Consider the following 57,671-nt stretch of genomic DNA (forward strand, 5'->3'; position numbering starts at 1 on the left):
AACTTGAGCTCGATGAGTCCCTCTTTGGCGGGAAAAGGAAGGGCAAAAGAGGTTGGGGAGCTGAAGGAAAGAGGCTGGTCTTCGGGATGTATGGAAGAACCCACATCAACGGCATTGAGGGATTCTTCTCCTACGCCAAGACTTGGCTCTATCACTACCGAGGTGTTCCTAGCCAATACTTTCATCTCCACCTCAAGGAGACCGAGTTTGGGTTCAACCACAGAGACGAAGATATCTTTGCCCTTATCGTGCAACTGTTGGTCAAACCAGTACCAGATGTATAGGAATTACCTGTATCGCGGCGGTTCATCCGCCGCATTTTGGTTTCGGGGCGGCACCCGCCTACTGATCGCTAAACTGGATTGACGAGTTAGTTTGCATTTTAGACATTAACATATCTTGTTAAATACAACTTATGATTCTTTTAACGCTTCAACTATAGCACGGGCAAAAGCCCTTGAGGCTTGAGGGCCACTAGCTGTGATGATATTCCCATCCCGAATCACATCGGTTTCCTCATATTTGGCTCCTTTGGCTTGAATCTCGCCAATTCTTGATGAATAAACGGTAGCCTTCTTGCCTGATAGGACACCAGCATTGGCTAAGGTAACAGGGGCAATACAAATTGCTGCAAGGATTTTGTTGGCTTCTACCGCCTTTTGGGCAATGGTATGAGCGGTGGAATTATCCCAATATTCTGAGGCTCCTGAGCCACCAACGAAGACGATTGCATCATAGTCCTCGACATTGACTTGATCCAGCAAAATATCGGGTTTAACTTCCATTCCCAGCATACCCTTCGCCTCTTCCAAACTCGAAGAGGCAACGGTGACATCAAAGCCTTCTTCCTCAAAAAGGTCCCTCGGTTGTTTATATTCCTCGTCTCGAAAATCCTTATGAGCGATGATCATCAAAATCTTCTTTGCCTCAGGAGTTGGTTTTGGGGGAGCTTCCTCTTCCACCACAGACGGTTTTTCTCTCTTGGGCGTAACTTTCTTCTCTCCCTTTTCCGCCGCTCGGCAACCCATAATTAGGCTTATAGCGAGCAAAATTAAAACTACTCTTTTCATAATCCCCTCCCGTACTCAAGAATTCTTCTTTGACGCCTAAATTCCTCCAAGAAATATTGCTACAACTTCGACCCTTCCATGAAATTTCCTCTTTCTCTCCATGATCATCAAAACCAATTATAGGTTAGACATAATTCGTCTGAAGCGAAGAAAGCTCTTATTTCGCTAAAAAACAGGTTCTCTTGGGTTTAAATTCTAATCCTTCGACAAGCTCAGGACAGGTTTCAAAATCCTAAGCACTAAACAATATCAAATACCAAAATGACACTCTAATTGTCATCCTGAGGGCACGGAGTGCCCGAAGGATCTCATATTCAGAAGAGATTCTTCGTCCCCTTCGTTTCACTCAGGGTCCTCAGAATGACAGCTTTGTTGTCTGTTTAGAACATTTGAACATTAGATATTTGGATTTGTTTAGGATTTAGAATTTCGGATTTAGGGTTTTTAAAGCCTTACTTTTTGGAATTATGTCTAGGGCACAAAACTAATGTGTATATATAGGTGGGTCATAAATTACCAAATATACTATTCTGAAGGAAGTGAGCTGGGAGGCGACTCTGAGCACGCCGTTAAACCCCGACTCATCGGGGAAGAGCTGCGGCCCTGATGAAATCGAGGGCACTCTGAGAACTGAGGGAGTAGGGAGGGCATAACTAATTATCCGAGTGAAAAAGACATCTTGAAACTACATCCCAGAGCTCATGGATAGCCTGGGCGGCAGGACCATTGGAGACTTCCACCACCACTTTTCCTTGCGCTAAAGCTCTTGAAACTTCGGGATCAAAGGGGATCATTCCCACCAATTTAATTCCCTTTTCTTCGCAGAATTCTTTGATCTCCTGAGCATTTTTGAGATTAATATCATACTTGTTGATGCAAACCAGAGTTTCAATCTTAAAATGTTCCGCGACTCCGACTATTCGTTTTAAATCCGACAAACCCGATAGTGTTGGCTCGGTTACAACTAAAGCTAAATCTGTCCCGGCGAGGGAAGCGATCACCGGGCAACCGATGCCAGGAGAACCATCAAGAATTATAAGGTTGTAACTCCCTCCCTCGCTAATCTTTCGAGCATTGTTTCGCACCTCCGTGACCAATTTACCCGACGTTTCCATCCCCGCTTTAAGACGGGCGTGAATCATGGGACCGTATTTTGTCTCTGAATTATAAATGTAACCAGTGGGCTTATCTTCAAGGGTGATGGCTTCTTCTGGACATATATGAACGCATACACCACAACCTTCACAACGAAGGTAATCTATCTTTAGATCTCTTATCGCATTGAATCGGCAAATCTCCTCGCATTTGCCACACTTTGTGCATTTATTTTTGTCCTTCACAGCAATTTTGGCTCCGCTAAATTCCTCCTGACTAAGAATGGTGGGATGTAAAATTAAATGAAGGTCCGGGGCATCGACATCGGTATCAACGATGATTTTGTTCTCCGCCAAGACGGCAAAACAAGCGGCTAAAGTGGTTTTTCCCGTACCACCTTTGCCACTAATGATGGTGAGTTGCTTCACCTAATCTCTCCTCGATACCTTCGAAAAGTTTTAAAAAGTTGGCTTTCCAATGAGGATGAGCTTGGACCAGGGGAATACCTTTAGAATAAAGCATAGCTATATCTCGACTGAAAGGAATCTTAAGCAGAATGGGGATATTTTCTTTCAGACAATAATCTTCGAGCTGGGAATCCCCTTCACCCCATCGATTGACGATGATTCCAAAGGGAATCCTCAAATTCCTCATGACCTCCACAGCCAACTGGAGATCATATAATCCAAAGGGAGTGGGCTCGGTGATAAGAAGGCAATAATCACTTCCTGAGATGGTCTCTATCACGGGACAACCGGTTCCCGGCGAAGCATCGAGGATGGCGATTTTCTCCTCATCAATCTCATCCTTTACTGCCCTGACTACGGGAGTCGCCATGGGCTCGCCAATGTTTAGTTTCCCCTGAACGAATTCAAGATGAGATGCTTTTCCCTTCTCCACCACCCCGATGGATCTATTTTCTTCAGTGATTGCGGAGTTAGGGCAGATTACCATACAGCCTCCACAACCATGACAAAGTTCGGGAAAAATTAAAATATTCTCTTTAGCCACCGCTAATGCATTGAACTGGCAAAACTCAGCGCACTTACCGCAGAAGGAGCATTTCTCAAGATGTACATGGGGCACGGGGAGATAAACCGTTTTGCTCTCCTGAATTTGGGGACGCAAAAAAATATAGCCATTTGGTTCCTCTACATCACAGTCGACATATTGACAATTCTTTAAAGATAAAGCCAAATTCGTGGCAATCGTCGTCTTCCCAGTACCACCCTTGCCACTGGCCACCGAGATTATCATTTCAACTCTTTCCTAACCCGCAAATCTCTCGACCCTCCACAAGTGAGATTTCCATCGCGCTCCCACGCAATCTAATCGGTCGGTCAAGTCCCGGCTTCACAAGTATTATCAATGTCGCTACCTGGGGAACCTCCTATTCCAAATGCCGAAAATACCCTCTCTAAATTCTTGCTTCCGCACTTTTTGCATTTCAATTCCTCTTTGGAGGATCCCATACCTACGAGAAGCTCAAATTCCTGCCCACAATCCCTACATTTATAGATATAAATTGGCACAATATCCCTCCTTCTTTCAAACAAATTTAGTCTTAAACCTTTATTGAGGTCCCTACACCAACCTCCATGAAATTTTCCTTGTATTCCTCTTTGAATAGTTTCATTGCTTTGTCCCCGGTGCAATGGGTGGGGGCTACCCTCTCCACACCAAGCTCTTTAAACTCATGAATTATGGACTTTATAACCCCCTCAGGCTGACCCATCAGATGGAATCCGCCCACCACCAGAAAAATCTCTTCAGATATATCTCTCCCAACCTCTTGCAAGATGTCAACGATTCCGGGGTGAGCGCACCCTGTGATTACCACCAAGCCCTGGGGTCTTTTTAATATCAAGGATTGCTCGGGGATAATTTGACCGAGCTTGCCAGTGGTGTACACATCGGGAAAGATTTCACAAAATTTATCCACCTCAGCTAAAGTCGATCCATAATTTTTTATCCTGTCCTTAAGCCGCTTGGGAAAAACCCCTAGGATATAGACCTCAACATTTGGATTTTTCTCTAAAAAGCCCCATAATCCGCTGGTATGATCGTAATGATTATGAGAGATGATAACGGCTTCGAAATCCTCCGGAGAGATGTCCAGTCTGCTCATGTTCTCTAGGAGAATGGATGCGTTTCCCCCTGTATCAAATAGGATATTCACTTCACCCCGTATTTGACAAGAAAAACCCCAAGAAATTGCGAGATGTTCATTTGAAGTTCCCCTGTTATCGTAGATTATTTTGAGTTCCATAATTATCCTTAGAGATACTCCTTGTGTCCCGTAAATTTATTTTCCGCAGCATCTCTTTGGGTTATCGCAGGGACGAATTTGTCCACAGCAACCATCCATATCTGGAGCAGTACTTTTGCCAACCATGAATTTGGACCAGAGTATCTTCTCTAAATCACTGCTCCCGCAATTAAAACATTTAACTTCCTCTTTACCTTGAGCTAAACCGACTAAGATTTCGCTTAGGACTCCACATCTTTTGCACTTGTATTCGTAAATTGGCATATTTTCCCCGATTTAACCCTTCTTTTTCTTCTCAAGATCGCTTATTCTTTGATTAATCCGATCCAATTGCTCTTTGAGTATCTCGAACTGCTTCTTTAGTGCCTCCAGTTCTTGCTTGGTTGAGACGGATGGAGGCTGAAAAACTGCTCCGGGAGCTCCACCCATACCTGCGCCCATGCCTCTGCCCATTCCTCCACCTCGTCCCATGCCTCTACCAGGTCCTAATCCTGCTCCCGGAGGGACATAGGGGGAACCAACACCCCTCATGCCAAACTTCGGTCCCACTGTGGGTTGACTCACCAGTTTTAACTCACCACTTTTAAATTGCTCCACAGCATCCTTAACCACTCCACCAACACCGGTAAAAACCTGAATACCTGCAGCCTGGAGCGTGGAAAAGGCATTGGGACCACATTGCCCTGTGAGAACCGCCTTGACACCCTTGCTCGCCATGAGCTGAGCGGATTGAATACCTGCACCTCCTGCAGCAGCAATATTGGGGTTCTGTATCACTTCAAACTCCATGGTCTCTGGATCAACGATGATGAAGAACTGACAGCGACCGAATCTTGGATCCATTTGAGATGATAGATCGGGACCCGTAGAAGTTACAGCTATTTTCATATTAACCCCTCCTCATTTTGTCTTTTTGAGCTCTTCAATTCTTGCATTGATTTGATCAAGCTGTTGCCTTAGCATCTCAGATTGATTTTTCAGCAACTCCAATTCTTGCTCACTTTAACCAATTTTTTCGTCCTCCGCCTCTTCGGCCTCTTTGGCCTCCTGGCATTCGTCATCCCTCCAAGTCCTCTTTCACATTTCCCTTCCATTGGATACTCGATCGAGACTTGTAATAAACCTGCTTCCCATGGACCACATAATCGACCTTCCCCAAATCCGCTAAGGCATTCAGATATTTAAGGGCTATAGTGGGATGGATATTCAGACCAGTCGATATATCCTCGATGGTACAAGGTCTTCGTCGGAGCAAACTAAGGATTCTCTCCTCCAAACTTCGTTGATGAATACCATGGGAAATCTCTTTAAAATTTGGGATTATTTCAGCTTTGGATCCAATAATACTCTTAATGGCTTTTAACTGATCCACACTTAAAGCATGAGCTACGTCCTCGCTTGGAGGACGGATGACAGTATTTAGTTGAACCTTGTCCGGTTTTATATCCTTTATTGCTTCTTTCATCCTCTCTACCTCATCTTGATCATCATTAACTCCTCGAGAGAAGAGAATTTCGAGCCACATTCTTCCTTTATAAGCTCGTCTAAAAGTTATCATCCCCTCAATTATCTTTTTGATATCCAGGGAATGATGCGGTCTATTAATGACTCGAAAAACCGAAGGCGTTACCGCGTCAAGAGATGGCAACACCAGATCAGCCTCGATCAGATCCTGTTGAACTCTGCTTTGATATAATAAAGAGCCATTTGTTAACACCGCTATCGGTATCGTGGTTAACTTTTTCACCTCTTTAGTTAGCCGACCTATCTCGCTATTTAAAGTGGGCTCACCGCAACCCGAGAAAGTAATATAATCTATATCATGATTACCTTCGGAGAGAAAACTCTCCAATTGATTCAGCACTATCTTCCAGGGGACATATTCTCTTCGAGTAACCGTTTTTCGCGTAGTTCGGCCCAATTGACAGTAAATGCAATCATATGTACATGTCTTATAGGGAATTACATCCACCCCAAGCGATGTCCCCAACCTGCGAGATGCTACTGGACCAAAAATACAATTATAATTACTCACCTCTCTGCCTCCCAAAACCTCGGGCAGCAACAAATTCCAAATAACTTCGAATTATGTGCACTGATTTTTATTTCTCCTTGGCTTTCTTCTCCAAATCCTTGATTCTCTCGCCTATTTGCTCCAACTGCTGCTTCAGAAATTGAGCTTGATCCTTGAGCATTTCCAGCTCCTCCTCCGGTGTCATGTAAGGAGGAGCGAATGCTGTTGGACCGAAGGGCATCGTTGGAGCATAGGACGGCCAAGGTAGAGGCCATCTTCCGGTCATTAAGTAAGTGGCGCAGGGTCCCAAACCATAGGGACTTATACCCACCATCCTGGGCTGAAGCCAAAACGCATCCAACCGGGGAGCCCCGTTGCGTAATACATCCATCTATATCCCCTTGGCATCCTTCATCCCTCCCCTCTAATTTCTAAGACCTTACCATGATGGAGCATAGGGCATTCTCCACGGCCAAGCATAGACTGATGGTGGCGGGTAAGCTACTCCAGGTGGAGCCATACGAGGTGTATAGCCAGGATAGGGCATCGGCCCCGGTGCATAAGGTGTCATTCCATAAGCCCACCATCTCCGCGGAAGCCATGGGAAAAACCGACAGAATGGATAGGGGTTACCCATTCCCATTCCTCGCCCCATACCAAAACCTCGACCATACATTTCAATCACCCCTTCCTTAAATCATTCATCTCGCTTATGACCTTTCCGCTTTAATGGCGATAAATGCCCCGTATTGCCTCAAAGGAGCAATCTCGGAAAATGGGACCTCACCAGACAAAGCCACCATAGGCTTCTTTCCACCAATCCTCGTAACTCCTCACACGATGTGAATGCACAAAGTCAATATCGCAATTGAGGAGGACGTAGCTCCTCAGGTTCTTCATCGAGGTGAGTATCTCATAGGCCTCCGATATGGCTTTGAATTTTTCCTCCGAAGATTTATCCCCTGAATTCTTATCGGGATGATACTTCATCGCCAAGCGAAAGTAAGCTCTCTTTACCTCCCGATGATCAGCACCAAAGGTAACACCCAATATAAAACGGGCTTTTCTTTCAAGTTCTAATCCACGAAACATCATCACCCGTTAAAATCTTCTACCACGACCACGTCGACCTCGGCCTATACCTTTGCCTCTTCGACCGATGCCGAGTCCTCTCCCTCCGGTTGCGCGACCCATGCCCCCGCCTCTTCCAAGAATTGCTTGACTTATACGGGAACCAGTCATTTGTTCAGGATCAACTTTACTTCTGGTGGTACCAGCCTCCCGCCTTTCCACTTCCGATTCAACCTCCCTTTCATAGATAGCACCATTGGGACATTCATTCACACAAATGCCACATTCTGCACACTCATCGGTATCGATTACAGCTTTCTCGTTTTGTATACTAATCGCTTGCATGGGGCACACCTCTATGCAATTTCCACAGCTAGTGCACCTCTCTGGATCAATAAAAAACATGCATCTCACCTCAAAAATTAGTGTTCACAAGTGTCGGTGCCTACTTCGAGTGTTCCCTCCAGAAACCCTTGAAGCACGCTGTCCACTCTCCCGTAAGCTCCGGTGATCACCTCAATCCCATGCTGGGCAAAAAGAGTCTTTGCCCTGGGACCCATACCACCTGCGATTACATAACCCACGCCTCTCTGCGCAAGAAACATGGGTAAGAATCCAGGTTCGTGTCCGGGATTCGCTATTACCTCTTTACTTATGATCTGATTGTTCTTAATTTCGGCGATGGTATAGGTAGCACATCGCCCAAAATGTGGTGATACTTCGACTCCATCCGTCGCAATGGCGACCTTCATCGTGTAAATTCCCTCCTTCTTACCTTTATGTACGCCTTCACATCTTTACCTTGGGGTAAAACCAGAGATAAAATGTTCCGCTACCTTTTCGAAGGAACTATCGCGATATTTTTCTATCTCTCCGGCATCACAAAGCTGAGAAATTCTGGAATCAAGGGGGAGCTTTCCAAGAAGAGTAATGCCCATACTAGCGGATATTTCCTCAGCTCGGCTATTTCCAAAAAGCTCCAATCTCTCGCCGCATTTAGGACAAACCGCATAACTCATATTTTCGATTAAACCCAAAATAGGGATATTAATGTGCTCAACCATGCGAATGGCCTTCTTAACGATCATCACCGCTAATTCCTGCGGAGAGGCGACGATGACCACACCATAGAGAGGGATGCATTGCACTACAGTAAGCGAAGCATCGGCAGTACCAGGTGGAAGATCAATTAGTAGATAATCGAGTTTACCCCATAAAACCTGTTCCCAAAATTGTTGAATGGCCTTAGTTATTAGCGGTCCTCGCCAAACTACTGGATCTTCCTCATTATCCAACAATAAATTCAATGACATGACTTTTATCCCTCTGCGTGTTATAGCTGGCCACAAGTTGCACCCTACCAAGCAAGCTCTCTCCCTCAAACCAAACATCTTTGGAATACTAGGTCCCGTAATATCGGCATCCAGAATACCCACCTTTAAGCCTTTGTCTACAAGAGAGACGGCCAAGAGTCCTGTAACCAGAGACTTACCTACACCTCCCTTACCGCTCAGAACAGCGATACAGCGATTAATTCCGCTCCTCGGTCGAGGTTTGAGCGATTTCCGACTTGATCGATTCTGTACTTTTTCGTTGGTATTAGTATCTTGGTTACGATGATCCATCCTTGCTTGCCCCCAACTTTAGTTATTTAAAAAGCTCCCAAAGCTCATCAACAACGTTCCCTTCTTCTAAATCTACAACCTGAACAAAACTCGGCTTTATCCACAGGTTTTAAACAATAAGTTCCGAGTTCTTTCCAACAAGGTTTTGATGGATTTATGCGCTGACCTGACCCTTTGGGTCTGCCTCCAGAACAATATTTCCTCTGCCAGCAGGGGTACATCTGGATAAACCTTTTCACTCCAGCCAGGTTAAGTCCATCTTTCTCAATTAGATTATGAACAAAACCTAAACGCTTAAGATCCAGGCTGGAATAGAGCCTTCGGTATCCCTGACGAGCGGGATGAATAATTCCATTTCGCTCCCAAATTCTCAAAGTCTCCGGATGAACTTTTAGCATTTCAGCCACGATGCCGATCGGGAATACGGGCTTATCTTCCTCAGGAATCAATATCATACACCTCCAAAGACACTTCCATTATAATATACAAATAATATTTGTAAAAAACTTCAAGAATTTTTTTGAGATAATAGTTCAATATTTCCATGGAGGAAACGGCTTTTCCATCCTTAAAACCTCCTAAGTCATTTTCTCTTAAAGGCATCAAGCCTAGCTCTGGCAATCATATTGCAATGCGTAGTTCGCCTATCAATCCTATTTACTCCCGAGGGTCTAACCTTTGAAATCTTAATGCCAATTCTATTCATGCTGTACTCCAGGTTTTATGATTCCCGATTATCATATTAAAGTCGTTAATAAAGTACATACGAGACCCAAAACTATTCCGGCAGTTGTCAACCTAGGATATTCTCTGATCTGAGCTGATGGTAGCAATTCCTCCACGGAAATATAAACCATGAACCCCGCGGCGAAAGCCAGGGAAATTCCCAGCACATACGATGAAGCTTCTTTTAAAAAATAATAACCTATAATGAATCCGACCAATTCAAATAATATTGTTGTGGTGAGTATCATAAAGGATTTCAGTCTTTTTCGCGTTATTCCGTATAAGGGCACAACGGTTGCAATATTCTCCGGGATGTCTTGCATCGCAATTCCCAATGCAATTATGATTCCCAGCTTCCATGCTATCGCAAAACCCACGCCAATCGCCAGGCCTTCGGGTAAATTATGCAAAGCTATACCGATAACGAGCATGGCAACGCTTCTTTTAACGGATGGCTTCTCTTTCTTCACCAATTCCGGGTTAACATGGGGCAATAGATAATCCACACACCTCATTACAAATATCCCAGCTAAAAATGAAATTGCCACCGAAACTGAGGATGCGATTCTTAAACCCTCTGGGATCAATTGGAAAACGGAAATTGAAATCATCATTGAGGCAGCAAAAGCCAAAGACCCGTATAAAAAAATTTTACTTGGTATTTTAATGAGGCCTATTAATGCTCCTAAAGTTTGTCCCACAAAGATTAGAAATATTATTAGTCCCATTTCTCTCCATGATTAACTGCACTGGTCATTGCAACGTAAATGTGATATCTTTCCTTTTTGATTCGTTGGGAAGATTAAATCAAACTGTTTCACTCATCCCACAAATACTTTGGGAGATAACCCATTCTCATTCAATACTCCCCTAACAATTCTCCTTAAATCATCAAGGCTGGAAAAATAAAAAAGATGGCTTTGGCAACCACAATCGCTAGAGCCGAAATTCGCAATGGAATTGAAGTATCTGCTTAAACCCCGAGCGATATTGCACTCTTTCTTCTCAGTAGTCTCAGCATAAATAATCTCCACCACTATAGCTTTAGCTACAAGATAATCGATATGCCAGCGAAGATTCTTCTTAAGTTTCCTATGGCGATTAATTCTCGCTTTTAGGCTACCCAGAGCTGAACCAATGTATACGTAATATCCGAATTTAAACTCCACCGGCCCAAGTTTGCCTATCTCAAATTCGTCATCCCTGGGTAATTTCAGCAATAATCCATAAACGCCTTTCATTTTAAATTATCTCTATTATCAACGAGTTAGGTTTGCATTTTAGGCATTCGAGGGAGGGGTAAGTGCTTAAGAAACGTGTCGGAGCCTCGCCTATGAAAACTTTTGAACAGATTCACAGTTTTATAGCGAGGCGAGACCCGAGCGGCCCCGAAGGACTCGTTTCACTCGCCAACAGGGTAAATGGCCTTAACTGCGCCTGCCCCGTAGACGCGACAGCGTTCTTCGGGGTGTTTTCGGAGCACTTCACCCCGACCATAGTGTTAACCCATCTTGTTAAATACATCTTAGTTGATCGGTGAAATCCTCTCTTCTAAACCATATCTTTCTGGCACACTTGCCGATTATGTCACGGGTCCCACCACCACTCTCCACAATGTCCATGAGCATGTTGGCATCGAATATCTCAATTCCGCCTACCGCGGTCGCCCCCCTCATGAAAAACGGTTCGGGAAGCATTGAAGAAGTGGGCCCGACCACCATCACTTCTTCCGAAATTTTAGCTCGCTGTAAGTAATCCTCTATTCCCCCATAAACCAGCGCCGATCCCGTGATTATGACGGCGTGGGCACCCCTCACCGCGTCACCGACTTGAGCAGGGGTAAAATATCTAACATTTGGACATTTTGATGCTTGTCTTTCGGATAAGCAGCGGGCCCGCCTGCCGGACGGGCAGGTCTGCTCACCAGACAGGAAAGACTCTCGCTCAACTACTCTGATTTCCTGTGCAACAGCAAATCTCCTTACCAAGGGGGTAAAAAAGCCAATCATCGTTATAATCCTGCCCTGGATATCTATACACTCAGTGGGGTCTCCATGCCTGAATTTTAATCGTTGGGGTATTATCAGCCAGGAGAGGGCATTTATGGTGGCAATTCCGGTGGCTCGCTCCATCAAATTATTACTTAGAGCCAGTTCAGCGAGGTGGAAGCCATCTTTCAACTCAATGGGTATCGAATCCATCTTTGGTCTATATGCAACACCGGCTTTTTGTCCAAGTTTAACCGCAACATAACGATCACCAATGGAAATGCGATTTACCTCTGGAGGCTTAGGGATCTGGTTGTGTAATTGAGCCAGGAGTTCATCTAATATCATGGTAATTATAGGATGAGATTGAGTAGGCTTCCCACCAGGATGGCACCGACTATCATTATCCCCGCCGATTTCATCATATCCTTTACTCCCAATTCTTTAACGAGAACTGCAAAGGTAGCCACGCAGGGGAAATACATTGTTAGTACTACGCTTGCAATGATAAGTTGCTTCATGGTCAAGCCAAGAGGCAATAACATCCCCACCGCCACGTCCTTGCGGAGGAATCCAATGATCAAAGCGGCGGCAGTCTCTTTAGTAAGACCTAAAAGTCCCACTATCGCTGGTGAAGCTATTCTTCCGACAAAATCAATTACTCCCAAGGTATACAGAACATTAGCAATAAATACTCCCAGCAGTACATAGGGAACTCCTTCTTTCAGAAAATATTTTATTCGCATCCACAGCTTTTTTAAGAGAGCTCCCCAGTATGGAATTCGATAAGGCGGAATCTCTAAAAATATTTCTGGGCTTTCCCCTTTAAGAAGATTATCCAGTAAAGTACCGAGGATGACCCAGACTATAAAGAGAGTAACAAAAACTATTCCTAAACCCTGGGGTCCGTATTTGCCTACTAAACCAGCAACGACGGCAAGCATAGCTGTGCAAGGAACACATATAGCCGTTAACGTAGCAGCGATGAATCTTTGTCTCCTCGTTTCCAAAATTCTTGTGGCTAAAATTCCTGGAACATTACACCCCAAACCGAGCAACATGGGAATTATTGCAGAACCGTGTAACCCCAATCGATGCATAACATTGTCGATTAACACAGCTAAACGTGGAAGATAACCGCAATCTTCCACGAAGCTTAAAACCAAATAGAAAGAGAATACGTAAGGCAAAACCATTGCAAAAGGAACAAACAAGCCCGTAGTGAGGACCCCCATGGACTGAGCATAGTCTATCTCCCCTTTTATTAAAGTTCCAATCAGGATATTGTGTAGAAATCCAGGTCCTAGTAGCTGACTTATTTTCATAACCAGGGGTGTGTAAAGTTCAAATAGAGGCTCAAATACATATCCGATTAATCCTTCACCGATGAATCTTATGATTTGAAAAGCAAGATACATGACGAGTATGGAGAGAGGAATTCCCGTCGCAGGCTTGATGCTCAAATCTCCCAGTTTTTCCATAAGAGTGTGATGGCGATGGGTGACGCTTTGGACCTGCGCTATCATCTTTCCAATATCCGCCCACTTTTCGTGGTCAGTACTTCTATAAGCTGAAATCCTTGCGTGTGGCAAGCGGGAGACTAGTTCCTTGATTCCCTCACCGGTGACAGCAACGGTGGGCACTACCGGTACCTTTAAAAGTTTCTCAAGCTCCTTTACATTGATCCTTATCCCTATATGCTTAGCTTCATCCCAAAGATTAAGTGCAATAATTAAGGGCACCTTCTTCTCTATGAGTTGAAGCGTGAGGTACAAATTCCTTTCCAAATTTGTGGCATCAACGACCTGGATAACTACATCTCCCTCATGTAGCATCTCCACAGCTACCTCTTCCGCCTTTGTGATGGGTTCAAGAGTATATGTCCCCGGGACGTCGATGACCTCTGCCCTCTCCCCATTGAGCTTCATGGTACCCTTGGTAAATTCCACCGTGGTACCGGGATAATTTGAGGCAATGACATCGGTTCCCGTTAACCTGGAAAAAATGACACTTTTGCCCACATTAGGATTCCCCATGAGGAGTATCTTCATTCCCCAATCTCCTTGACGAAAATTTTCATGGCCATGCCCCTTCCCAAAGCAACACGGGTCCCATCAACCTCGACAACGATGGGACCCCTCAAAGGTTCGGAGGCTACCTTCCGCACAATCTTGCCAACTCTCAAACCTAGAGCCGCTATTCTCCTTTGAAAACCGAATCCACCCACTACGGATTTTATCTCCGCAGGTCTTTCAACTTTCAGTTCATCTAAGGTTATCTCCATAATCTCACCTCGTGATCTCCTTTTTCTTCTTAAAATTCTTTGGATTCGTCTGGATTTTCCGACATTTTGAACAATAACCATAGAATTCCAATTGGTGATCGATGATCTTAAACCCAAACCTTTCGCTTAAATCTTCTTCAAGCTTGTTGACCATTTCCAGTCGGGCAATCATCTGCTCATCAAACTCCTCAACCCTGCCACATTCTAAACACACCAGATGATGGTGGTGCTCTGGACTAATCTCGTAATGACGATGTTCCTCTCCAAAGTCTAATACCTTTACTATCCCCAAATCTGCAAACAGGTCTAAGGTACGGTAAACAGTGGCCAATCCAATTGTCGGACTTTCCCGGTTAACCCATCGGTAAATTTCCTCCGCTTCTAAGTGTTTTTGTAATTTGCTGAGAGTTTTTAGGATGCGAATTCGCTGAGAGGTTAATTTAAAACCTCGCGACCTCATTTTTCTAAAATATTCATCTAACTTGTCCACTTGAAAACTCCTAAGTATTATTTTCCAGTGCTTCTAAAATCTTTCCGTCTTTCAAATGGTAAACGACCTTGGCGTGCTCAGCCATCTCTTCGTCGTGAGTGACCAGAATGATGGTTTGTCCCTGTTCATTAAGCTTTAGAAGTAAGTGCACAATTTCATCACTTGTGGCAGAATCGACATTTCCCGTTGGCTCGTCTGCCAGTATAATTTTGGGATCATTAGCCAATGCCCTAGCTATGGCAACTCTTTGTCTCTCTCCCCCGGATAACTTAGTGGGAGTAAAGTGTAGACGTTCCCCTAATCCAACCAGTCTAAGCAATTTTTCTGCTTTTTTTCTCCTTTCTGCACGCGACAGGTTCGTCTCAAACATGGGTATCTGAACATTTTCTAAAGCTGTCAAAGTGGGAATTAAATTATGCAGCTGGAAGATAAAACCAATCTTCTTAGCCCTAAACTCATCTAATTTTTTAACTCTTGAAAGATCAACATCATCCACAATTACCTTTCCCTCTGTGGGTCGATCCAGAGCGCCGAGCATATTAAGTAAAGTAGACTTCCCTGAACCAGAGGGACCCATGATGGAAATAAATTCACCCTCAGATACCTGTAGATTAACACCATCCAAAGCCCTCACTCGCCCCCCTTCAAAAATCTTCACCAAATTCTTCGTCCTTATTATCGTCTTATTCATCAAGCACCTCACCATTCGATTAGTTAGTATCTGTTTAGTAAGTAGTTGGGAGCTTGTTATTCGTATCTAAGCGCCTCCATGGGTGATAATTTAGATGCTTTGTAGGCGGGATAAAATCCGCCTACGATGCTAACTAATAGAGCCACAAGCAAGGCTCTAATGAATACTTCCTTTGAATAAACGGGATCAAGAAAATTCTTAACCGCTGGCGCCAGCATAATTGCTTTGATTCCAATAATTCCTAAGATGATTCCTATAACAGCTGCAGCCAAGCTAATAAACAGAGTTTCTCCTAGGATCAAATTCAAGATCCTTCTTCTCTTCCAACCCAATGCTCTTAAAACCCCTATTTCTCGTGTTCTTTCAAAGACCGACATTATCATCGTATTCATTACTCCAATTCCTCCGATGATGATAGCCAAAACAGAGATAGCCCAGCTTGCCCCACTCATCATCTTAAATCCTTGATCAACCTTACTAACTTCATCAACGGATTTTACGGTCACGAGCTTTCCCGGATAGGTCTTTTCAATGCGATCTGCAACTTCATTAATGTCCGCACCTCTAGCAACTTTAACAAAAATCATGGAAACCTCATCTTCTCTTTTGAAGAGCTTCTGCACGGTCTTAAGAGAACCAAAAGCACCTCCGTCTTGCATGACGTTGCCTGTTTCATATATTCCTGTGACCAGAAATTCCTCGCCGCCAATATTAATTTGATCTCCCACCTGTTTTTCGAAATTGCTGGCGGCAATTTTTCCCAATACTATTTCATCAGTACTTTCTGCCTTGAATGCTCTCCCCCCTGTGATATTGATTCCGGCAACATCAAAATCAGCTCTTTTTATCCCCAGCATCATAAAATAAGGGATGTTCTCCTGTTGGATAACTCCCATTGACACTCCCACTGCATCGTCTACTCCGGCTATCCTCCTGACATCTCTTACCCTCCTTTCAGCAATTGAACTAACAATTAAATCAGCTGCGTTTGCTTGTCCTACTATGAAGTCAGCGTCGCCAGTGGTGATTAAATCCTCAAAGCTGCTCTCTAAGCCTGCAGCAAGGATACCCAGGGTAACGATAGTGGCGATTCCAATACTTATACCCAAAGCGGTGAGCAAGCTTCTGGTTCTGTGTCTAATCAAATTCCTGAATATCAGGGTGAGAAATGACATAACTCTACTCTTTTTAGAAATAAATAAGAACAATTCTCATTCTCAATTATATTTTAAATTGAGGGCTTTTGTCAACCTTTCAATAAAAAGGTAACGTAAACTATTGTGTGTAAATTCTTTTAATAGAAATATTTAGGGTGTATTCTCCCAAGATAGAGTAAAAAACAAAGGAGGAATACACCCATGAAAGATTTAGCAGATTTAACACTAACTGATTTATGGAAGGAGGTCAAGGACGAAGAGAATATCTGGGGAGATTTGAAATTGGAGGCCCAACAAGTATTAAAGAAACTCATACGAGGGGTTCTAGAAGTAGAGATGGTAAACTACCTTCAAGCAGAAAAGCACGAAAGAACTGAAAATAGAATAAGCTATCGCAATGGCTGTTATTTTAGGGATTTAGAAACTTCTCTGGGACTCATAACAGAACTCGAAGTTCCCCGAAGCAGAGATGGGGGCTTTGAGCCTACTGTCTTTGAATATTACAAGAGAAGACAAAGAGAAGTGGAGCAAACCATAAAGGATATGTTTCTAGCCGGAGTATCAACAAGAAGAGTAGGAGAAGTCATAAGACCTCTTTTAGGCTTTGAGGTTTCTGCAACCACTGTATCTTCTATCTGCAAGAGCTTAGACAGAGAAGTTAAAAAGTATCATGAAAGATTAATAGAGGATAAATACCTCTATCTATTTCTAGATGGCATTACCCTAAAGGCAAGAAACGTCTTGGAGGTTAAGAAAAGAATAGTGCTCTGTGCCCATGGAATAACTTGTAAAGGAAAAAGAGAACTTATCTCCTTTAGACAAGCAAGGTCTGAATCTGAAGAAGCCTGGCAGGCTTTCTTAAATGATCTTTACTCTCGAGGTCTTAAAGGAAAACATCTAAGTCTCATAATAGTTGATGGCTGCCCTGGACTTTTAAAAGCCTTGGATATTGTCTATCCTTACATTCCTATACAACGCTGTTGGGTTCATAAATTACGCAATGTAGCTAATAAATTGCCTCAGAGAAAGCAAGAAGAGGTACTAAAAGGTGCAAAAGCTATCTATAAGGCAGAAAACAAAAAAGAAGCACTAAGATTATACTGGGAGTGGGCAAAAGCTTACCGCAAATCTTATCCTGAAGCAGTGGAGTGTTTGGAAAAAGACATAGATGGACTCCTGTCCTTCATGGACTTTCCTAGAAAGCACTGGATAAAGATAAGAACAACCAACATCATTGAAAGATCTTTCAGAGAAGTAAGAAGAAGAACAAGACCAATGAGCTCATTTTCCAACTATAGGAGTGTCGACAGAATCATCTATGGCATTATTCATTACTTGAATTCTAAGTGGGAGAAGAAACCCTTGAAGGAATTTACACAATTATCTTGACACTACCTTTAAAATTTTATTATGGCCAAGTTTTTCGTCTATATGAATTGCGTACTTTCATATGTTTTATATGCTATACTATAGTTTGGCAAATTTAATTGCTCATTCACAAATGAATATCACGCTGCCTTTGGCATAAATCTTTCAAGTACTGGTTCAAGAGAACTTTTTCAAGAGTCATCTTGCAGACCTCTTTTAGAAACAGCTGGAAGTGTTCCTGGCGATGTTTGAAGATTACTTGAGAGATGTTTTTGAGTCGAGCGTCCTTAACCAAACGATGCTGAAGATAAGCTAAGGCTAGAAGACAAAGGGTTAGGTATTTGGTGATGCCCTCAACCGTTCTTAGTCTGAAGTCTCCCAAACCCAACCGAGTCTTAAGGTAAAGATGGTCGATCTCTACTTGCCAGCGCCTCTCATAGTAATTCAGCACTTCTTTTGCTTTAAGGGAGGTATCTGTCGACAAGAAGTACTCCGGGTATCTATCCCGGGGGTGCCTTTTTGAGATGATCACCTTAACCTCCTCACCGAAATCGTTTATGAAGCCCTTAAAAGTGGATGTGAGGTGGGTAGCGGAGCTCAACATCACTTTGTTAAAGCTCTTGTTCCTTAAGCGCTTGGCATAAGATGAGACCCTCTTACCGTTAAGCTTTCGGTTATGTTTGATCCTGCAGATGACATTAAAACCTTTGCGGAAACAGAATTTGATCAGCTTAGCTGAGGCATACCAGCTATCGAAGAGAACATAGATCTGATTGTCCTTGGGGAGGAGTGGTTCTAAATCAGCAAGCATCTCTTTGCTAAAGAATATTTGGTCCTAAACTTTACTCTTTTCTCTTTGGGACGCTTCCTGTTTAACTTGCGAACCGTCCTTTCTTTCAAGTATGGCCTCAGGTCAATGACGTGGGAGTGCTTGCCGATCTTAACATGCATGGTTAGAAAGGAAAGCCCAAAAGACGAGAGCCCTTCTGTGTGGTTGAAGTGAAAATCGACTGGTTCAAAATGCTTGCTTGTCTTCGGTTTTTTGGTCATGGAATCATCAATTGAGATCAGGATGACCTTGGATTCAGAGGAATTATCCTTTAAAGCGGAATCTATCAAGGACTTTTTGATAGTGATAGAGCCAAGTCTTGACCTCTTTTGCCCTTCCTTTTCCCGCCAAAGAGGGACTCATCGAGCTCAAGTTCTCCGGAGAGGGCCTCCATTTCGGCGAGAGAAGCGTCATAGATGGCTTCCCTAAAGAGATTGTGGGAACAGATCCTTCCGCCCCATCTGAGCTTGACAAAAAGTCGTCTACTTTTTGGCAAACTAGTTGCCAGGGATATTGTCTGGTTATCAAGCATAAAGGTATCATATCATAGTACCAGTTAGGTGGGAATCACCTAAATTTAAGGGCTGACCATGATCAGCTTGCCGGTCTTGGAATCTTTATATACTACGCCCATTTCCTCATAACCTTCACCTGTTCCCGATACCAGAGGCGGTGGGGTCTTGATTTCCTTACCCTGCTCTATCTTGACTATCCTTTTAATTGCCTCCATCATTCTTCTCCTTTCTTCCAGAGATGTGTCTTTAAAGATCACATTCTGCAGATTCCAGGAGAGAACAAGCGTTACAATTAGGCCGCAGGCGAAGACGAGCATGGCATCTACCAGGTTAGCCACTCCAGACATGGGATTAATATCCTCTTCTAATCTGGGTAAAATCTTCCGCTTTCTTATCATTTTCTAACACCTCCAGTAAAGGATCTACCAGAGCCTCCAGGGTGCTTATGTGTTCCTCATACCATCTTTTTCTAATTTTAGAAATCGTATAGCCGATGCAACCTGCTGCCAATCCAACGATGGTGGTATCGAATGCAATGATCACTGCTTGAGCTAGGGTCTGAACATCGCCCCTACCTAAAGCTGCCAGGCCTGGACCAAGTGGTATTAAAGTTCCCATAAGTCCTAAGGCAGGACCCCAGCGTGCAAGCATATCAGTTTTCTCCAGTGTTTGAGCCGCCTTGAGTTCCTCTTCCTCAATCAACTTTCGGGCCAGGGTATTTAGAGAATTGTTGGTGAGATGACCATGAGAGACTATTTTCTCCAGGATATTTCTCTGATTCTGTGAAAGAGTATTAGCAGAAATTACTTCTCTTATCTCACTCGTTTCATGCAATTTCTTGATTATCTCACTAATTTTTTCACCGCTTACTTTTGTTCTTTGCGAGTATTCTGAAACCAGACTGCCCAGCTCAATGACGGCAAAGGTTATGCAGATCAATAGCCCTATAATATCGGGGATGAGTAAGCTTTGTGAAATTAAATGTAAAGCCTTGCTTAAGAATTCACTCCCTGGAACAATCATAAGAATCACTCCTCCATTTCTTCATCCTTCAACCTGTTCAGGATGACCCTGAGCCTGCCGAAGGGTCAGAGTGACCCTGAGCATAGTCGAAGGGTCACCTCAATATACTTTTCTTTCTTGATTTATAAAAACCTAATACCCCCAGAAATATTACAAATACCACGCCGGCTAGGGATGCTTTAATTGATGGGATGGTTAAGGGGCTCATCCTAAACTTTTGCAAGCTAGCTATATTAGGCATGATTATAGCTGAGGCTAAAAAATAAAAGCCCACAAGGAGCATTAAATTCCCTAAAAGGACGGGATAAGGTTTCTTGGTCAATTTCACAATTCCTTCAGATAAAAAGTAAGTAGTAAAGATAGTCACTCCCAGGACAAGAGCGGTATATTTGCCCAGGATAGCTGAGGACACGCCAATAACCGGAGAGGCGAGACCAATTGTCATTAAAACTGAAGCGTAGCAGCAAGGGCAGGGGGCGGCAAGAGCAATGCAACAAGTAGTAGCTTTATTCTTTCCGTGAACCTTCCACTCCCTGAGCGTATGGAGTCCGGCCCCAAAGATAATTAGAGACATCGTGATGAAGATGAGATAATTGTAGGTAGAAGCTAGTTTGTGAAGAAAATTCAGGTGTTTTGAGACCAGGATCACCAGCCCTAACAAAGCCAGAGAATATACGCAAGTAATAAGGATAGCCACTTTCCTGGAAAGTCCACTAAATCCCAGAGCAAGCCCAATTTTTATTCCAAAGATTATGGTGGCAGAAAGAATGCCTATTCGCCAAAGCATCGCAATCATCAGATATTTACCTCCTCATGATCCTGATCAGAAATGCCAGGATGCTCTCCTTAAAGTAGCCAATGACCCCTAAGCTAACAAAGAGGAGCACACCTAGAATGGCAGCTAAAGGTATCCATCCCCTGCCAGGGGCGGGGGTTCCTACCCCAGCCTTCTTGACTTCATAAGCTCTTTTCTCACCTGCGCTTGGTCCCGGCGAGGGTGCCTTTCCAGCCTCAGCGGGAGTTTCTCCTGCCGAAATTGGTGGTGAGACCTGCGCCGCATAAGCTCTGGGTGTTTCGCTGGGTCTTGTCCCCGGTGAAACCACTGGTGCCATCGCCGCAGCTTCCACAACTTCCCTCAAGGCTTCCTGAATGCCGGGCATGGCTGCGATTCCAGCTGGTGTCTCGCGGGTGACTGGCGTGGTTGGAGCTGATGTCTCAGGAGGATGTCCCGGTGAAACCACTGGTGGTTGCTCTGGCTTTGGAAGTAAAGCCTCTAGCTGTTCCGGGGTGAGTATGGACTGACCAGTAGCGGTTAAAAGAGCTTGATGTAAAGCTAAAAGAAGATTTGAGTTAACGAAACTCGTCGCCCATTTCATCATTGCAATGTTACCACAGCTACAGTCACAGCAACTGGGACCATGTTGGGCGATGAGATTTGCCCAGGTATTGGCGATTTCCTTTAGAGTTACCTCATCAGCTTGCCAGAATCCTTTTTGAGCAGCGGTGAGTAAAGTACCGGTAATACTAATCATAGCATAGGCATTTTTTCCTTGAGAGAGCCACTCGCTTACCCCGAGGTTGTATTTGTCTCTCACATAAACATCCGTTACCTCATTCCACATCCAGTCTTGCACCATGTTTGGATTGGTAACCTGCCAACCCCACAAATAAGCCACAAACTTATTCGATATGGTTCTTGCACCACTGTAGCCTTCATCCATCATCCCCTGAATCCACTCTGGGTTATAATATCTTGTTCTCATCTCCCTGGTCATAAACTGTAGCAATGAAGTAACCTGAGGATTTGCTGGATTGGCATAGTAAAGAACATTTAAACTGGGTGCCTGGCCATTATTTACCTTCTCTATAGCCATGGAAAGCCCACCATAGTAATCGTAGTAGTCGTCGTTGTCCAATACGCCATAGAGATTTGTGCTCCTACTATGATAAGCAATGGTTATTCCCTGGAGTAAATCTTTAAATAAGTCTATGTTAGTATTACCCCAACCGCGTTCAGAATAGGAATGGCTCATTCTGTTGAGATAAACATCTGCCACTTGATCTCTATTCTCCCAGGTCCAGGATTGTTCCACAGCTTTATTTACCCCAGCGCCGTAATCACCAACGGGTGGAGCAAATATTCTTGTTATGGCAAGCTCTCCAGCATCGTTTGCTGGTATTCCAAGGTCTACATACTTCTGGGTAAGCTCAATCCAGTGCTTGGCGATGTAGTTTTGCTCAATTGGATCATTTCCCTTAAAACCTGTGTATTTTGCATCTATCAATGGTTGTAATGCGTAATCAAGACTTGGTTGCAAGTCTGGATATTGCTCCACTATTTTGTCATAAGAAGCAGCCAAAGCTACCCTAAAAGAACGGTCCATGTTGATTAAAAGTCTTCCAAACAAGTCTCTGAATAGACCACTGGTTGTAACCACAACGTCGATTCTAGGTCTCTCTGTTAAAGGAGAAAGCCCTTTGGAAGCTCTCATGGCATTGAGATCAGACAACAGCGTGCTCAAAGAAGTGGCTTTCATCTTGTCTGTACTTCCGGCTCTGGTCCAGGTTGGCTCTATTCCCAATATTCTGAGAACGAATGAGACCATGGTTCCATCATCCCTTGCTGTTTCAACGCACCAGACAACCGCTGCTATCTTCTCCGGGATACTCTCAAGTTGAGATAAAGCCATGTCTGCGAGTTTCTTTCCGAGACTCCAGGCTACCTTGGTTGGCAAAAGATTTTCGGAGATTCCATAAAAATTTTTCCCCGTGGGTATTGCTTCCGGATTTCTTATGGGATCATTTGCGCTGGATGGAGTAATATAACCACCAGAGAGCCCCTCGATGAGAGCATCCAACTCGGAGCCGAAGCTTGCCCTTATTTTATCCGCGTAACCCTTTGCCTCATTTAACTTCATTTGAAGTTGCGGTTTGGAAGTTAAATCAGCCGCAGCTTTTTGACCGGTTATTAACAGAAGCATCCATTCTTGTGCTCGATTGTTCAACTTTTCTGCCTGGTCTAAGGTTAAATTATCAAAGTCCCAACCATTCTCTTGAGCTAAAAGCCTTTGTAGAGATGGACTATCAATCCCACCATCTGCTGAAACCATTGCCGCAGCCAATAACGCTATCTCCGCATCGGTCCAAGATTTACCAAAAGTATGTAGACCGTAAGGCATGAGAGTCTGTTGCAGGTTCATGAGGTATTCGTGAAGTTTCTCAATATCTTCATCGGTAATATTATTTGGGTCTTCTATACCAAGATCTGTACAGAGATTGAGCTCCTTTATCTTTTCTTTTATCTTGGTCTTGTACTCTTCCTTCATGGGGTTATCTGCGGGTGTTTTCTCATAGTCATCGACCAGCCCCTTAAGCTCCACAAATTCTCCGTAAAGGGTGGTGGTCTTCAGTGGCGGCGTCAGATGGTCTATTATCACCGCATACCCTCTTCTCTTAGCTTGTAGCCCTTCCCCAACACCATCCACGATATAGATGTAAACCGAAGGAGTATCCGCAATCATTATGTCCGGATAGTCAAAGCTTGCCAGAGCGACCTGCTTTCTGGGAAGCCATTCATAGGTAGCGTGCCTTCCCACGTGCACCTGTGCATGGGCATCAAACACTTCATTTACCCAAGCATACCAAGCTAAATACTGGTGAGGTGGTGGAACCACTGTACTGTGGTAGAACTTACTGGCATCTGCCTCCCACCCCCGCTGTGGCTCAGGACCTATAAAAAGATTTCCAAAGAACATCCCAGGTATAACAAAGTATTCTTTTCCGTCTTTCTTAACTACCATCACATTTCCTGGTGGTTCCCCCCAGCCAATGAGCCCAGGAATTGCCAGTGCCAAGAAGGTGTTCTTTGCTTCGTAGAATGCATCCCATGCATCTTCACCATCCATAATTTGTTTCAATGCAGAACTCATTTTATTTATCTGTTCAATAGCTTGCTGAGACTTTTCTGGATAAGTATTGGCAAGACTTATCATCTCCTGTGTCCATTTTTCTATGGTGTTTATGGTTGCAGCCTTTGCAGTTTCATCTGTCGCTCCATACTTCACTCCAACCTTGGTTATCTCCTCGATGTATCCCACCGGTCCTTCCACAAGCTGCTTTTTGGCTATTGAATCCAGATTTTCAAACCAGGCTATATATTCATCTACATCCCAGAGAATCGTGTTAGGATTATTTGCAAGTTCTTCAAGAATCCCCGGTGCCCAGTTGGCAACGTTTATCCCTCGTTCAAGCATGATACTCACAAATTCATCGACGCTTTGTGGAATCTCTCCGACATTATATCCTTCCTGTTTCAACCTCTGTAGTATTTCAAGTATACTTGCTGGAACTGCTAAATAACTCGCACCGATATTTTGTTTCCCAGGTGGATAATTGTAGTAAATCAATGCTATTCTTTTATCCGCATTATCCATAATTCTTAATTGCAACAAGTTGTAGACCCTGTTTACTAATCTCTCTATCCTCTTTGGAATTGCTTTGTAGCTGACCCACTCAGCACCGGTTATTGGATCCATCTCTTTTTCGGTCGTAGCTACAAATATGGGCTCAATAATGCCCTGCGTCTCGGGTATGGCAATTTGATAGTAAGTGTCGCTCCACAAGAGTCCATCATCGGATGCCAACCACTCCCCCTCTGTTCTTTTGGTTGAGGTCATAGCCCTAAAAACCGGCACATTGATATTGGCTAAAAACTGATTTGTTTGATCCACAAAACCGGAGCCAAGTGAGAAGTAGAAGAAGCTCACTAAAGCATCGATTTTTGATGGGTAGTTTTGTGGATTTGCCTCATATTCCGCTGTAGAAGGAGCACCCGTGAAGAACTTCACCATGGCAGAATAGATATTTACGGGTTGATCTCCGATTGTCCCCGAATAAGCTCCGACTACAGGTATTACATTCAGGTCCTTTTCTGTGAGCTTATCTATCATGCTTTGGAAGTGATCCATGTTGCCGGCGAGCATGGGACTGGTGTATTCCACGATACCCACTGTAGGTTTTGAGGGGTCAAGAGGGTATTGAGCTAAATACTCACCCAAACTTGTAAAAATTTTCCCATCTCTGTAGAGCATTTCCTTTGGTAAAGTGTATGGTGGCGCTGGATTCCAGTCGGGAGGCCATTTGTCTCCGTTGAGTTCAGTGTACTTTTTTAAAAGCCATTTGAATTGATTTTCATAATTCACCGTTCCACCTTGTGCAAAATAAAGCCCCGCGTCTATCCAATCGCTGATCTGTGGATAATATTTTGCTTTATAGTCATTTAGTCGTTCAGTGTTTGCGTTCTTAAGGTCATATAGAATCGTACCCTTCTTGCTGGTGTCACCAATAATGCTATCTGGAACTCCATCAAAAAGAAGCTTTCCATTTATTTGACTTAACTTGGTCAATTCCAAGTAGCTTTGTAGCACAAGAAATATTTTATTGGGCTTATTTTTAACAATATCTGGATTGGCGTTGATGACATTTTTGAAATTGCTTAAGCCGGGCTCAAACATCCATTCACAGATAACGATATCTGCATTTTCGATCAGACTTTTAAGCTCATCGGGACTCATTTGACCAATCTGAGTGGTGGTACGGATGTCAAAATTCACTAGCCGCTCTGACAGACCCTTTTCTTTATAATTTTCGCCATCTATTAATCTCATGATATTGTGTGCTGCGTCATTTGTCATTTTTGTGCTAGTCGATGAGTGGATAACAAGAACTCTGGGGTCGACCAGATTGATCGCAGGCTCATTGGCAGTTTCACCTTCAGAAAACCCTTCAACAGAAACGGAGTTAGCATCCTCCTCAGGGGCTACGGCCTCTTCACCAGTTGTCTGTCCATCATCAGTTTCACCTTCAGGCGATGGCAGGTGGGCTGTTCCAGTATCAGAATCACTATCTGCAGGTGTGCTGTTCTCATCTACAATACCTGTACCTGATGTTGAATTCTCTAGTTCTTCACTTGGCTGACCTATTGTAGGATCAGCCGGACTCGTAGTCTCGTCGGTTACCTCACCCGTCGTGTCTACCGTGCCTACCGGCGACAGTTCCGCCGACGAGGTTTGAGCAGATTCACTTGAAGATATACTCATCTCAGGAGTTGCTTCAGCCAACCCAGTTTGATCTTGTGTCACCTCCTCAGCCCATACCTGGCTACAGAAGAGTAATCCAATCAAAAGAATTGCCGTTAAAAGAGAAAGTATCAATATTTTGCGCTTATTCATAATCACCCCATCCCCTCTTGGTCAAAATAATTTTGTTTAGAAAAACTTCTCAAACTTTCTGCTATGCTGGGGCAGGCAGGAAGCCCCTCAAATGCCTGCCTGCCCGTAGCACCGCGGATCCAGAGGATATGAGGTGTCTGCCCCTGCACTCCACGGACTGGCTAGACAAATAAAAAAACCACGGAGTTCCCGACTTTCGAGTCAGGTCTAAAACCTTCGTGGTTCTAATTAGAAATATCTACTATTTAATTTATTTCAAACCGCAAAAAAAGACCACAAAAATTATCTAGCTTCGGCTAGAAATAGACCTTCGTGGCCTTTTTTGTTTAAATTCGACATTATTTCGAAATATCCTTTTAAATCCCAAAAATTTTTTGCATATCCCTCCAATATCCAGGCTGTTTAAAATTAAAAACGTCCTGCTGAGTGATGTCCGACACCTGAGTGGTGTCCGACACCGTTCAAGTGTATAACCTGGTACAATGAGAGATTAACTTGCATATTTAAATCCGGCGTTGTATGTCTTTTGGACGAGTCACTCAATGTGCATGCTCGTGATCTCCAAGGTGTTCGTGCTCATAAGGCTCTTTCTCATGCCTGGGTAAATCCCCGTGCTCGTGCTCATGGCTGTGGGTCACCTCTGAATGAGTGTGTTCATGGCTATGACTCATCCCCTCATGCTTGTGCTCATGAGTATGAGTTACCCTCGGATGAGTATGCTCATGTGCATACTTCGCTCCCTTACACACGTTCATCATCCCCTCTCATCCCGATTTTGAAAGAACTTTGAAAGAACTTCGCCATTTGTAATTTTTTATAATTCAACAAAATCTTGAAAATTCCTCTCTCACCCCGCAAAATATCTCGATACCAAATGATGATATCCTTTATATATCGGTCCACTTACAGAGATGTTCCTTAAAAACTGCATATATCGGTCCACTTACAGAGATGTTCCTTAAAAACTGCGGGGAATTGGGAAATGACCTCCCAAATTTTAGAAGCGGGTGTAACGTTCGCAAATTTACCCGCCATGCGATTTGTTTTAGCTGCAATTATTGCTGCTTCATGGGATTCAAGTTCTGCATGAACAAAGGCGGAGACCAAACCAGTGATGGTATCACCAGTGCCACCAATTGCCTCCATGAAGGGAATGTTGGGCTCATCAATGGTTGCCAAGATTTTTCCGTCGTTTGCTATATAATCCTTTGGCCCTTTAACCAGTAGAGTTTTTGGCAAGTCCCCTCGATCAAAAGCAGCTTTAATTAACTCAGGAGCTTTGGTTATATCCGTTTCAAAGAGATAATGTCTAATATATGCTGGATGTGTAGCATCCGGGTCTGCTAGAAATGCCATTTCCCCAGCATCTGGAGTAAATACATCAAATTTGGATGATAAACCAGCGGCTTTAGCCGCATACATTGCACCGGCATCGGCGATAAGGATGGGTTTTTGGACACATTTTTCCACGGAATCAATGACTCTTTCCATTAGTGGTATGATAGGCAAGAAATAATGCAGCGACAGAACCCCTGGGGCAATTTTGGGAAGATTGTCGATGAGATGCCTGAAGAGCATCTTACTTCCCCAACCATCACCAATATCACCGGCTAGGATAACATGAGGAGCATCGATTCCTAAATAATCGGTGGTTATGGCTGCGGCACTGACCATCGATGCTGTGCCTTGAGTGCAGGAAATTTTATGACCATCCACCAATAAATGATCACCCTTGAATTTTGCTTCTCCATCAATAAAGAAGTTCTCCTTAATGGGAACGGTTCCAGCGATTAGTAACATTTCTCCCTCTTGAAAATACTCAATGATTCTTCATAAGCTCTATCCAGCATTAAAGCACACAATGTGTATCCAAGATCTCTTGGTCTAGGAGCTTTAGTGAGTTCCTTATCGATCAGCTCAAGATGGAGATAGGGAACATCTGGGCAGCCTCCACCTGAGATATTCAGGATAGTGCCACTCCCCTTATCGAAGGTGATCTTCATATTGCCCGCTCTGACCATCACCCAGTTGTCAAACTTAGTTACCTTTATAATATCCAAAGGCTTCTGACTCTCTACATCAAGTGGAATGATTTCTCCCAGAGTTTCAATCTCATTTTCGCGAAGTACCCGTTCGATCCCAATCTGCTCCACTGTAGCCACTTCGATTGCAAGGTCGCATCCTTTTCGCAAAGCCGGTGGTGGAGCAACCAATTTGAAGTTACAACCATTTTTCTTGAGAACCTTCTCCGCTCTTAATGCTCCCTGAACCGCTTTGAATAGGATTAAGCCCCTTCCCCTTGAGGATACGTTTTTGCCTCGGGAAGGTCTCGATCTAGACCAAAATCTCATTGTCCATCTCTCTTTTTATAGATGTTAATACCTCTCTCTATTGAGCAACCCAATGGCACAAGCGATAATGAGCCCTAAAATCACAGCGATCTTGCCATAGATGGTTACACCCTTTGGGGAGGCAGCAAGCATAAAATTATGAGAAATGGCTGCACCTATTATCATCCCTAGTACCGCGAGGGCAGAGTCGGTATTTCCACCACCCGCCAATACCAGCTGGCGCAAGGGACAACCCCCAAGTAAAATGGAGCCCAAGCCCAATAACATCATTCCCAGGAAATTCCATACGTGTTCGGGGTGAGCAATGGGTTGATCGACGAAGCCCAGATTGAATTTCCCAATGGCAAGATTGCCAATTAAAGTGACTATGAAGATGGCGATGAACCCCTGTACTAGATAACTGTCGCCGATCAGTATTAAATCTCTAATGCCTCCAGCCAGACACAGTCTTGCTCTCTGGGCAAGGAACCCTCCCAGTAACCCGGCGATGAGTGAGAGGATGATAATTGCATGTTGCGCCCCAGGACCCTCTTTGCTGAAGAAGATGGGACCTCCAGCCTCGGGATTAAATACCGGTTTAAATAGAAGTAATAAGAGTAAGGCTATCATTATTCCGGGAAGCATCCATCCATCCACTTTCCGTTGTTCCTGCGAACGCCCCAAGTTGTAACCCATCTTGAGGAAGACTACTCCCAGGGTAATGCCACAAATGAAGCCAATGAGAGCAATTACGGCATTGAGATCTCCCCCCGCCAAACGCAAAATCATGCGCAGAGGGCAACCCAGAAATACCAGAGCACCAATCATGACGAACATTCCCAATATAAAGCGAGTTGCCGGAGATGAACCACCCTCCGGGCGAAATTCTCCAAAGCATAGAGCGGCACATAAAGCTCCCAATACTATACCGATTATTTCGGGACGTAAGTATTGAACAACTGCTGCTCTATGCAATCCCAGAGCTCCTGCGATATCCCTTTCAAAGCAAGCGATACAAAATCCCATGTTAAGCGGATTACCAAAGACAACTAATATAACTGCGAAAAGACCAACCACCAGACCTGCGGCCCAGATCAATAAATTTTCTCTTTTCATGCTATGCCTCCTTTCCCTCGATTAAGAGATGAAACTCATCTCCTTTTTGCTTTACGTTTACGGAGTAACCTTTGCTTCTCGCCAACCTACTGACATTCTCCACCGATACAGCACTGTCAATTAACACAACAATTGGTTCATTTGGATTTTCTTCTATTGCCTTTTTAGTTTTAACAACGGGCAGTGGGCAAGAAAGACCTCTGACATCAACCTCAATTGTCATATTATCACCTCCTCTATCTTGATATCTAAGGCCGTCGTGAATCTTATCTTGAAGAATTGAAACTATTAGAATTTCTTATTGAAATGAAGTTAATAATAAATATTTTAATAATAAATACTTATTAAATTAATAATTTTTTTAAATAATTCGACACGTACTGGGTGAATCCTCCATAAACCTAGAAGATTTTTCTGGTGAGATAAAAAATCGCGAGGTCAAAGCTCACCCCGCGAGACTTAAATTAATCCCAGCTCAACAACCTCTTTCTCACTTTCGCGCGAAATCGAGAATGTTAAGATTTGGGATTTTTATTTAATGGCTTTTTGAGGAGTGCTTATACAAGCGAACTAGCTAACTGGCAAAAAGCGAACGAGCAAAAGCGAACGAGGCTAATGGTTTGCCCTAATTATGGGAAAGATCTATTCCTATCCTTTGAAAATCCTTTCTAATAAGTTCAAAGGCTTCAAATTTGTTCTTTTTCATTAAGCTCACCGCATAATCACAATCGGGATTTGTCTCAGAGATTTCAACCAGCTTGTCTCCCACACGGAACTTAAGTCCTCTTCTCACCTCCAGCCAAACCTTCGCCTGAGCTTGGTAGCACTGGTATTCCTGGGATATGGAATCATCTTCGAAGAATGAATCCAGTTGCGCATGTCTGCCCTCATGAGCAATAATTGCTGCTAAAACCGTTGTTGGTGCCTCCCTATAACCATTGCTTATAACTATGGTGCCACTTTTAATGAAAGGTATAGCTGATCTATACTCCGCTGCAGCAAAAGCTATCCTTGGTTTACTGAAAATTATCCTTATCCCTCTCTTTTGTATGGTCTCTGCGATCTCCCCTCCCGTCTCACTTCCCTTGAGAATAATGAAACTTTCCCTCAATTTTTCATCCTTGATGGTTTCTGTAAGCCAGCGATAATCAAGGTCAGTTAGGGAAGAAGTGGAATAGGAAACCGGATTTAAATTGGAAGAGATGCCGATCCCCGCCTGCCCGTGGGGAAGGCGAGCCGAAGGTTTGGTGACGATGCCTATGTGGGTGGTTTTAAACCAAGGTGATTGAGTAATTAGTAAAACAACGACAACGACGAGTGCTAATTTCTTTAACATCCAGCTTGTCCTCCTCCGGCTTCGCCCGGTCCCGCCGGACTACCGTAGATGGACAAGCCCCTCTTTTAGCACTTTAATCTGGTCAACTTCGGCAGCCCGGCTACCCCATTGGGACCCGTAGCTTTGCGTCCCCCACTCTCGTGAGGTTTGCCTTTGTCGGTTGCCCGCCTGCCAACGTCAAGCCGTAGGCATTGACGAGCAGGTCCACTACTTATATCGACAGGATATGTCAAAGACCTTAGAAGAAGTTAGTTTCGGGTTGCAGGTTCGAGTTGCGCGTTACGAGTTCGGATCGCGGATTGGAGGAGGACAAAAAGTAGCGCGGGAGTTCATCTCCCGCACTCTTTGGGCGGGGATAAACCCCGCCCCTACAACAACAGACCTAAAGGTCTGTTTCTAAAACGTGATAGCTGAATAGGTTGGGAGTTCCAGGTTGAAAGTTGGTTTCGAGTTGCGGGTCTAGAATTCGGGGTTCAAGGTTCTGCGAAATCTTTCAAAAGGATGACATCGGGTCGATGATGAACCTTTTCGTAGAATCTTTCATCCACGGTGATTAATAAGGAATAGATGCTCTCGGCGAAAGAAAGATATGTGGCATCATAGACGGTTACATCGGAATCTCGAGCAATTTTTACTACTTTCTTCATAGTTCCTTGGCTCATTGATTTAAGTAATCTCATCTCAAAGATACTTTCAATGGCACTGTTAATATCGGAGATATCTAGATCCAATTTATAACGCAATACATTCGTGACCTCGTAAATCAAAAGTTCTGGCGCTAATAGTTTTCAACTTCTCGATTTCGAAATTTCTCTCTAAGCAAATTTGCTTTATCTATATCTCCCTCATCCAGTTGAGTGAACCATTTTAGAACTACAGAGGCGTCTATAACATAAATTGGCCTCTCCGGAACAACTGGTAAAACACCATATTCATTCATCGGCGGCGTTCTCTCCACTTGCGTAACTCAGCAGTTGAATTCCATTTCCCGGCTTTTTCACGAACTATGTCTTGCAATAAAATTGCCTTCTCAATACCCTTTATCTTCTCCCGCTCCATTCTCTTCCGCTCCAACATTTTGATATAAGCAAGGGAGGCTCGACGGATGAATTCGGAACGCCTGGAAGCTGATAGCTGACAGCCTCTTGATGAGATATGGTATGGAAATCAAAACGGAATTTAAAAATATTGCTTGATTTTCCGAGGTAAATAGATTGTGGAGGGACTGTCCCTAATAGGCGGTGGTGTACGATATCCAAATCCCTATGTCGTGGCAACCCACACCGGCACATGCGCTGTCCGTCACTATCCTTCCTCCATCGATATAATGATCGTATCCGCGGTTGATCAAATGCGCTTGCTTCTTCCCATGAGCACCATGACAATCCATACACGCTTGATGCCCCAAAATTCGATGCCCCTGCCAGCGGCTCTTGGAGAGGAGAGGATCGCCAACGGAATAGGACTCTCGAACATGACATTGGAAGCAGAGGCTTGTATCAATGGGTGTATATGGTGCCCTCAAAATATGCTCATTCTCTGAACCTGTGAGACACTGGGCACCGGTTGGATCATCATTGCCGTGACAGTGGGTACAATAAACCAAACTGGCATCGGTCCAGGGAGCTATGAAAGCCAAGAGGTCAATGCCAGTATTCTTCCCCACACCTTCAACCGGATGATAAGATGGATTGGTTATATCGAATTCAAAAGCTTTATCCTTCTGCTCCGGGGGTAGGGTCGTATACGTAGAGTGGCACTTATAACATAGTTCGTATTGATTCACGATGGGATTTATCGTCGCACCGTTGGCATCTACCCCACCCACACCTTTAATCTCCCCACTCGCCGTGGGAGCGCTCGCCCCATCGGGGGTTGCCTTATGTGGATTATGACAGTCCACGCATTCTGAATGGCGCTTGGAACTCACGGGGTCATAAGCAAGATTGGAGGAATTCTCCGTATCCTGATGGATGCCCGTGACCGTGTCCACGGGATGCTTATACGCTTTGGTCAAAAGGGTATCGATATCGGGGGCTCCAATTGTTGGTCCCGTGGTGGGATTATGGCAAGCCAGACAGAGCTTTTCCTCCTCGTAAACAGTCGAATTATCATAATTAAACGCATTTAACCTAGTATTATTTGAGCCATGGGGGTGATGGCAAGTTTTGCAGGTAATTCCGGCAGCAACATTGGTAGCCATGCCCGCCGAAGTAAAGGCGGATTTATTCCATTTAGGGAAGAAAGGAGAAAACTGCAAGGATACCGTAGGATAGGAAATCTTATATGGGACCACGGTGGTCGAGTCGGTCACCGCCAGGGGTGGCGCACCATCATGACACTTCAGGCAAAAATCGGTCATGCTTCCCGTCCAAAGATTCTTCGTATTATCGGGATCGGATATCATCGCACCCGCCGCTGCTTGGACAACATGGGGTCCATGGCAACTTGAGCACTCAACCTTGGCACCGTTCTCTGATGTTATATCATGGTGAGAGGGTAAGCTGAATTGATTCTGTATATCCCAATTGTTGAGAGTATTGGGTAGATTCGCAGAATTGTGACAGCTGTAGCAGAGTTCCTCCTCCAATCCTCTGTTTAATCGGGGGAAGTCTGAACCATGATTTTGATGGCAGTTTATGCACTTTATGAGCGTTCCCGATGGGGGATCAAGGGTCTTGACATCATGAGAGGAAAGACCGGAGAACCCGGTGATGTGATCGCCACCTAAGGCATAACCCAAACCCAGATCAGAAGCACCATGGCAGGCTCCGCAGAAATCATTTCCCTGGTAAATCTTATTGCCTTCGGGATCAGTAACCCTTAACAACCTTGGATAATAATTTCCGAGATCATCCTTATTTCCATGTGTATTGTGGCAATGCGAACATTCTAAAATGTGACTAGGATCCGTGATGAATAACAAGTCTTTAATGGGGTAACGGGATTGGCGGGGGCTATCATAAGCATCTCTGATATTGGTAACATCTCCCATCCCATCATGGCAAGTAAGACAGAGCTCCGCCTGAATTTCACAAGCCAGGTAATTATCGCCCACCGCTGTATGATTTCGATGACAACAAGCGCAGGTATCGGTATCCACGGTATAATTCCTATGTGGAGTGGAGATTACCACGGGATTATTGACGACCACGATTACGGTATCAGTGCTTATATTGTCCGCTTTATCCTTCACTATCAATCTTATGGTGTAGGTTCCATTGGAAATTCCCAGCGTGTATCCGGATTCGAGGGCACCATCCGAGACGGGAGCAGTATGCACGGCTCCCAATAGCTTCCAGGTGGTGGGTGCAGAGGTAGCACCATATTCCAGCTTGTATTGACCGAAATTCTCATCTGTGGCTGTACCGTAAATGGTTATGATTCCACTGACTTCGCTATCGGTAACCGGTTGGCTAATGGAAGCCTGAGGAGGAGTATTGTCCACGGTTACGTTTACCCCGGGTCTAGGGGTCTCAACATTGCCATAATTATCGATTGCCCTGGATTTGATGTTGTAAACACCGTCGGCGGGTAATGTCCAGCTAAAGCTCCAGGTCTCAGTGCCAACTGCATCTTGCCAGGTATTTCCACCATCCGTCGAAACCTGCACCTTTGCAATCCCCGAGCCCCCTAGATTATCCCGAGCCATGCCGGTTATGTCGTATGTGATGCCCCTAAGATGTGAACCATCGGCTGGATCGGTGATTGTAGAAGTTGGAGCGATGTCATCTGGAGGTAGGGTGTAGTCTACCACCAGTTTGGGTCTTAAGGTTGGATCGTCTGCATAATCCGAGGAGTAGAATACCCCGCCTTCGACGATACCAGTCTCACTGGTGAGCAGGACTATTCCCTTATTGATCTCTCTACCGGCGTGCCAATCACTTACCAGCGTGGTGATATCCCAGCTCTTCCAAACACCCGCTGCATCCATGAACTGACGATCCAAAATCTCTTCAAAACTCGGTTGGGTGTCCCAGGTAACTCCGTCCGCGGGAACGGCACCCGTGCCCTCTCCCCACTCGGAAGTCACCTTGCGGACGTAGACATTCCCACCAAAGGCACTTTTAGTATAGAGCTGCAAGCTCGCGGAATTGATTATGCTCTTGGGGGGAATGGAGCTTAGGTTGAATTGCAAAAAGCTTCTTGTCGTGGTCACCGTTCCAGTCCAGACATTTAACGTCGCGTCCGCGCCGAAATTGACATCGGGTTGAGTGCTATCAACATATGCATCCTTCCCCACAATGGGATTGGGCTGTATCACCACGGTGGGATCGATTATCACCGGAAATGTAGCGGTCTTCAACCAAGCGGGATCGACGGTGAGGGTGAGGAGGCTCTTGCCCTTTATCTTTTTCAAGGTTACTTCCACATTACTCATTCTGTCCTCAAAATCCTTGGCGAAGGGTGAAACGGTCCTGCAATTGCCAAAGTCTAGCGACCCGCCCTTCAAAGGAGCAATGGACTTATTGGAGAGGACTTCAAAGACGAAGGAATGGGGAGCCGAGCTATCCTTGAGAATTATCTCCTCCTTAACATAAGTCGCTCCAACCTTGTACCGCAGATCGGTGGATTTAAATGCATTTTCATAGGTTATTCGGTTTTTATAGACCTCCCCATGGACACGTTTTGCACCTTTGGGGATGAATTTGATCTCCGTTTTGTCGACCTTTAGCGTGAGATTCGGTGTAGTGGAACCGAAGGCAGCCCGAAATGGAACATGGGTAACCTCCAAATTTTTAATGCTTGGGTTAAGTTCATGCCATCCGCCAACATCATCCTTGTAGTGAACAGGTGTGGCATAAATCACCGCGGTCATGGTACCCTCGGGATTTTTAAAGACCTTAGCATATTGTGAGCGCAGGTAAGCGACTTCAAAACTGTGTTCGGAAATCGAAGCCGCGGGCAATGCACACTTTATACACAATCCAAACATGAGGGAGCTCGTTGCAAAGGAGACAATAATGGCTAAATCCAGGACAACGGTGATAAAATCCCTTCTCTTGACCTTCAAAATCCATTTGCGCATTCCCCGATGTATTTTTTCGAGACGCGCCAAGACCAACTCCGTGATCGTCAAATGTTGGTGGAGATTTCCAAGAATGGATGAGAAAGCGTTCGAAACAAAGCTGCATTTGACGGCATTAAAGGGATTATATATTTGGAGCAGAGGAAATAGATTGTGCATTTTTTCACTAAACCTTTGCATAAAATAGCCTCTTCCCATTATTTTGTCCATTCTTAACTCCATATTTCCACTGGTATTTTACCTAATCAAAGTATTTTTTAGACATTAAAGTATATTTGCTCGCATTTCGGCTCCCATTGATTTTAAGTCGAAAGCAATGAAAAGCCGACCCCTCCTTTTCGAATTTCGGAATCGGCTACGCTCCTGCATCTATTGCTATCAGCTGAAAGCTGATCTAAGGAATATACTTTGTGACAGCTACAATATCTTCATAAAGCTCCTTGGGTTTGCCCGTGGCAGACATCATGTGAATTTCATAAACTATAACACCATCATACCAACTGAGTGTGGCGTAGGTTGTGACATCCGTTCCAAAGTAAGCTCGATGACCACGAATTGTAGCAGTCTTTGCATCTGAGGGGAAGGCTTTCTTGCTCACGGAATCGATGAATGCCTTGGCACTTTCCAAGCTTCCCCTGTTGTACACCGATATCAACAATGATTCCACACGAGGGTGATCTTTAGGTATATAACCACAACAAGCATAATTATCAGCTCTTGCTACATTCCCCGTGGTAAATCCGGGGATGTCCTTGGGCAGAAGAGCAGCAAGATCTACAGCGGGTGGAGTGGATCCACCCGGGGTAGGTGGTGTGCCCGGACTTGGTGTAGGTATGCCCGGAGTTGGTGGGGCACCTGGAGTAGTGCCAGGGCTGGGTGGAGTACCAGAAACCGCCGCTTCGATCTGCTGCAACTGCGTTTTAACGCTCTCAAATTTTGGATCAAGCTTTGATACCTTCTCAAGTATCTTCTTCGCCTGAGATAGCTTTTTTTCCGCTAGCTGCTTCTGAGCTTTAGCGTAAAGTTCCTCGCATTTTTTATGTCTCTCACAAATGGATTTGACCGTTTTTACCTTAAATCTATTTGCCATCCACCTGGGAACTCTAATGATCCTCGTGCTATCTTCAATCACGTGCCCATAGCGGCAAAGGACTTTCTTCCCCACCTTCACAGGGGTTGTACCCACATAAGCCACAACACCAAGAGCCAAAATAATAATGACTGCAATGGCTATCTTCTTTCTCAAAGGGGTCAGACCTCCTTACCCACCTCTACCTGCGGCTTTAAATTTTTATTTTCAATTTTTGAGCTGATTTCCATTTTCTCCATCGCCTTGGAAATATCCAGTTTTAAAAATTTGAATTAAGGATTTATTATCCCTGGTAAATCTATATATCGAGGTCTGACCCCCTAGATTTTTTTGGATATGGCGACTATATCATCGTAAACCTTCTTAGGATGCGTTGAGGAATATATTTCCACCGCAAAGATTAGACCGTCCCGACGCCAGGTAAGAACCGCGAATTCACGTCCATCCGTGCCAAAGTAGCAAGAACGCCCGTCTACAGTGACATCGCGGCTATCTACGGGGTAGTACCATTTTATCTCCTTCTCCATTAGGGCTTCGGCATCTTGGGGTCTTCCACCCTGCCGCACCATTATGGTGAGAAACTTCACTTTCGACTCGGTTTTGGACTTGAAAACCCTGTTCGCGGAGAGCACGTCCTCATGCTCAGAATAAAGGGTATACCCCTCAAGAGCCTTTGGTATGAGGGAAAGGAGGGGACCGGTGAAGACCTCGCCCTCAGAGGGTGGTGGGGCACCCGGAGGACTTGGCGCTGGCTCCGCACCGGGTTCAGTTCCAGGTTCAGTGCCTAGTTCAGTTCCTGGAGCTGGAGCTTCGCCTTCTTCCGCAGCAATGGCTTTCTCCACTTTCTCCAATCTCTTTTGAGTATCCTTAAACTTCGGATCCAGACCCTGAACCTGATCGAGCAATCTCCGACCCGCTTCGAGATCGCCTTTGTCTAAAGCCCTCAAAGCCTGCTTGTAAAGCTTTTCACAGACTTTATGCTTATCACAAGTTGCCTTGGCGATTTTTACTTTGTACCTTCCCGCCTTCCACCTGGGAACTTTGATAATCTTGGTATTATCCTTGATTACATGTCCATACCTGCACAAAAGCTTTGACCCGGTTCTCACCTTCACTGGTTGGAAGGCGAGAGCCAAACCGGAGATTAAACCGGCTATAATCGCCAAGACAATTATGTATTTAACCCTGCGTGTTAATTTAATCCTTACCATCTCGATCCCATTTTATTAAGCTGTAAGCCGTAAGGATTAAGAATTAGGCTTTGCACCTAATGACTTCCCACTTAATCCTTACTCCTTAATCCTTACTCTTTGGAATTAATTCGCCCTTTTACCTCCTGTTTCCTTCCCATTCCATTTAAGATTAACAGATTTTTAACACAATTGCAGCACGTAGTATCGATTTTCGATCAGCAACCCGCTTCAAGCTATGAGCTGAAAGCTTATGGTTTGTGGCTTGTGGCTTGGAGCTTGTCTTTCAGCGGATGAACCACCACGCTTATCACCGCGTAGGTGATAATGGTTTAGTAGCAGACCCCCCATGCTGCAAATAGAATTCAATCAAGGAGATAGGGGTGGAGAAGGCGACGAAGACGAGAGTGAAAATGGAGCCCAAAACCTGGGGAATATTTAATATTTTGTATTCCACTAAATAAACATAGGGTGAGCCAATTGCGTGCTGAATTTCCCCGGGAATCGAAGGCAACCATGAAAAAATCGACGTCCTTCCCGCAAGCCACAGGCACAGAATGAGAAAGCCACTGAAGACGGACCAGCTCAAAAACTCCAAGGGAGTAAAACGTTTTTGAAATCTCAAAGCAGTGACGGTATTCACCACTCCCGCCAGGAGAAGCAGATAGCCTCCAACCGTTGCATAGGCATAAGTCCAAAACCACCTTTGATAAACTGCTCCACTATCCAGATATCCCCTTATGAAACTCGACTTCACAGGGAAGAATAAAGCGATTACAGCGAAAATCAGGCTTCCTATGGCAAAGAATATGAGACATACACGCACCAGTCTTTCCATATCAACCCCCACATATTGGCTTCCAGCTATCAGCATTCAGCTTATTAAATCTTTCTCGATGCACGTTATTAATCCTTGCAATGCTCTTATTGCTCCTTTGCTGAGCCCAACTAAATCATCGCGGTCTCTATCTTCATTCAGATACTTCAATTCACGGGCAATCGAATATATATCCTAATTCGGTAAGCGATGATAGAGCAATATAAAGAAATTGTACATCTGAGAAGTTAATCCAAAGGTTTCGCTGTTAGGAAAAGAATTACTTTTGATCGCACTCAAATCTTTATTAAAAAGCTGATAGCTGGTAGCTGAAGCTTATTTAAGTGATGTTATAGGCGCGTTCCCACATCCAAATATTCTTTTCTATGGTCCGGGTCTGGGCATATTCTTTTGCCTTCCGCCCTAATTTCAGGCGTAAATCGGGGTCTTCTATCAATCTCCGCAGGAATTTCATCCAATCCTTAGGATTTTGAGCCAAAAAACCATTCTCACCGTGAACAACGCTCTTCATATATGGGATGACCTTGGATGCCACCACGGGGAGTCCAACCATGCCATATTCTATGAACTTAAGATCGCTTTTACAGTGATTGAATTGAGTATCCACCAGGGGAGCGATTCCTATGTCGAATTTCGAAAGCAACTTGGAGTATTCTTCAAGCCTCACGGGTTTGAGAATCTTTATTCGCTCATGCTCCTTGAAGGGATACTCACGCATCCCTACGACGTGCAATTCCACATGGGGATAGTCATCCAATATCTGCTCTATTGTACCTCTCAAAATCTCGAGGTCGCTCCAGTGATGAGCTCCTCCCGCCCAACCTATGATTATTTTGCCATCTTCTCGGGACTCGTGCTTCACCTGCCAGTACTCTGAGGGCAACATATTTGGGAGCACGACGACATTTTTATTGTATTGCCTTAGGAGCTCTGCTAAATAGGGTGTGGATGTCGTTACCAGCTGGCATGCTTTTAAGGCTGCTTCCACAGCTCGTAATTTTCTCGGGTCGCTCCAGAAATTATATGCGGGACTTGCTTTATCGATATGCCAGAGATCATCATCCAACTCATAAACGGTTAATTTACCCAGACTATTGGCATAATCGATGGCTCGCAAGGAGCTGGCGATGAACTGCCTTTGGAAGACGATTATGTCGAATTCTCTAACGCGATCTATCGTCAAGAAGTCATTGAGCACCACATGATGCCCGCGCTTCTTTAGCTCCACACCGGGCACGTGACAGCGAGCACTAAATGATTGTTTAGGCGACCGTTTTACCCTCTTTGAGACGGTAGAGAAGAGAGTAGGGGGGAATACCCCTCCCCAGAATTCCCCCCATGTGGATTCCGCCTTAAGCTCTCTTCTTAACAGCCAGCTTTATATGAGTTTAATTCGACAGAGACTTAAAAAATCCTGCTCACAGCGATCGATTAGCAAAATGTAGAAATTGATATAAAATTACTTGACTTTTTATATCCTATCTGTGTAAAATCAATATCAAAAAGAGGGGGCAAACAAATGTCTCGAACGGTAATCGATATCAAAGATGAATTGCTTGAAAAAGCTAAGAAACTCACTAAGATGACCAAAAAAGTTGACATCGTTAATTATGCCTTGGAAAGATTGGTTCGTCAAAAGGAGATTGAAAAAATTTTAGAGCTCAAGGGGAAAGTAAAGTGGGAAGGTAATTTAGAGGAGATGAGGAGAGACCGATTTTGATTTTGGTCGATACTTCCGTCTGGATAGACTTTTTCCTGGGGCGAACAGAACAGGTAGAAAAATTAGAATTTCTTATAAGAGAGAGCAATCAAGTTTGTATCTGTGGCATAATCCTACAGGAAGTTCTTCAAGGAGTGAAAGACAAAAAAGACTACGTTAAGGTCAAAGAAAGGCTGACCAAACTTCCCTTTATAAAAACGGATAAAAATACTCACATCTTAGCCGCAGAAATTTATCGAGACTTAAGAGCAAAGGGAATAACCATACCCACTCTTGATGCCACAATCGCGGCTACAGCAATTCAAAACAAAACTCCTCTTTTCACAATGGACCAGTACTTTTATTTGGTATCCCAGCATAGAAAACTGACGCTTTATGATTGAAGCCCGATCCCACATGGGAAAAACCGATGATTCTCTCTTCATGCTTCATCCTTGAAAATATCTTTTCAACAGGTCTAAAGACCTGTTTCTACTTATCGATTTAATTTCTACTGTCATCTATAGGATGGGTCGATTCTTTTGATTTCACTGAGTTTATCGAAAACTTTATCGGTGCTTACTATGCCATCGAGTTGATGAGTAATAACAACGGCGGCGTGAACTGCGCCTCTTGCGCTCAATTCTGGATAGCTCCTCATTAGCTCCTTAGTTCTTTCAACCTCCTGCTTTGGGCTTGGGGCTTTGAGCTTTGGGCTTGGGGCTTGGGGGTTAGCCGAGCCAGATTATGAAGACTCCCACGAGCACCAGGATTGATCCCACAATCACCGGGGTCATGACCATCGGGCAGATGCCCCATAAGCCGATTCTCTTCTCAATCTCTATTAGGAAGGTGAGAAATACGGGTGTGATAAACAGGAAAGAACCAACCTTTGATGCCTCAACCAAACTTAAAGCCTGATACCACAACAGATAAGAAATAGCCGAGCAGACCACACCGAGAATCAAGATGAGCATCCAACCACCCGTGGGAATCCTCAAAAAAGCCGTTCCTTCCCTGTACAAGGCAAAAGGGATCAAGGGAATTGTCCCCAAGACGATGGTCACGGTGGTTGCAGTCAGAGGGTCGTATTTGGCGATGATCCTCTTCCCCATGACAGTAAATATCGCCCAAAGGATTGCTGCGAGAAGGATCCAAATCTCAAGATTAGAAAACCTGGTGAAAGGAGAAAAGGTACTTGGTCTTTCCCAATTCGCCACTATGCAGATCATACCCAAAAGGGATGCGGAGGCACCAACTATCTCCCCAAAATTGATCTTCTCGTAGAGGAGAAAGAAGGAAAAAATGAAGATAAAAATGGGAGCGGTATTGAGTAAAAAGCAAACATCGGAAGCCGGTGGAGCGTATGAGTACCTCTCGATGACTTGGAAAAGTTGAGCAAGGGTTACTCCAGCGAAACTGGCGCTTAAAAAGTTGATCAGCGATGAGCGATCAACCATGAGCGATCGGATATTTTTGATAAATTCACGTTGAGATAGGCGACTGCTACCGATTAGTGCCAGAAGAAAGATGGTGGCTATGAAGAATCTTGAGGCAATGAAGGTTGCCTTGGGGATGGAATCGAGTCCGATGATGGTTAATAGGAAGGAAAGCGCCCAAGTGAAGATGAAAGCTGTTAGCAAGGCAATGGCTTTTGCGAGGTCTCTAGTTTTCAGACGAATCCCTCCTCAAATGTAGAAACAGACCTTTAGGTCTGTTAGCTCCGAGCTCCGAGCTCCCAGAAAGAGGATACAGGATGCATGATACAGGATATGGGATGTGGGATGCAAGGTCGCTCACCTAAAATGTACATCAAATGGACTCCGAATTTGCCAAAAGTATACAGCGGGGAGAGGGGGACTTGAAAGCGGGAAGAATGAAACCAAGCTCCCGCGCTACAAGAGCTTTGAGCTAATCGAAGGTCGCTAGTTGAGAGTTGCTCATCAATTAAAAATAAGAAAATGAATCAGCAGGTAAAGCTATGTGAGGAGGTCTGACCCCGCATTATAGACGTTTTCCAAGACATAAACGATTTCAGCGGCAACTAAATCGCAAATAAATAGCTCAAAATCACCGCAACGACCCGTTCAAAGAATCTCTTACTACTATTTTAAATAATGAGGGGGTCGACATAGCCCCTCTGGGAATGTCGACCCCCTTTTTCTTTACAGGTCTAAAGACCTGTTGCTACGCTTATTTCTTGGTGCTTAGAGCCAAGCGTCTCTGGTACAATCCGTAGATCCCACTCACTATGAGCGTTGGTACGACTAACAGCTTGCCCGCAGGACTAGCCAGAAGCTTCTGGAACATGGGAACCGCATGATCCTCAATGTAAGGATCGGTGGTGGGAGGACCGAAGGGTAACCTGCTAGCCCAGTAGAAGCTGCCATCTCCTTGATGATATGGGTAAGTTGCCGCCAGGCGTGCTACATCAGCTGCATCGCCCATAAGAAGTGCCCTGTTGGGGCAAGCCTGCACGCAAGCGGTCACCCGCTGACCCGTGTAGGTGCCAACCCACATGCTCGCATCGCCTGGGACTCGTCTAGATTGCAAAGCGTCTTCAAAACCGTTTTTTCCATCGCGGATACCCCAGCACAGGTCGCATTTATACGCCTTGAGGTTGAGGCCATCGCCCCGACTGATCTTGGGATATCCACCTCGGGCACACTGCGTTGCACATTGGAAAGTGCATCTGATATCTAAGGGGTCACAATACTGCGTATCTGAAGGATAACCCGGGCGTGGAAATTGCTTGATGTGGACGGAACCGTCAGCCATCTTCGTGATGGCGCCCCTGGGGCACTGCTTCACACAGGGCGGATCTGGGCAGTGCCAGCAATTGTACTTGATGAAGGGTGGATTATCCACAGCCACTTGGGATTTCACCACCGTAACATCGTCGGATTCTATTCTCTCCGCCACACCGGTGGCATTTAGGTCCGGTGGCGATCCGCTATCGTCCAGACCCCAGTTGCGCTGGCAGGCAACCATACAGGCTCGACACTTGACACATCTATCAATCAGTTGAATTACCGCAAATGCCATCTCTCATCCCACCTCCTTTACAGCTTCTTCTTCTTTATCCTGCACAGACAAACCTTAGTCTCGGGCATCTTTGCATTAGCATCGAGGGCGTTGATGGTGAGCATGTTGGCGACCGCGGTGGATGAGTTAGCTCCCCTCTCAGCCCAGTGAATTGGTACGGCTACGGTGCCCTTTCCAACCCTCTGGTTGGACTGCAGACCAGTGCCCACTTCGGCGACGAAGGGTCCAACCAAGCCTCGATCCAGATCAAGCACCGATTCGTCCACGCCGTGATCGAAAGCGAGGTCTGTGGTCAGAGTAAGAGTTGTCTCATCTACGCTTAAAATTATCTTTTTCTCCTGATTTGAAGCACCGGCGTTGATCAGGATTTCATCCCAAGCTGCAAAACCAGCAGTGGAAGCGACGGTGAGAACATCTGTGCCAGCAACTGCAGGCGCCTTTAGGCTGGTTTTAACGGCGGTCCTCATGGAGATGATTTCCACATTGTCGCCGGAGACGATGCCGTAGTCAGCGGCATCGGCGGAGTTGATCTGGACGACGGGCTTGGGTACCAACTCAGATAACCAGGGGAGATTCCTGCTTATCTGTCCGCTGTGCCAATGCTCGGTCTGGCGGAAGGTGATGAGAACCAATGGGAACTCCGCCACCTCAACGGGTGTATCCGCCCAGTCAGCTGGATCTACGGGATCAACTCCAACGGGTGGATATTGCGCCCTCAAGTCCAAACGTGGGCTCTCCCAGGGCTCCCAGTGCTTGGGAGTTCTTCCATCATCCTCCGCCAGCTTGGTGTATGCCCTGTAGACGTAGCTGTAATCGACTGGAGTTGGTGGAGTATCGCTGGTGTGGTGGACGAATATCCTCGCCACCACGTCGGGTGCCACGAAGACATCGCCGACATCTCCCGGAGCTGCATCATTGTTGTAGAAGATTCTCCTGTTCAGGAGCCAGGAATGGGCGAATCCGGGATAGAGAGCGGTGCCTATAGGATCCGTGGTGGTGTCGCGAGCCTGGGAGCGGTTCTCATATCGCCCAGTCGCTACATCGAAGTCAGTTAGATCATTTTCAACTGTATCTCTTGCTCCAGGTTCCCAACCACCAAGTGTTGTACCTATTCCTGTACCCGGTGGTTGCTTACCACCGGCTCTGGAGTAGATCCAGACGGTTCCACCGCCGTAATTGGCACCAACAGCCGTTTCGTGATAGGACAAGGGTTTACACATCTGCTTGTACACTCTCTCGCAGTACCCGCTTTCTCCATCGTCCTTCAGGGTCTTCTTATAATCGTTGTTGCTCCAATTACTGCCATCATAGCCGTACTGACTGGTGAAGAGCATATCGTAGCGGTTCTCATATCCTGTTAGCAACGGAACTGCATTAAAGGCACCCTCATCATCCAGTTTCTTGGCAATATCCAGGATGATCTGAAAGTCAGTTCTGCAATGACCCTTTGGTGGTATTGCCTGATACCTCCAGGTGATCCAGTGACCGCTGTTGGTAACCGAGCCACATCTCTCCGCGAAGGAGGCGCAGGGCAAGAGGTAAGTGACACCATTCGTCTTTCTCTCGCAGTCGGCGGTCTCGGTAAAGAACATGTCCATTACCACCAGGGTATCCAATTCTTTGAGACCATCCCTTGCCAGGTTGGTGTTTGCCACCTGAACCGCTGGGTTCTGAGCCCAGACGATTAAGGCTTTGACATGACCCTCCTTTGCTTTCTTGAGCATCTCCAGGAGGGTATACCCCTTCGATGAACACATGTAGTTGTCATGGAGACTCTCGAGAGTTGCCACATCCACCACGGGATCATATCTTCCGTCGGCGAACCAGTAGTTGAGCATGTTGATGTAGCCAAGCTGTTGCAATCCATAGCTTGAGCCAGGTGGAAGGCTGCCATCCGCATTGACGGGGTTCCCGAAGAGCTTGTTCAGGAATGCACCATATCCCGTTCCCGTCGTTGGTGCCCCGATGTAACCGGGCAGCAGATTGGTAAGAACGCATATGTCACAAAGACCCTGGACATTGTTCCAACCACGAAGGGCGTTCACTCCGCCGCCGTACTTACCCATGTTGCCCAGGAGTAATTGCAGGATGGCGCAGTTGCGGATGTTCTGGGAACCGCAGGAGTGCTGGGTGGTACCCATGGCGTAGAGGATGGTACCCACCTTGTAGTCAGAGTCTCCGTAAGGTTTCTCGGTCTTCGCCCAGCTGTTGTTGATGTACATATTGGCGAGTCTCTCGAAATCGAGAACGCTACAACCACAGATATCTGCGACCGTTTCCGGATCGTAGGCAGCCACCCTGCTCTTGAGATACTGGAAGACAGAGCCTTTATCACTTAAGGTTACTCTCTTTGGCACATTGCGGACAAACCATCCTCCACCCATATCGAGAGTCTCGCGCTCATAGTCCATACGATTCTCACTCAGCTTGACCAGCTTGAACCAGGCATCAGTATGCTTAGGCCAACCGGTAACAGTCTTCTTCGCATAGTTAGGAGGAGGTCCGCTACCGTCATCAGCCCAGAATTCCCTATCTACTGTAGCTGTCAGGTAGCTACTGCCTAGGGTTCCAGCTTCAATCATATCAATGACCCGCTTCACCAGACCATTGATGATAGCGTTGTCAGTTCCTGGTCTGATGCGCACAAAGCAATCCGCCATGCCAGCTAACCTGGTCTTCCTGGGCTCGACGACGATGAGCTTGGCACCATTTGCTCTTGCCTCATTTATCCACTGCATGCTCGATGGGTGATTCTCAGCGGGGTTGCTGAAGACCAGGAACACTTTGGCGTTCTTGAAATCCGTATAATGATTGGTCATCGATCCTCTACCAAACGTGCGGCCGAGACCGACCACGGTGGTAGAGTGTCATATACGGGCGGAGTTGTCCGTGCTGTTGCAACCCATGAGTGAGAATACCTTGCGGAAGAGGTAGCCTTCCTCATTGTTGCAGGGAGTACCTCCGGCAAGACCTATCTGCGTGGGATCGCCACCAGGAGTATAATTTTTGGAATATGGCGCGAATGCGTTAGCTATCTCAGTTAGTGCGGTGTCCCAGGAAATATCGGACCAAGTGTCACCAGTCTTCTTCCAAGGACCATCCGTGTTGCATCCCGGGGGTCTTGTGCCACCGGGAACACCAATTCGGTTGGGGTTGTTCACCAGCTGGATGCTCGCCGAACCCTTGCTGCACAGGGCTCCTCTGCTGATCACGTGGTCCTCATCGCCGTAGATATCCACAACGTTTCCAGCGCCATCGACGGAGATTTTCAAGCCGCAATCGACGGAGCAGTACTGGCAGGAGCTTAAGACAGTACTCGCCACTTGAGCCTGCGCCACTGAGGGTCCGACTAGGGTCCAGTCAACCAAGGTACCAGTGGCACCAGCGGCAGCAGTGTACTTGAAGAAATCTCTTCTGGTTATGCCGCTTCTTTTGTCCTTTTTCTTTCTAGCCATCTAATCTTCCCTCCTTTCACCTTATTTGTTATGGCAGCGTTCACACACACCACGGTTGTCGGCTCTCAAGAGAGCAGAATCCATGGCGGGGTTCACGCCGGTTTGCAGTGAGTAATTCGGAAGCATCGTTGGTCTTCCCGCAACGGTTCCGGGTGAAAGAGATGCATTGGCGAAGCCCAACATCCGTGCATCGGTACCGTGTGCCCTGTGGCAGGTCAAGCACTCAATCCAGTCATCGACATTGTTTTCCCACACTCCTGCCTCTGTGGGATCGTGGTCGACTGGGATATCCACATAGGGTACGGCTGGATTCCAAGCCTGCCAATCGCTGGGCTCAAGGATCAAAGCTCTATCTCCAGCAACCCAGGTTGGATTGTACTTGGTGTTCTGCCACACCGTGAACGGCACATTCATGGGGTGACGGTGTCTGACCATTGGTCCGTAGCCGTCGCCGGCATCGTAGGCTTGATACACATTGGTGTCAGCGGCATGTGCTGCGGGAATGGTACCAAGAGCTCCCCTGGTGCAGTTGTAGAAACTGTTGGCATCTCTATTGGTGTAGCCAATTATCTCACTCTCGATGCCGATGTATGCCGTGTAATTACCATTTGGATCCTCAAAGTTCGAGGCATCGGCAACGGGGATAGTGGTTACAGCACCATCGATATCCACCGTGAGGCTACTTACCACGGATACCTGAGGCAGTCCAGCATCGATTAGATCATCGGTGGTCACACCTATCTTGGTCATGTAGTTCTCGTGACAGGCGATGCACCAACCGCTCATGCCCCTCTCATAGGCTGGACCAGTACCCACTGGATGTTCTCCCCGACCGTATCTTGCCGTGGTGTAGTTCGGTCTGTAATCCGGATACTGCCTGTGGAGACGGAATCCATGAGTGGGTTGTGGTGTTCCAAACACGGGATCGATTGTGCCCTTCAATGGATATCCAGTTTCACTGGAAATCACATATGGTAGAGGATCGGGGTCTATGGCTGTCACGAAGTCCTGTGACCATCTACCGACTTCGTGGGCGTTGACGATATCCTTCAAGATTCTGTAGTTCGTCGAACCGTGAGGGTCGTGGCAGGAACCACAATCCATCATGATGGCATTCGGTGGTCCGATGATCGTGCCGGCTCCACTTTCACCCCAGGCGGGCCAGGAAGCTCCATTGTACATGTGGAAGGAGGTTGTGGCATTTCCTCTGAAGGAGCTGAAGCCACCACCATTTAGTGCTGCATTTATCACCGAATCCGTTGCACCTCCCGGGGATACGCTGTCAAACATTCCCGATTCGACATCTGTGGCAGCACCGGGGGCAGCGGAACCATGGCAGACGTAGCAGAATTCAAAGAGGAGAGTTGCGGGACCAACAAGCAAGGCTTCACCTGGTCCACGCGGTGTGATTTCCCCTGTGATTCCCCGCTCGAGCCAGGTTATGCCACTGGTAGCGGTGTGTGCTCTATGGCAACCAGCACAAGCATCTGTATCTGCTACATATCCACCGTGGATAGCGAAGTTTGCATATGCTACTGAACCGGTGCAGAGGAAAATTGCTACCACGATTGCAAGGAGTAGACTGAATTTCCTCATCGTCTGGTCACCTCCTTCTTAGCACTCATTTCTCGAGTTATTCGCACCTTTACTTCCCTCCTTTACTCTCAAAAAATTTTGCAAAATTCATTCACCTCCATCTTTTCATAAAATAAATGACGTTAGAAAATTAGTTACATCTATATTGAGATTGCTTCACTCCGTTCGCAATGACAATTAGTAGTTGGTTCAGCAATGACAAGGTAGATTATTGGTGGGAGTTTAGTGGGAATAAACTATTAGACTGGGAAGATATTGTTAGAATAAATCCTTTGCGAGTTACATACCATTTGCAGTGAGGTAGGATTATATTGGATTTTGAAAATAAAAATGCTATCTAGACCCCTAGACAGCATCATTTCATTCTTTTATCCCCTCCCTCCTGCTAAAGCTTAGAGGGCAATAGTTATCAAAATATCAACGACCTTTAGTAATAGATTAAATGAGAATCCTATTCCTTATTCTTCCCCTTTGAATTCCCCTCTTTAAATTTGTGATTCGACAACTTTGTGAAAATTCCTTCTAAAAAATTAAAATTTTTTTAAAATTTTTGGCGCCGTTCAATAGATTGTTGCTAAAATTAGCAAAATAAAGGTAATTTCTATTTCTTCTTCTCGTACTTCTCGATGAATTCTTCGTAGTTGAGATGCTCGATTCCGAGCTCCTTGGCGGCTTCGCGAAGGGGCTCATGCTCCGCTAATATGCGAGATCTAAATAGTCCTCCCCTGGCCATAGCCAGAAGAGCTGCCGATTCTTCATCGTGTTTGAAGCGTTCCTCAAAGCTCTTAGCCAGGTCCACATTATATTTCCCTACCCTTAAGACATCCTCCATCTTGATTTCACCCCTACCAGCGGGCAGCTCTTGCCGATAATCCTTGAACCTCTCATAAGTACTTTCGACCACGTAGACCTTTCTTATCCTCCTTTGTATCAAATCGAGTTTGCGATTCTCCACGATTTTCTCCAAGAAGTCCTCGCGGGTGGGGAACTTTCTTCTTCTAAGCAACCACCACAGTGGCAACAGCAACAGTGGAAGCAGACAGCACCAGGGGAATTTAAATGGTGGTGGCTTGATGGGAACGGCGACCTCAATGGGCCAGGCCCATACCTCAACCCTGCTATTTCCATAGTCCGTCACATAAATCCAGCGTCCCATGGTATCGAGACTCTGTGGGAAATAAAATTGCCCAATTTCTATCCCTAACTCACCGAAGGCACAAAGGGGTGTCCCCTTTCTAGTGAGGACAAGAACATTGTGAGCCATAACATCGACCACATGGATGCGGTTTTTGTAACCAATGTCTATTCCGCGAGGTAATCCTCCCGTGGTGATGAAATACAAGAATTTGCCCTTGGGGCTGAAAACCTGTATGCGTCGATTGTTGCTATCAGCCACGAAAATCTTGCCGGTTTTATCCACGACGATGCCATTCGGGAAGGCGAATTCTCCCGGTTTTTCCCCTTCCCTCAAAGCCTGTCCCGTGGTTCCAAATTCAAGCTTCAAAAACCCATAAGGGTCGAAGACCAAAACCCTATGGATCTTTTGAATATCAGTCACATAGAGATTGCCTTTTCGATCGAAGGTTAAAGCCGTGGGTTGCCAGTCAAATTTTGGATCGTTATTGGGGATGTATTTCCTTATGAATTCACCCCTTGGGGTGAAAATGTAAATTCCCTCAAGCCTTCTATCGGTGACGTAGACATCGCCGCGCTTATCGAAGGCTATGTAAAGGGGTTTCTTGAGCTTGCCTTCCTCCCCCACCTCGCTGAAGGAGAAAAGATACGTTCCCTTTCTGGTAAACACGGAAATGCGACTATTGTACGTGTCAGCAACATAGACCCTTTTAGTCTTGGGGTGAACGGCGACTCCAACGGGCTTTTTCATGGGAGCCTTTGGGGTTCCATCGAAGAGAAAAAGGAACTTGGGGGGAGGAACTACCCTCTCCTCGGGAGCAACGACTCTGGGAATTGGAGCCTCTCTGGTTAAAAGATAATAAACCAGGGCAAAAATGAGGGCAGCCAAGAGGAGGAGAAGAATAATTAATAATATGATCTTCTTTCTCCGCCGTCTTCTCTCTTCTGGAGTTAACTCCCGCGGTTCCCGCGCTTCAGCAGCAGCTTCTTCCGCCAATTACTTCACCTGCATCCTGCATTACTGGATTCTATTTAGGGCTCGTTTAGCTTCTTTGAAATCTTGTCCTTCCTCTTTGGCAACTTCTATAGCCTTTTTATATGCAGCGATGGCTTCGTCCTTCAGCTCCTTTTTCTCGTAAGCGAGACCCATACCATAATGGGCATCGGCGAATTTTGGATCGAATCTCAAACACTGCCGAAATTCGGTGATGGCGTCGTCATAAGCACCCTTCTCTAAAAAGATTCTACCCAAAAAGAAGTGGCTATCAGCATCGGTTCGCCTGATCCCCAAAGCCTTTCTCACATAGATCACAGCATCGTCGTACTTTTTCTGTTTAAAGAGAATTACTCCCTTGTTGTAATAAGCTTGCTCAAGCCATCTGTTCTCCTTGGCAAATCCCGCTTTTTCGTAGAGTCTAATCTCCGTTTCAAACTGCTTTAGGGCTTTATCATAATCGCCCTTTCCCATATAGGCGATGCCCATAAAAACGATTGCCCCCTGATGCTCCTCATCCATCTTCAAAGCCTCCTTGAACTGATCAATGGCTTTATCATACAAACCTCTGGCCAAATAACTCCGTCCCAGTGCCACCCGAGCTTCTATATCCAGTGGATTTTTGCGAACCTGCTCGGCTAACTTTTCACCCCCTTCGTATACCACTGTCTTTTTAGCCATGCGATATCGAGAGGCAAGATAAAAAGCCCCGAAGACGGCTGCGGTAATGAGGATGAGCGCCACCATCACCCAGATAGCTCTATCCAACCATCGCTCCCCCGGGATAAATAGCCTGGCAAATTTCCGTATAGGAATTGCAGGTCTCATATGGTATCTCCTTTCAAAACTGTAAACTATAAGTGGGCAGGCACGAGACCCGCCACTACATCCATCTAATCCCAATAAAATTTTGAATTTATGATTCATTACTCCTGGTAAAATGGGGTTTCGAGGTCTGACCCCGGTTATCGGGGACCGAGGTGGCACTTGTAGCAGAGCTCAGTTCCGCCCCATTTGGCTATGAGTTTGCCCAACCTCACCTTGCCGTGGCAAGAATAACAGAGCTCAAAGCTGAAGCATCCTGTACCCTTTGGGTACTTCCTCTCATGGCACTCCGGGCACCTAAAGGGCTCAGTTTGGGTCATCTCGCAATGGGCTATGTGTACCATGAACGCCTTCCGCTTATCGGGTGGTATTGGCAATCTCCTGACTTCCAAGAACGGTACCCTGTACTCTGGATGACACTTGGTGCAGTTATCTCGAATTAGTATGGCTTTGGCTACCGTGGTGTGATGGCACTCTTGACAAAATTCTCGTTCTTTATGGCACATTCTACAGTTCCCGATGGCATCGGGAGGAGCATCTTTATGCACACCCATCCACGCGAGGGAATGAGGAATTGGGGTCCTATGGCAATCATCGCAATATTTCTGTCTGTGACAGACCACACATCCCTCGACACCAGCCTTCTGTTTGCCGTGCTCAGTTCGCCAGACCTCTGGTTTTTCGGTGTGATCCAAGGGTTTCACGCCCTTCGCAGTGTGACAGGCGTTGCAGAAATTGACATCGTGGCACATGAGACAGGAATCCATGTTTGTTTTGGCATCATCCTTATGCGTCTTGGTGCGAAATCCAATGGTATGTGTGATTGGGACCAAATTGAATTCCCTTGGATGGCAAACACCGCATTCCTCGGGGGCCACCAATCCCTGCTTGCTATGGCGAAGGCTGTGGCAGTTATAACATGAGTCCATGGGTGGTCGAAGGGTTACATCGGGAAGATGGGGAAATTGCGAATGGCAAACCTCACATCTAATTGCCCTTTCAAGGTGCACATCGTGATCGAAGATTAAAGCGGGATTCTTAAACGCATCCAGATCGCGATGGCAAGGAGCACATTTGGCAGAGGTTATGGGTAAACCAAGTTGAATTTCATAACCCCTTGTCACCGCTGGTTCAGGCAAGATGGTCTCGTAGGTATAAGTTTCAGCTGGAAGAGGACGGATACCCCTTTTAGCGTGACATCCCTCACAAGAACTTGCACTATGGCACATCATGCAACGGCGAAAGTTGGGTTCATTCTTATGGGTCGATGCCCGCCACTGGGGTGTATGAAATGCGGGTACTAAATTGAACCACCCTGGATGGCAAACGCGGCAGTCCTTCTTGCCTATTAGACCTCGACGAGAATGTCGAAGACCATGGCAACTATAGCACGATTCCATGGTGGACTTGATCGTTTTCCAAGGCTGATGTGGAAACTCAATGTGGCAGCCTTGGCATTCCACAAGGAGATGATAGGCGTGCTTGAAAATTATATTTGGATTCTTAAAGGCATCGAAATCACGATGACAGGGAGTACACTTGGATGCATAAACTGGGGAGCTGGTATCCATCAATGGAACTACGGTTGGGACCTGACTCCAAGCTGGAAAAATCACAAAAAATGCCACTAATATGCTCAAGGAGGCCAAAAATGCTATAAAAGCCAAAATTTTAAAGTGCTTTGAAATTATCCTCAAGATATCAAGGACCTCCCTTGCTCCAAATCCAATAATATTCTAATATTCCCCTTCGTGCCTCGACATAGCTCTGCTATTCTCCAATGAATGCACGCTTGGCAAAAGAGATAACAGCATAAATTATCTTTAACACCAGATTTTGCTCTCTAACCTCGGTATCCTTATGAATCATCCGAGCGTAGCCCGCAAAGCTTTCATTTGATCCCTTGTGACATATTCCACAGGTCTTAGCGATATTCTTCCCAGATACCTTCGCTACATCCGATTCAGTTGGCTGAACATCGTGGGCACCATGGCAATCCCAACAGGTTGGAGCATCAACTGCTCCCACCTTATAGGCTCTCCCATGGTAGTAGTCATTGTAACTCTCGTAACCATCCTTATGACACCCACCGCAAGACTCCTTGCATCCAGCACGGAACTTTAATCGCTGTTCCTCCACCCTCAAACTGCGGATGTCGTGTGATCCGTGACACTCACCGCAGGTTGCTCCCTTCTTCGGATCTCCCGCCAAAGCAAGTTTCCCATGAATGCTCTCCCTATAAACTTTGTACTGCTTATCATGACATCTTATACACGCCAAGCCAGCCACTCGTTGATATTCTTCAGCTGTAGGAACAGGATGAACTTCGTAAGTAAAATCGCGGTGACAGCTCGTGCAAAGAATATCCCTATGGGGAGATTTTTCAAACTCCGCGGGACTGACATATAAGGAAATCCTTTTGCCATCAACGATCTTTGCAAGATGTTTATCAGAGTGGCATACCAAACAACCAGAGCGACCCCTCACACCCAGAGTAAAAGGTATGGGAGCCTCAGCGGCGGGTAATTTTGCCTCGGGCTCCTTCAACGTAACCACCATTTGCAGAGCTGTTTTTCGTGCTGGTGTACAAGAGGTACAAAATACGGTCACTATGAGTAAAGATAACAGAACGAAAATAAACTTATAACCGTTGCAAGAAAATTTCTCTTTCAAATTTTCACTCCTCTCTACTCAACCTCGTGATGTTCACTTTTTATCTCATGCCCCTTTATCTCGTGTCCCTTTAAGTGACCTTCCATATGCCCATGCTCCGCGTGGGGTACATGTTCTACATGGGTTATGGGCACTATACCGAAGAAATCCAGGAAACTAGTCAAGCCCTCAGTGACCGAGAGATAGACATGAATCAAGGTAAACATTATGAGCAACATACACAGGCAATAATGAATAACCCTCGTCCAAGCGAGAGCCGTGGCCTCTCCCACAAAGGGTGTGGCCCAGAAAAGCAAAGGAGTGGGGAATAACATCGCAAATCCGGTGTAGACCATGAAGGCCAATGGTATTGGGAATAGAATTAAATAGGTCATCTTCTGCAAAGGATTGTACTTGGCGAGATGGGGTTTCTCGGATTTGATAAAGAGATAGTACATGAGAACGGCGGGCATGGCTTTGATCTCATGCCACCTGAGGATGAATTCATTCTTGTCCACATTGAATGCGTAAACCACACGGGAGACGAAATTGATGGTGACTATCACCCCACAAGTGTAGTGCAGATATCTCATGGCATCCCGCAGTCCGTAAACGAAGGGAAAGCGGATATACAATCCGGAAAGTGCGAGACAGATCATCCCCACTACATGGATGCCGTGCATGATTTTTGGTGTAGGGGGAATTACCTCTTCATGGGGTGGCCATTCCCATTTAACGAATCTTTTGTAGGCTCTACCCGTCAGCCAATTCCCAGCGAAGTGAATTACATACCAGAAAAGGAACATGATTAAAAGTAGAGCAAACCAAATTACATCCAGCCAAACATTGATTTCGGGTAAATATTTTGAAATTTTTAACACCTCCTAATCATTTATTCCCAATTATTGATTGGAAAAGACTTGTGAATTTTTTCTCTTATTATTTTAATATAACAACTTAAATTCCGAAAGGTTCTGTCATTAAAATAAAATTTTTTGCAGCCTAAAATATTCGCCATAAGAGCATAAAATCCTTCTTCCCCACTGATAAAAGACATGTTTAAAATACATAGTCGGGCAAAAGCCGACTATGTTACCCTAAATCTTGGTGGATTCGTTGATGGGATACTCCACGCTCTTCAATTCTTGGGCTCTATCGTCTTTATCTCTTCGGCTACCTTTTTAAAATCTTTTTTTATCTCTTCTACCTCATGAAATTCTTTCTTAACCTGTTTCTCAAGATCCTGTGATGCTTTCTGAAATTCCCTTATTGCTCTACCAATAGCCTTGGCTATATCGGGCAGCTTGCTCGGACCAAAGATGATCAAAGCAATGATCATAATAACTATAAGTTCCGGGACACCTAATCCAAACACTTCAAACCTCCTTGATTAATCCGGGGTCAGACCTCCCCACCTACTTCTACCTGCATCAATGAAATTTAATTTTAAGTTTCTTTCTTTAATTCCTCGATATCTTTTTCCACTTCCTTTAATTCTTCCTCCAATTCTCTCTTATAATCCTCAAGGGCACGCAAATATTCCTCTTTGCCCGGGAAATGTCGTGGTGCATGGAAGTAAAAACCAAAATAGGGAAATCCGAAACCAAACTCGCAGAATCTATGAAATCTACGCCTCATCGGCTGTACCTCCTAAACTCCGGCAAGAAAATGCCTATAACTAATTATAGCACCCTATAGCACTGGCAACTATCAAAGGGAAAGTAGACCTATAAGCCGGGTTCTGTCGAGGATGGTCATCTATCTAGACCCGATGTTGCCATCGAGCTCAAGCGGTCTACCCGAGAGTCCAACGTGGCGGGCCACCACATCCTCTCCTATTTGACCTTGCTCCGAGTGGGGTTTACCAAGCTCCCGATTCACCTCGGGACTGGTGGTCTTTTACACCACCGTTTCAGCTTTTGCCATTTGGATTCGGGGTCAGACCCAGACCAAATGACAGTTTTCTTTTCTGTGGCACTTTCCATCCCTCATGGGACCTGGGCGTTACCCAGCACCCTACCCTGTGGAGCCCGGACTTTCCTCCCCCATTAGTTGAAGTTTTGTTAGTTGGTAGTCGGGAGTTAGACATTTATGCTTTTTCGCTCCCAACTACCGACTCCTCACTACCAACTATGGGGGCGACCACCCGGTCTACTTCCCCACTTAAATTTATCAGATGACCTGCCCAAAGTCAACCTGGATATTTGAAGGGGATGAGGGATGAGTCTAGAGTCCTCCTTATCCTTCTGCAAATTGTCAGGGAGTCTTTCGCCAAACGATCGAATCTCTGTAACTTTGTATTTTCCTCTCTAGACTTCTCCCTCCAAATATCGGTTTTAGAACAGTTTTTCTTGCATTTGCCCAAGGATTTGTTTGCTCCATCTTTTATAGTCTTCAAGCCTCCAGTCTTTCCTACTTTCCTCCCTCCCCATGGCTAAATCATCTATGCCGCATCTCGCTTCAACACATGTAAGACAGGCTCCTGAACAATTTGTCGCCGGTTCAAATTTTTCTCCCTTCCGGATGTAAATCGGGATATCGATCCCCTCACAGTTCACAGAGGTCATAAAATCTTTATTCAAACCAATGGGTCTTCCATCCACCAATTGATATTCCATGCATAAAGCAAAGGTTAGACCGTGCTCACTGCACAACTCCCCGACCTTGGAAAACAGCTCTCTCCGATAGTTTATGCCGGCATTTAAATAACCATCGATTTCCTCCGTATACAACCGAGGATATTCTCCCCTAACCTTCGGATTGATTGCCGATAGTTCCTCCACGATTTCTTTCTTTATCTTCCACGGGATATCCATACAACTGGTGACGATATGCTTAGCACCGGCGGAAGCTGATCGAGAAACGAGTTGGGACAGGTTCTCTTCATCATCTGTGAT

Annotated in this window: 59 protein-coding genes, 1 other RNA gene, 2 pseudogenes and 1 riboswitch (2 of these 63 cut by a window edge); of the genes and pseudogenes, 5 read left to right on the forward strand and 57 right to left on the reverse strand. The window is 45.4% G+C overall.

Features of this window, described 5'->3' with window-relative positions; translation table 11 throughout:
• The 10 genes from QMD66_02540 to QMD66_02585 form a co-directional block, all read right to left on the reverse strand.
• Positions 1-254, reverse strand: partial view of a hypothetical protein gene (locus QMD66_02540; GenBank protein ID MDI6821743.1) — the 5' portion only. The gene continues 202 nt to the left of window position 1, outside the view; only the first 254 of its 456 coding nucleotides appear in the window; the start codon lies at positions 252-254; its stop codon lies off the left edge, out of view.
• A 159-nt stretch (positions 255-413) separates the two neighbouring features.
• Entirely contained in the window at positions 414-1,070 is a 657-nt protein-coding gene (locus QMD66_02545) for a DJ-1/PfpI family protein (GenBank protein MDI6821744.1), read from the reverse strand.
• Between the two features lie 653 nt (positions 1,071-1,723).
• Entirely contained in the window at positions 1,724-2,593 is an 870-nt protein-coding gene (locus tag QMD66_02550) for a 4Fe-4S binding protein (GenBank protein MDI6821745.1), read from the reverse strand.
• The gene (locus QMD66_02555) at positions 2,571-3,422 is read right to left on the reverse strand and encodes an ATP-binding protein (GenBank protein ID MDI6821746.1); all 852 of its coding nucleotides are present in this window, start codon (positions 3,420-3,422) and stop codon (positions 2,571-2,573) included. The genes QMD66_02550 and QMD66_02555 overlap by 23 nt, the downstream gene beginning before the upstream one ends.
• An 83-nt stretch (positions 3,423-3,505) precedes the next feature.
• Complete coding sequence (locus QMD66_02560; protein MDI6821747.1) at positions 3,506-3,697, reverse strand: zinc ribbon domain-containing protein; 192 nt, start codon at positions 3,695-3,697, stop codon at positions 3,506-3,508.
• Between the two features lie 32 nt (positions 3,698-3,729).
• The gene (locus QMD66_02565; GenBank protein ID MDI6821748.1) at positions 3,730-4,434 is read right to left on the reverse strand and encodes an MBL fold metallo-hydrolase; all 705 of its coding nucleotides are present in this window, start codon (positions 4,432-4,434) and stop codon (positions 3,730-3,732) included.
• A gap of 36 nt (positions 4,435-4,470) precedes the next feature.
• Positions 4,471-4,698 (reverse strand): zinc ribbon domain-containing protein, encoded by a 228-nt coding sequence (locus QMD66_02570; protein MDI6821749.1) that lies wholly within the window; start codon positions 4,696-4,698, stop codon positions 4,471-4,473.
• 12 nt (positions 4,699-4,710) lie between these two features.
• Positions 4,711-5,322, reverse strand: a complete 612-nt coding sequence (locus QMD66_02575) for a NifB/NifX family molybdenum-iron cluster-binding protein (GenBank protein ID MDI6821750.1) — start codon at positions 5,320-5,322, stop codon at positions 4,711-4,713.
• 169 nt (positions 5,323-5,491) lie between these two features.
• Positions 5,492-6,469: a radical SAM protein gene (locus QMD66_02580; protein ID MDI6821751.1), complete on the reverse strand. Its 978-nt coding sequence runs from the start codon at positions 6,467-6,469 to the stop codon at positions 5,492-5,494.
• A 67-nt stretch (positions 6,470-6,536) separates the two neighbouring features.
• Positions 6,537-6,839 (reverse strand): DUF5320 domain-containing protein, encoded by a 303-nt coding sequence (locus QMD66_02585; protein ID MDI6821752.1) that lies wholly within the window; start codon positions 6,837-6,839, stop codon positions 6,537-6,539.
• Positions 6,840-6,892: 53 nt separating this feature from the next.
• Between QMD66_02585 and QMD66_02590 the strand changes: the two genes are divergently transcribed.
• Positions 6,893-7,144, forward strand: a complete 252-nt coding sequence (locus tag QMD66_02590) for a hypothetical protein (GenBank protein MDI6821753.1) — start codon at positions 6,893-6,895, stop codon at positions 7,142-7,144.
• 186 nt (positions 7,145-7,330) lie between these two features.
• Here QMD66_02590 and QMD66_02595 read toward each other — a convergent pair.
• From QMD66_02595 to QMD66_02625, 7 genes and pseudogenes are all read right to left on the reverse strand, one after another.
• Positions 7,331-7,540: pseudogene (locus QMD66_02595) on the reverse strand (DnaJ domain-containing protein).
• Between the two features lie 9 nt (positions 7,541-7,549).
• Positions 7,550-7,924, reverse strand: a complete 375-nt coding sequence (locus QMD66_02600) for a 4Fe-4S binding protein (GenBank protein MDI6821754.1) — start codon at positions 7,922-7,924, stop codon at positions 7,550-7,552.
• 17 nt (positions 7,925-7,941) lie between these two features.
• Complete coding sequence (locus QMD66_02605) at positions 7,942-8,271, reverse strand: NifB/NifX family molybdenum-iron cluster-binding protein (GenBank protein MDI6821755.1); 330 nt, start codon at positions 8,269-8,271, stop codon at positions 7,942-7,944.
• A gap of 45 nt (positions 8,272-8,316) precedes the next feature.
• Positions 8,317-9,144 (reverse strand): Mrp/NBP35 family ATP-binding protein, encoded by an 828-nt coding sequence (locus tag QMD66_02610; GenBank protein MDI6821756.1) that lies wholly within the window; start codon positions 9,142-9,144, stop codon positions 8,317-8,319.
• Between the two features lie 47 nt (positions 9,145-9,191).
• Positions 9,192-9,599, reverse strand: coding sequence for a MerR family transcriptional regulator (locus QMD66_02615; GenBank protein MDI6821757.1), 408 nt, complete (start codon positions 9,597-9,599; stop codon positions 9,192-9,194).
• A 282-nt stretch (positions 9,600-9,881) separates the two neighbouring features.
• Entirely contained in the window at positions 9,882-10,385 is a 504-nt protein-coding gene (locus QMD66_02620; GenBank protein ID MDI6821758.1) for a ZIP family metal transporter, read from the reverse strand.
• A gap of 306 nt (positions 10,386-10,691) precedes the next feature.
• On the reverse strand, positions 10,692-11,111 hold the full coding sequence (locus QMD66_02625; GenBank protein ID MDI6821759.1) for a GIY-YIG nuclease family protein: 420 nt from the start codon (positions 11,109-11,111) through the stop codon (positions 10,692-10,694).
• A 62-nt stretch (positions 11,112-11,173) separates the two neighbouring features.
• Between QMD66_02625 and QMD66_02630 the strand changes: the two genes are divergently transcribed.
• Positions 11,174-11,410: a hypothetical protein gene (locus QMD66_02630; GenBank protein MDI6821760.1), complete on the forward strand. Its 237-nt coding sequence runs from the start codon at positions 11,174-11,176 to the stop codon at positions 11,408-11,410.
• Here QMD66_02630 and QMD66_02635 read toward each other — a convergent pair.
• Genes QMD66_02635 through QMD66_02660 form a run of 6 tightly spaced genes read right to left on the reverse strand, consistent with a single transcriptional unit; the run spans position 11,385 to position 16,498 of the window.
• On the reverse strand, positions 11,385-12,206 hold the full coding sequence (locus tag QMD66_02635; protein ID MDI6821761.1) for a DUF364 domain-containing protein: 822 nt from the start codon (positions 12,204-12,206) through the stop codon (positions 11,385-11,387). The genes QMD66_02630 and QMD66_02635 overlap by 26 nt on opposite strands.
• Before the next feature lie 5 nt (positions 12,207-12,211).
• Positions 12,212-13,909, reverse strand: coding sequence for a ferrous iron transporter B (locus tag QMD66_02640; protein ID MDI6821762.1), 1,698 nt, complete (start codon positions 13,907-13,909; stop codon positions 12,212-12,214).
• Positions 13,906-14,142 carry a FeoA family protein gene (locus tag QMD66_02645; protein ID MDI6821763.1) on the reverse strand — a complete coding sequence of 79 codons (237 nt, stop codon included), beginning with the start codon at positions 14,140-14,142 and terminating at the stop codon, positions 13,906-13,908. Before QMD66_02645 ends, QMD66_02640 begins: the two co-directional genes overlap by 4 nt.
• Positions 14,143-14,146: 4 nt before the next feature.
• Positions 14,147-14,632 carry a Fur family transcriptional regulator gene (locus QMD66_02650; GenBank protein MDI6821764.1) on the reverse strand — a complete coding sequence of 162 codons (486 nt, stop codon included), beginning with the start codon at positions 14,630-14,632 and terminating at the stop codon, positions 14,147-14,149.
• Between the two features lie 10 nt (positions 14,633-14,642).
• A complete protein-coding gene (locus QMD66_02655; GenBank protein ID MDI6821765.1) occupies positions 14,643-15,323 on the reverse strand; it encodes an ABC transporter ATP-binding protein in 681 nt (226 codons plus the stop codon).
• A gap of 56 nt (positions 15,324-15,379) precedes the next feature.
• Complete coding sequence (locus QMD66_02660) at positions 15,380-16,498, reverse strand: ABC transporter permease (protein MDI6821766.1); 1,119 nt, start codon at positions 16,496-16,498, stop codon at positions 15,380-15,382.
• Positions 16,499-16,681: 183 nt separating this feature from the next.
• Here QMD66_02660 and QMD66_02665 point away from each other — a divergent pair, with 183 nt between their 5' ends.
• On the forward strand, positions 16,682-17,869 hold the full coding sequence (locus QMD66_02665) for an IS256 family transposase (GenBank protein ID MDI6821767.1): 1,188 nt from the start codon (positions 16,682-16,684) through the stop codon (positions 17,867-17,869).
• A gap of 106 nt (positions 17,870-17,975) precedes the next feature.
• Here QMD66_02665 and QMD66_02670 read toward each other — a convergent pair whose 3' ends face one another.
• From QMD66_02670 to QMD66_02760, 19 genes and pseudogenes are all read right to left on the reverse strand, one after another.
• Complete coding sequence (locus QMD66_02670; protein MDI6821768.1) at positions 17,976-18,659, reverse strand: transposase; 684 nt, start codon at positions 18,657-18,659, stop codon at positions 17,976-17,978.
• Positions 18,660-18,996: 337 nt separating this feature from the next.
• Positions 18,997-19,095 (reverse strand): annotated as a pseudogene (locus QMD66_02675) (IS1595 family transposase).
• A 159-nt stretch (positions 19,096-19,254) separates the two neighbouring features.
• Positions 19,255-19,590 (reverse strand): DUF2149 domain-containing protein, encoded by a 336-nt coding sequence (locus QMD66_02680; GenBank protein MDI6821769.1) that lies wholly within the window; start codon positions 19,588-19,590, stop codon positions 19,255-19,257.
• Positions 19,544-20,215, reverse strand: a complete 672-nt coding sequence (locus QMD66_02685; protein MDI6821770.1) for a MotA/TolQ/ExbB proton channel family protein — start codon at positions 20,213-20,215, stop codon at positions 19,544-19,546. Before QMD66_02685 ends, QMD66_02680 begins: the two co-directional genes overlap by 47 nt.
• Before the next feature lie 94 nt (positions 20,216-20,309).
• Positions 20,310-21,011 carry a DUF2162 domain-containing protein gene (locus QMD66_02690; protein ID MDI6821771.1) on the reverse strand — a complete coding sequence of 234 codons (702 nt, stop codon included), beginning with the start codon at positions 21,009-21,011 and terminating at the stop codon, positions 20,310-20,312.
• A gap of 7 nt (positions 21,012-21,018) precedes the next feature.
• Positions 21,019-26,445 carry a cobaltochelatase subunit CobN gene (locus QMD66_02695; protein ID MDI6821772.1) on the reverse strand — a complete coding sequence of 1,809 codons (5,427 nt, stop codon included), beginning with the start codon at positions 26,443-26,445 and terminating at the stop codon, positions 21,019-21,021.
• A gap of 539 nt (positions 26,446-26,984) precedes the next feature.
• On the reverse strand, positions 26,985-27,203 hold the full coding sequence (locus tag QMD66_02700; GenBank protein ID MDI6821773.1) for a hypothetical protein: 219 nt from the start codon (positions 27,201-27,203) through the stop codon (positions 26,985-26,987).
• Positions 27,204-27,363: 160 nt separating this feature from the next.
• On the reverse strand, positions 27,364-28,245 hold the full coding sequence (locus QMD66_02705; GenBank protein ID MDI6821774.1) for an NAD(P)H-hydrate dehydratase: 882 nt from the start codon (positions 28,243-28,245) through the stop codon (positions 27,364-27,366).
• Positions 28,236-28,796, reverse strand: a complete 561-nt coding sequence (locus QMD66_02710; GenBank protein MDI6821775.1) for a DUF3343 domain-containing protein — start codon at positions 28,794-28,796, stop codon at positions 28,236-28,238. Before QMD66_02710 ends, QMD66_02705 begins: the two co-directional genes overlap by 10 nt.
• A gap of 24 nt (positions 28,797-28,820) precedes the next feature.
• Positions 28,821-29,891, reverse strand: coding sequence for a YedE family putative selenium transporter (gene yedE / locus QMD66_02715; protein MDI6821776.1), 1,071 nt, complete (start codon positions 29,889-29,891; stop codon positions 28,821-28,823).
• 1 nt (position 29,892) lies between these two features.
• Complete coding sequence (locus QMD66_02720; protein MDI6821777.1) at positions 29,893-30,114, reverse strand: sulfurtransferase TusA family protein; 222 nt, start codon at positions 30,112-30,114, stop codon at positions 29,893-29,895.
• Positions 30,115-30,516: 402 nt separating this feature from the next.
• Entirely contained in the window at positions 30,517-31,227 is a 711-nt protein-coding gene (locus QMD66_02725; protein ID MDI6821778.1) for a hypothetical protein, read from the reverse strand.
• An 87-nt stretch (positions 31,228-31,314) separates the two neighbouring features.
• Positions 31,315-31,389, reverse strand: a riboswitch (cyclic di-GMP riboswitch).
• A 311-nt stretch (positions 31,390-31,700) separates the two neighbouring features.
• Positions 31,701-31,994 (reverse strand): type II toxin-antitoxin system VapC family toxin, encoded by a 294-nt coding sequence (locus QMD66_02730; GenBank protein MDI6821779.1) that lies wholly within the window; start codon positions 31,992-31,994, stop codon positions 31,701-31,703.
• Between the two features lie 11 nt (positions 31,995-32,005).
• A complete protein-coding gene (locus QMD66_02735) occupies positions 32,006-32,167 on the reverse strand; it encodes a hypothetical protein (protein ID MDI6821780.1) in 162 nt (53 codons plus the stop codon).
• 291 nt (positions 32,168-32,458) lie between these two features.
• On the reverse strand, positions 32,459-36,256 hold the full coding sequence (locus QMD66_02740) for a cytochrome c3 family protein (GenBank protein MDI6821781.1): 3,798 nt from the start codon (positions 36,254-36,256) through the stop codon (positions 32,459-32,461).
• Positions 36,257-36,650: 394 nt separating this feature from the next.
• Entirely contained in the window at positions 36,651-37,502 is an 852-nt protein-coding gene (locus tag QMD66_02745) for an FIVAR domain-containing protein (GenBank protein ID MDI6821782.1), read from the reverse strand.
• A 164-nt stretch (positions 37,503-37,666) separates the two neighbouring features.
• Positions 37,667-38,557, reverse strand: a complete 891-nt coding sequence (locus QMD66_02750; protein ID MDI6821783.1) for a hypothetical protein — start codon at positions 38,555-38,557, stop codon at positions 37,667-37,669.
• Between the two features lie 289 nt (positions 38,558-38,846).
• Positions 38,847-39,374: a hypothetical protein gene (locus QMD66_02755; protein ID MDI6821784.1), complete on the reverse strand. Its 528-nt coding sequence runs from the start codon at positions 39,372-39,374 to the stop codon at positions 38,847-38,849.
• A gap of 319 nt (positions 39,375-39,693) precedes the next feature.
• Positions 39,694-40,611 carry a glycosyltransferase family 4 protein gene (locus QMD66_02760; protein MDI6821785.1) on the reverse strand — a complete coding sequence of 306 codons (918 nt, stop codon included), beginning with the start codon at positions 40,609-40,611 and terminating at the stop codon, positions 39,694-39,696.
• Positions 40,612-40,893: 282 nt separating this feature from the next.
• Here QMD66_02760 and QMD66_02765 point away from each other — a divergent pair, with 282 nt between their 5' ends.
• Together QMD66_02765 and QMD66_02770 are read left to right on the forward strand one after the other, a co-directional pair.
• Positions 40,894-41,094: a type II toxin-antitoxin system VapB family antitoxin gene (locus tag QMD66_02765; protein MDI6821786.1), complete on the forward strand. Its 201-nt coding sequence runs from the start codon at positions 40,894-40,896 to the stop codon at positions 41,092-41,094.
• Positions 41,091-41,477: a PIN domain nuclease gene (locus tag QMD66_02770; protein ID MDI6821787.1), complete on the forward strand. Its 387-nt coding sequence runs from the start codon at positions 41,091-41,093 to the stop codon at positions 41,475-41,477. Before QMD66_02765 ends, QMD66_02770 begins: the two co-directional genes overlap by 4 nt.
• 113 nt (positions 41,478-41,590) lie before the next feature.
• Here the strand turns inward: QMD66_02770 and QMD66_02775 are convergent, their stop codons facing one another.
• The 15 genes from QMD66_02775 to QMD66_02845 all read right to left on the reverse strand — a co-directional run.
• Positions 41,591-41,734: a hypothetical protein gene (locus QMD66_02775; GenBank protein ID MDI6821788.1), complete on the reverse strand. Its 144-nt coding sequence runs from the start codon at positions 41,732-41,734 to the stop codon at positions 41,591-41,593.
• 70 nt (positions 41,735-41,804) lie between these two features.
• On the reverse strand, positions 41,805-42,716 hold the full coding sequence (locus QMD66_02780) for a DMT family transporter (GenBank protein MDI6821789.1): 912 nt from the start codon (positions 42,714-42,716) through the stop codon (positions 41,805-41,807).
• 550 nt (positions 42,717-43,266) lie between these two features.
• The gene (locus QMD66_02785) at positions 43,267-44,118 is read right to left on the reverse strand and encodes a hypothetical protein (GenBank protein MDI6821790.1); all 852 of its coding nucleotides are present in this window, start codon (positions 44,116-44,118) and stop codon (positions 43,267-43,269) included.
• Positions 44,119-44,135: 17 nt separating this feature from the next.
• A complete protein-coding gene (locus tag QMD66_02790; protein MDI6821791.1) occupies positions 44,136-46,937 on the reverse strand; it encodes a molybdopterin-dependent oxidoreductase in 2,802 nt (933 codons plus the stop codon).
• A gap of 48 nt (positions 46,938-46,985) precedes the next feature.
• Positions 46,986-47,573: a twin-arginine translocation signal domain-containing protein gene (locus tag QMD66_02795; protein ID MDI6821792.1), complete on the reverse strand. Its 588-nt coding sequence runs from the start codon at positions 47,571-47,573 to the stop codon at positions 46,986-46,988.
• 21 nt (positions 47,574-47,594) lie between these two features.
• Entirely contained in the window at positions 47,595-49,169 is a 1,575-nt protein-coding gene (locus QMD66_02800; GenBank protein ID MDI6821793.1) for a cytochrome c3 family protein, read from the reverse strand.
• Positions 49,170-49,770: 601 nt separating this feature from the next.
• Complete coding sequence (locus QMD66_02805) at positions 49,771-51,300, reverse strand: hypothetical protein (protein MDI6821794.1); 1,530 nt, start codon at positions 51,298-51,300, stop codon at positions 49,771-49,773.
• Positions 51,301-51,321: 21 nt separating this feature from the next.
• The gene (locus QMD66_02810) at positions 51,322-52,125 is read right to left on the reverse strand and encodes a tetratricopeptide repeat protein (protein ID MDI6821795.1); all 804 of its coding nucleotides are present in this window, start codon (positions 52,123-52,125) and stop codon (positions 51,322-51,324) included.
• 137 nt (positions 52,126-52,262) lie between these two features.
• On the reverse strand, positions 52,263-53,819 hold the full coding sequence (locus QMD66_02815) for a cytochrome c3 family protein (GenBank protein ID MDI6821796.1): 1,557 nt from the start codon (positions 53,817-53,819) through the stop codon (positions 52,263-52,265).
• 73 nt (positions 53,820-53,892) lie between these two features.
• The gene (locus tag QMD66_02820; protein ID MDI6821797.1) at positions 53,893-54,669 is read right to left on the reverse strand and encodes a cytochrome c3 family protein; all 777 of its coding nucleotides are present in this window, start codon (positions 54,667-54,669) and stop codon (positions 53,893-53,895) included.
• A gap of 140 nt (positions 54,670-54,809) precedes the next feature.
• On the reverse strand, positions 54,810-55,655 hold the full coding sequence (locus QMD66_02825; protein ID MDI6821798.1) for a cytochrome b/b6 domain-containing protein: 846 nt from the start codon (positions 55,653-55,655) through the stop codon (positions 54,810-54,812).
• Between the two features lie 257 nt (positions 55,656-55,912).
• Positions 55,913-56,149: a TatA/E family twin arginine-targeting protein translocase gene (locus QMD66_02830; GenBank protein ID MDI6821799.1), complete on the reverse strand. Its 237-nt coding sequence runs from the start codon at positions 56,147-56,149 to the stop codon at positions 55,913-55,915.
• 71 nt (positions 56,150-56,220) lie between these two features.
• Entirely contained in the window at positions 56,221-56,412 is a 192-nt protein-coding gene (locus QMD66_02835) for a hypothetical protein (GenBank protein MDI6821800.1), read from the reverse strand.
• Between the two features lie 76 nt (positions 56,413-56,488).
• Positions 56,489-56,932, reverse strand: an RNA gene (rnpB, locus tag QMD66_02840) — RNase P RNA component class A.
• A 178-nt stretch (positions 56,933-57,110) separates the two neighbouring features.
• Positions 57,111-57,671: the final stretch of a radical SAM protein gene (locus QMD66_02845; GenBank protein ID MDI6821801.1), read on the reverse strand. It continues 624 nt past the right edge of the window; only the last 561 of its 1,185 coding nucleotides appear in the window; the start codon falls outside the window, past its right edge; the stop codon is at positions 57,111-57,113.

This window comes from Actinomycetota bacterium, from assembly GCA_030018275.1.
In the GTDB taxonomy this organism is placed as follows: domain Bacteria; phylum Actinomycetota; class Aquicultoria; order Subteraquimicrobiales; family Subteraquimicrobiaceae; genus Subteraquimicrobium.

Coding starts and splice junctions, on each gene's coding strand:
- QMD66_02555 (MDI6821746.1), bottom strand. CDS start 3,422: ATGATAATCTCGGTGGCCAGTGGCAAGGGTGGTACTGGGAAGACGACG.
- QMD66_02615 (MDI6821757.1), bottom strand. CDS start 9,599: ATGATATTGATTCCTGAGGAAGATAAGCCCGTATTCCCGATCGGCATC.
- QMD66_02755 (MDI6821784.1), bottom strand. CDS start 39,374: ATGGAAAGACTGGTGCGTGTATGTCTCATATTCTTTGCCATAGGAAGC.
- QMD66_02700 (MDI6821773.1), bottom strand. CDS start 27,203: ATGATGAACGTGTGTAAGGGAGCGAAGTATGCACATGAGCATACTCAT.
- QMD66_02645 (MDI6821763.1), bottom strand. CDS start 14,142: ATGGAGATAACCTTAGATGAACTGAAAGTTGAAAGACCTGCGGAGATA.
- QMD66_02740 (MDI6821781.1), bottom strand. CDS start 36,256: ATGCGCAAATGGATTTTGAAGGTCAAGAGAAGGGATTTTATCACCGTT.
- QMD66_02570 (MDI6821749.1), bottom strand. CDS start 4,698: ATGCCAATTTACGAATACAAGTGCAAAAGATGTGGAGTCCTAAGCGAA.
- QMD66_02690 (MDI6821771.1), bottom strand. CDS start 21,011: ATGATTGCGATGCTTTGGCGAATAGGCATTCTTTCTGCCACCATAATC.
- QMD66_02750 (MDI6821783.1), bottom strand. CDS start 38,557: ATGGTAAGGATTAAATTAACACGCAGGGTTAAATACATAATTGTCTTG.
- QMD66_02765 (MDI6821786.1), top strand. CDS start 40,894: ATGTCTCGAACGGTAATCGATATCAAAGATGAATTGCTTGAAAAAGCT.
- QMD66_02775 (MDI6821788.1), bottom strand. CDS start 41,734: ATGAGGAGCTATCCAGAATTGAGCGCAAGAGGCGCAGTTCACGCCGCC.
- QMD66_02660 (MDI6821766.1), bottom strand. CDS start 16,498: ATGTCATTTCTCACCCTGATATTCAGGAATTTGATTAGACACAGAACC.
- QMD66_02545 (MDI6821744.1), bottom strand. CDS start 1,070: ATGAAAAGAGTAGTTTTAATTTTGCTCGCTATAAGCCTAATTATGGGT.
- QMD66_02605 (MDI6821755.1), bottom strand. CDS start 8,271: ATGAAGGTCGCCATTGCGACGGATGGAGTCGAAGTATCACCACATTTT.
- QMD66_02600 (MDI6821754.1), bottom strand. CDS start 7,924: ATGTTTTTTATTGATCCAGAGAGGTGCACTAGCTGTGGAAATTGCATA.
- QMD66_02575 (MDI6821750.1), bottom strand. CDS start 5,322: ATGAAAATAGCTGTAACTTCTACGGGTCCCGATCTATCATCTCAAATG.
- QMD66_02695 (MDI6821772.1), bottom strand. CDS start 26,445: ATGAATAAGCGCAAAATATTGATACTTTCTCTTTTAACGGCAATTCTT.
- yedE (MDI6821776.1), bottom strand. CDS start 29,891: ATGAAAAGAGAAAATTTATTGATCTGGGCCGCAGGTCTGGTGGTTGGT.
- QMD66_02620 (MDI6821758.1), bottom strand. CDS start 10,385: ATGAGGTGTGTGGATTATCTATTGCCCCATGTTAACCCGGAATTGGTG.
- QMD66_02610 (MDI6821756.1), bottom strand. CDS start 9,144: ATGGATCATCGTAACCAAGATACTAATACCAACGAAAAAGTACAGAAT.
- QMD66_02635 (MDI6821761.1), bottom strand. CDS start 12,206: ATGATATTAGATGAACTCCTGGCTCAATTACACAACCAGATCCCTAAG.
- QMD66_02725 (MDI6821778.1), bottom strand. CDS start 31,227: ATGTTAAAGAAATTAGCACTCGTCGTTGTCGTTGTTTTACTAATTACT.
- QMD66_02670 (MDI6821768.1), bottom strand. CDS start 18,659: ATGCTTGCTGATTTAGAACCACTCCTCCCCAAGGACAATCAGATCTAT.
- QMD66_02705 (MDI6821774.1), bottom strand. CDS start 28,245: ATGTTACTAATCGCTGGAACCGTTCCCATTAAGGAGAACTTCTTTATT.
- QMD66_02655 (MDI6821765.1), bottom strand. CDS start 15,323: ATGAATAAGACGATAATAAGGACGAAGAATTTGGTGAAGATTTTTGAA.
- QMD66_02785 (MDI6821790.1), bottom strand. CDS start 44,118: ATGGCATTTGCGGTAATTCAACTGATTGATAGATGTGTCAAGTGTCGA.
- QMD66_02685 (MDI6821770.1), bottom strand. CDS start 20,215: ATGATTGTTCCAGGGAGTGAATTCTTAAGCAAGGCTTTACATTTAATT.
- QMD66_02565 (MDI6821748.1), bottom strand. CDS start 4,434: ATGGAACTCAAAATAATCTACGATAACAGGGGAACTTCAAATGAACAT.
- QMD66_02640 (MDI6821762.1), bottom strand. CDS start 13,909: ATGAAGATACTCCTCATGGGGAATCCTAATGTGGGCAAAAGTGTCATT.
- QMD66_02710 (MDI6821775.1), bottom strand. CDS start 28,796: ATGAGATTTTGGTCTAGATCGAGACCTTCCCGAGGCAAAAACGTATCC.
- QMD66_02665 (MDI6821767.1), top strand. CDS start 16,682: ATGAAAGATTTAGCAGATTTAACACTAACTGATTTATGGAAGGAGGTC.
- QMD66_02790 (MDI6821791.1), bottom strand. CDS start 46,937: ATGACCAATCATTATACGGATTTCAAGAACGCCAAAGTGTTCCTGGTC.
- QMD66_02795 (MDI6821792.1), bottom strand. CDS start 47,573: ATGGCTAGAAAGAAAAAGGACAAAAGAAGCGGCATAACCAGAAGAGAT.
- QMD66_02680 (MDI6821769.1), bottom strand. CDS start 19,590: ATGATAAGAAAGCGGAAGATTTTACCCAGATTAGAAGAGGATATTAAT.
- QMD66_02835 (MDI6821800.1), bottom strand. CDS start 56,412: ATGAGGCGTAGATTTCATAGATTCTGCGAGTTTGGTTTCGGATTTCCC.
- QMD66_02585 (MDI6821752.1), bottom strand. CDS start 6,839: ATGGATGTATTACGCAACGGGGCTCCCCGGTTGGATGCGTTTTGGCTT.
- QMD66_02625 (MDI6821759.1), bottom strand. CDS start 11,111: ATGAAAGGCGTTTATGGATTATTGCTGAAATTACCCAGGGATGACGAA.
- QMD66_02735 (MDI6821780.1), bottom strand. CDS start 32,167: ATGAATGAATATGGTGTTTTACCAGTTGTTCCGGAGAGGCCAATTTAT.
- QMD66_02720 (MDI6821777.1), bottom strand. CDS start 30,114: ATGACAATTGAGGTTGATGTCAGAGGTCTTTCTTGCCCACTGCCCGTT.
- QMD66_02800 (MDI6821793.1), bottom strand. CDS start 49,169: ATGAGGAAATTCAGTCTACTCCTTGCAATCGTGGTAGCAATTTTCCTC.
- QMD66_02590 (MDI6821753.1), top strand. CDS start 6,893: ATGATGGAGCATAGGGCATTCTCCACGGCCAAGCATAGACTGATGGTG.
- QMD66_02810 (MDI6821795.1), bottom strand. CDS start 52,125: ATGAGACCTGCAATTCCTATACGGAAATTTGCCAGGCTATTTATCCCG.